The organism is Streptomyces sp. NBC_01508 (genome assembly GCF_045040315.1).
Lineage (GTDB): Bacteria > Actinomycetota > Actinomycetes > Streptomycetales > Streptomycetaceae > Streptomyces.
Genome location: NZ_CP109419.1, coordinates 3,953,132 through 4,009,866, shown reverse-complemented (window position 1 = coordinate 4,009,866; position 56,735 = coordinate 3,953,132). Strand labels below are relative to the sequence as shown.

At 71.8% G+C, this 56,735-nt stretch carries 49 protein-coding genes and 4 pseudogenes (2 of these 53 running past the window's edge); 33 read left to right on the top strand and 20 right to left on the bottom strand.

Annotated elements, in window-relative coordinates; all coding sequences use genetic code 11:
- Positions 1 to 239 carry the start of an NAD(P)-dependent oxidoreductase gene (locus tag OG700_RS18410; protein ID WP_405614876.1) on the bottom strand. It extends 661 nt beyond the left edge of the window, so only the first 239 of its 900 coding nucleotides appear in the window; the start codon lies at positions 237 to 239; its stop codon lies beyond the left edge, outside the window.
- Positions 240 to 319: 80 nt separating this feature from the next.
- Between OG700_RS18410 and OG700_RS18405 the strand changes: the two genes are divergently transcribed.
- A complete protein-coding gene (locus OG700_RS18405; protein ID WP_405614874.1) occupies positions 320 to 712 on the top strand; it encodes a MerR family transcriptional regulator in 393 nt (130 codons plus the stop codon).
- Positions 713 to 803: 91 nt separating this feature from the next.
- Here the strand turns inward: OG700_RS18405 and OG700_RS18400 are convergent, their stop codons facing one another.
- Entirely contained in the window at positions 804 to 3,449 is a 2,646-nt protein-coding gene (locus OG700_RS18400; RefSeq protein WP_405614872.1) for a hypothetical protein, read from the bottom strand.
- A 422-nt stretch (positions 3,450 to 3,871) separates the two neighbouring features.
- Here OG700_RS18400 and OG700_RS18395 point away from each other — a divergent pair, with 422 nt between their 5' ends.
- The 7 genes from OG700_RS18395 to OG700_RS18365 all read left to right on the top strand — a co-directional run bounded on the left by OG700_RS18395 (position 3,872) and on the right by OG700_RS18365 (position 14,874).
- Entirely contained in the window at positions 3,872 to 5,116 is a 1,245-nt protein-coding gene (locus tag OG700_RS18395; protein WP_405614870.1) for an alanine racemase, read from the top strand.
- Between the two features lie 37 nt (positions 5,117 to 5,153).
- Positions 5,154 to 6,575 (top strand): diaminobutyrate--2-oxoglutarate transaminase, encoded by a 1,422-nt coding sequence (locus OG700_RS18390; protein WP_405614868.1) that lies wholly within the window; start codon positions 5,154 to 5,156, stop codon positions 6,573 to 6,575.
- Complete coding sequence (locus OG700_RS18385) at positions 6,572 to 8,203, top strand: pyridoxal phosphate-dependent decarboxylase family protein (RefSeq protein WP_405614866.1); 1,632 nt, start codon at positions 6,572 to 6,574, stop codon at positions 8,201 to 8,203. The genes OG700_RS18390 and OG700_RS18385 overlap by 4 nt, the downstream gene beginning before the upstream one ends.
- Before the next feature lie 200 nt (positions 8,204 to 8,403).
- Entirely contained in the window at positions 8,404 to 10,188 is a 1,785-nt protein-coding gene (locus OG700_RS18380) for an IucA/IucC family protein (protein ID WP_405614864.1), read from the top strand.
- Positions 10,185 to 11,615 (top strand): lysine N(6)-hydroxylase/L-ornithine N(5)-oxygenase family protein, encoded by a 1,431-nt coding sequence (locus OG700_RS18375; protein WP_405614861.1) that lies wholly within the window; start codon positions 10,185 to 10,187, stop codon positions 11,613 to 11,615. Before OG700_RS18380 ends, OG700_RS18375 begins: the two co-directional genes overlap by 4 nt.
- Positions 11,612 to 13,483 carry an IucA/IucC family protein gene (locus OG700_RS18370; protein WP_405614859.1) on the top strand — a complete coding sequence of 624 codons (1,872 nt, stop codon included), beginning with the start codon at positions 11,612 to 11,614 and terminating at the stop codon, positions 13,481 to 13,483. The genes OG700_RS18375 and OG700_RS18370 overlap by 4 nt, the downstream gene beginning before the upstream one ends.
- Entirely contained in the window at positions 13,480 to 14,874 is a 1,395-nt protein-coding gene (locus OG700_RS18365) for a glutamine synthetase family protein (protein ID WP_405614857.1), read from the top strand. The genes OG700_RS18370 and OG700_RS18365 overlap by 4 nt, the downstream gene beginning before the upstream one ends.
- 63 nt (positions 14,875 to 14,937) lie before the next feature.
- On the opposite strand, the gene OG700_RS18360 is transcribed toward OG700_RS18365, so the two are convergent.
- Complete coding sequence (locus OG700_RS18360) at positions 14,938 to 15,915, bottom strand: ABC transporter substrate-binding protein (RefSeq protein WP_405614855.1); 978 nt, start codon at positions 15,913 to 15,915, stop codon at positions 14,938 to 14,940.
- Between the two features lie 229 nt (positions 15,916 to 16,144).
- Between OG700_RS18360 and OG700_RS18355 the strand changes: the two genes are divergently transcribed.
- On the top strand, positions 16,145 to 17,611 hold the full coding sequence (locus OG700_RS18355) for a PLP-dependent aminotransferase family protein (RefSeq protein ID WP_405614853.1): 1,467 nt from the start codon (positions 16,145 to 16,147) through the stop codon (positions 17,609 to 17,611).
- Positions 17,612 to 17,706: 95 nt separating this feature from the next.
- A complete protein-coding gene (locus OG700_RS18350) occupies positions 17,707 to 18,441 on the top strand; it encodes a GPP34 family phosphoprotein (RefSeq protein WP_405614851.1) in 735 nt (244 codons plus the stop codon).
- A 7-nt stretch (positions 18,442 to 18,448) separates the two neighbouring features.
- Here the strand turns inward: OG700_RS18350 and OG700_RS18345 are convergent, their stop codons facing one another.
- Positions 18,449 to 19,885 carry a hypothetical protein gene (locus OG700_RS18345; RefSeq protein WP_405614849.1) on the bottom strand — a complete coding sequence of 479 codons (1,437 nt, stop codon included), beginning with the start codon at positions 19,883 to 19,885 and terminating at the stop codon, positions 18,449 to 18,451.
- A 113-nt stretch (positions 19,886 to 19,998) separates the two neighbouring features.
- Between OG700_RS18345 and OG700_RS18340 the strand changes: the two genes are divergently transcribed.
- Entirely contained in the window at positions 19,999 to 21,360 is a 1,362-nt protein-coding gene (locus tag OG700_RS18340; protein ID WP_405614846.1) for a molybdopterin-dependent oxidoreductase, read from the top strand.
- Between the two features lie 322 nt (positions 21,361 to 21,682).
- Here the strand turns inward: OG700_RS18340 and OG700_RS18335 are convergent, their stop codons facing one another.
- The 3 genes from OG700_RS18335 to OG700_RS18325 are packed head-to-tail and all read right to left on the bottom strand — an operon-like array spanning position 21,683 to position 23,852.
- On the bottom strand, positions 21,683 to 22,474 hold the full coding sequence (locus OG700_RS18335) for a methyltransferase domain-containing protein (RefSeq protein WP_405614844.1): 792 nt from the start codon (positions 22,472 to 22,474) through the stop codon (positions 21,683 to 21,685).
- On the bottom strand, positions 22,471 to 23,115 hold the full coding sequence (locus OG700_RS18330; RefSeq protein WP_405614842.1) for a DUF2064 domain-containing protein: 645 nt from the start codon (positions 23,113 to 23,115) through the stop codon (positions 22,471 to 22,473). The genes OG700_RS18335 and OG700_RS18330 overlap by 4 nt, the downstream gene beginning before the upstream one ends.
- Positions 23,112 to 23,852: a glycosyltransferase family 2 protein gene (locus tag OG700_RS18325; RefSeq protein WP_405614840.1), complete on the bottom strand. Its 741-nt coding sequence runs from the start codon at positions 23,850 to 23,852 to the stop codon at positions 23,112 to 23,114. Before OG700_RS18325 ends, OG700_RS18330 begins: the two co-directional genes overlap by 4 nt.
- 114 nt (positions 23,853 to 23,966) lie before the next feature.
- Here OG700_RS18325 and OG700_RS18320 point away from each other — a divergent pair, with 114 nt between their 5' ends.
- From OG700_RS18320 to OG700_RS18305, 4 genes and pseudogenes are all read left to right on the top strand, one after another.
- Entirely contained in the window at positions 23,967 to 24,950 is a 984-nt protein-coding gene (locus tag OG700_RS18320) for a response regulator transcription factor (protein ID WP_405614838.1), read from the top strand.
- A complete protein-coding gene (locus tag OG700_RS18315; protein ID WP_405614836.1) occupies positions 24,947 to 26,056 on the top strand; it encodes a sensor histidine kinase in 1,110 nt (369 codons plus the stop codon). Before OG700_RS18320 ends, OG700_RS18315 begins: the two co-directional genes overlap by 4 nt.
- Positions 26,032 to 26,379, top strand: a pseudogene (locus OG700_RS18310) (ATP-binding cassette domain-containing protein); the annotation flags it as partial. The gene OG700_RS18315 and the pseudogene OG700_RS18310, both read left to right, overlap by 25 nt.
- Before the next feature lie 15 nt (positions 26,380 to 26,394).
- Positions 26,395 to 27,186, top strand: a complete 792-nt coding sequence (locus OG700_RS18305; RefSeq protein WP_405614834.1) for an isocitrate lyase/phosphoenolpyruvate mutase family protein — start codon at positions 26,395 to 26,397, stop codon at positions 27,184 to 27,186.
- On the opposite strand, the gene OG700_RS18300 is transcribed toward OG700_RS18305, so the two are convergent.
- Positions 27,145 to 28,236, bottom strand: coding sequence for an NAD-dependent epimerase/dehydratase family protein (locus OG700_RS18300; protein WP_405614832.1), 1,092 nt, complete (start codon positions 28,234 to 28,236; stop codon positions 27,145 to 27,147). The genes OG700_RS18305 and OG700_RS18300 overlap by 42 nt on opposite strands.
- A gap of 168 nt (positions 28,237 to 28,404) precedes the next feature.
- Between OG700_RS18300 and OG700_RS18295 the strand changes: the two genes are divergently transcribed.
- The gene (locus OG700_RS18295; protein ID WP_405614830.1) at positions 28,405 to 28,551 is read left to right on the top strand and encodes a hypothetical protein; all 147 of its coding nucleotides are present in this window, start codon (positions 28,405 to 28,407) and stop codon (positions 28,549 to 28,551) included.
- A 30-nt stretch (positions 28,552 to 28,581) separates the two neighbouring features.
- Here the strand turns inward: OG700_RS18295 and OG700_RS18290 are convergent, their stop codons facing one another.
- The 4 genes from OG700_RS18290 to OG700_RS18275 all read right to left on the bottom strand — a co-directional run bounded on the left by OG700_RS18290 (position 28,582) and on the right by OG700_RS18275 (position 31,512).
- A complete protein-coding gene (locus OG700_RS18290; protein ID WP_405614828.1) occupies positions 28,582 to 28,815 on the bottom strand; it encodes a WD40 repeat domain-containing protein in 234 nt (77 codons plus the stop codon).
- Between the two features lie 676 nt (positions 28,816 to 29,491).
- Positions 29,492 to 30,160: a hypothetical protein gene (locus OG700_RS18285; RefSeq protein WP_405614826.1), complete on the bottom strand. Its 669-nt coding sequence runs from the start codon at positions 30,158 to 30,160 to the stop codon at positions 29,492 to 29,494.
- Between the two features lie 294 nt (positions 30,161 to 30,454).
- Positions 30,455 to 30,658, bottom strand: coding sequence for a DUF397 domain-containing protein (locus OG700_RS18280; protein WP_405614824.1), 204 nt, complete (start codon positions 30,656 to 30,658; stop codon positions 30,455 to 30,457).
- Positions 30,655 to 31,512 (bottom strand): helix-turn-helix domain-containing protein, encoded by an 858-nt coding sequence (locus OG700_RS18275; protein WP_405614822.1) that lies wholly within the window; start codon positions 31,510 to 31,512, stop codon positions 30,655 to 30,657. The genes OG700_RS18280 and OG700_RS18275 overlap by 4 nt, the downstream gene beginning before the upstream one ends.
- A 109-nt stretch (positions 31,513 to 31,621) precedes the next feature.
- Here OG700_RS18275 and OG700_RS18270 point away from each other — a divergent pair, with 109 nt between their 5' ends.
- Entirely contained in the window at positions 31,622 to 32,107 is a 486-nt protein-coding gene (locus OG700_RS18270; RefSeq protein ID WP_405614820.1) for an ATP-binding protein, read from the top strand.
- 62 nt (positions 32,108 to 32,169) lie between these two features.
- Here OG700_RS18270 and OG700_RS18265 read toward each other — a convergent pair.
- Positions 32,170 to 32,343: pseudogene (locus OG700_RS18265) on the bottom strand (alpha/beta hydrolase); the annotation flags it as partial.
- On the opposite strand from OG700_RS18265, the pseudogene OG700_RS18260 reads away from it, so the two are divergent.
- Positions 32,272 to 32,541 (top strand): annotated as a pseudogene (locus OG700_RS18260) (alpha/beta hydrolase); the annotation flags it as partial. The pseudogenes OG700_RS18265 and OG700_RS18260 sit on opposite strands and share 72 nt — an antisense overlap.
- Before the next feature lie 30 nt (positions 32,542 to 32,571).
- Here OG700_RS18260 and OG700_RS18255 read toward each other — a convergent pair.
- Positions 32,572 to 33,885 carry a CAP domain-containing protein gene (locus OG700_RS18255; protein WP_405614818.1) on the bottom strand — a complete coding sequence of 438 codons (1,314 nt, stop codon included), beginning with the start codon at positions 33,883 to 33,885 and terminating at the stop codon, positions 32,572 to 32,574.
- Between the two features lie 191 nt (positions 33,886 to 34,076).
- Here OG700_RS18255 and OG700_RS18250 point away from each other — a divergent pair, with 191 nt between their 5' ends.
- The 3 genes from OG700_RS18250 (at position 34,077) to OG700_RS18240 (ending at position 37,284) form a co-directional block, all read left to right on the top strand.
- Positions 34,077 to 34,838, top strand: coding sequence for a class I SAM-dependent methyltransferase (locus tag OG700_RS18250; RefSeq protein WP_405614816.1), 762 nt, complete (start codon positions 34,077 to 34,079; stop codon positions 34,836 to 34,838).
- A gap of 95 nt (positions 34,839 to 34,933) precedes the next feature.
- Complete coding sequence (locus OG700_RS18245) at positions 34,934 to 36,019, top strand: pyridoxal-phosphate dependent enzyme (RefSeq protein ID WP_405614814.1); 1,086 nt, start codon at positions 34,934 to 34,936, stop codon at positions 36,017 to 36,019.
- Entirely contained in the window at positions 36,016 to 37,284 is a 1,269-nt protein-coding gene (locus tag OG700_RS18240; RefSeq protein ID WP_405614812.1) for an ATP-grasp domain-containing protein, read from the top strand. The genes OG700_RS18245 and OG700_RS18240 overlap by 4 nt, the downstream gene beginning before the upstream one ends.
- Before the next feature lie 181 nt (positions 37,285 to 37,465).
- Here the strand turns inward: OG700_RS18240 and OG700_RS18235 are convergent, their stop codons facing one another.
- Together OG700_RS18235 and OG700_RS18230 are read right to left on the bottom strand one after the other, a co-directional pair.
- The gene (locus tag OG700_RS18235; RefSeq protein ID WP_405621795.1) at positions 37,466 to 38,065 is read right to left on the bottom strand and encodes a sigma-70 family RNA polymerase sigma factor; all 600 of its coding nucleotides are present in this window, start codon (positions 38,063 to 38,065) and stop codon (positions 37,466 to 37,468) included.
- Between the two features lie 178 nt (positions 38,066 to 38,243).
- Positions 38,244 to 38,939, bottom strand: a complete 696-nt coding sequence (locus tag OG700_RS18230; RefSeq protein ID WP_405614810.1) for a hypothetical protein — start codon at positions 38,937 to 38,939, stop codon at positions 38,244 to 38,246.
- 204 nt (positions 38,940 to 39,143) lie between these two features.
- On the opposite strand from OG700_RS18230, the gene OG700_RS18225 reads away from it, so the two are divergent.
- The 7 genes from OG700_RS18225 to OG700_RS18195 all read left to right on the top strand — a co-directional run bounded on the left by OG700_RS18225 (position 39,144) and on the right by OG700_RS18195 (position 49,050).
- Complete coding sequence (locus OG700_RS18225; protein ID WP_405614808.1) at positions 39,144 to 40,187, top strand: ferric reductase-like transmembrane domain-containing protein; 1,044 nt, start codon at positions 39,144 to 39,146, stop codon at positions 40,185 to 40,187.
- A 208-nt stretch (positions 40,188 to 40,395) separates the two neighbouring features.
- On the top strand, positions 40,396 to 42,726 hold the full coding sequence (locus tag OG700_RS18220; protein ID WP_405614806.1) for a septum formation family protein: 2,331 nt from the start codon (positions 40,396 to 40,398) through the stop codon (positions 42,724 to 42,726).
- 35 nt (positions 42,727 to 42,761) lie between these two features.
- Positions 42,762 to 43,628, top strand: a complete 867-nt coding sequence (locus OG700_RS18215) for an FHA domain-containing protein (protein WP_405614804.1) — start codon at positions 42,762 to 42,764, stop codon at positions 43,626 to 43,628.
- Positions 43,625 to 44,779: a serine/threonine-protein kinase gene (locus OG700_RS18210; protein ID WP_405614802.1), complete on the top strand. Its 1,155-nt coding sequence runs from the start codon at positions 43,625 to 43,627 to the stop codon at positions 44,777 to 44,779. Before OG700_RS18215 ends, OG700_RS18210 begins: the two co-directional genes overlap by 4 nt.
- Complete coding sequence (locus OG700_RS18205) at positions 44,776 to 45,414, top strand: hypothetical protein (protein WP_405614800.1); 639 nt, start codon at positions 44,776 to 44,778, stop codon at positions 45,412 to 45,414. The genes OG700_RS18210 and OG700_RS18205 overlap by 4 nt, the downstream gene beginning before the upstream one ends.
- Entirely contained in the window at positions 45,407 to 47,983 is a 2,577-nt protein-coding gene (locus OG700_RS18200) for an Hsp70 family protein (protein WP_405614798.1), read from the top strand. Before OG700_RS18205 ends, OG700_RS18200 begins: the two co-directional genes overlap by 8 nt.
- Positions 47,980 to 49,050: a hypothetical protein gene (locus tag OG700_RS18195; RefSeq protein ID WP_405614796.1), complete on the top strand. Its 1,071-nt coding sequence runs from the start codon at positions 47,980 to 47,982 to the stop codon at positions 49,048 to 49,050. The genes OG700_RS18200 and OG700_RS18195 overlap by 4 nt, the downstream gene beginning before the upstream one ends.
- 241 nt (positions 49,051 to 49,291) lie before the next feature.
- On the opposite strand, the gene OG700_RS18190 is transcribed toward OG700_RS18195, so the two are convergent.
- The gene (locus tag OG700_RS18190; RefSeq protein WP_405621793.1) at positions 49,292 to 49,657 is read right to left on the bottom strand and encodes a PH domain-containing protein; all 366 of its coding nucleotides are present in this window, start codon (positions 49,655 to 49,657) and stop codon (positions 49,292 to 49,294) included.
- 53 nt (positions 49,658 to 49,710) lie between these two features.
- Entirely contained in the window at positions 49,711 to 50,250 is a 540-nt protein-coding gene (locus OG700_RS18185) for a MarR family winged helix-turn-helix transcriptional regulator (protein WP_405614794.1), read from the bottom strand.
- Between the two features lie 96 nt (positions 50,251 to 50,346).
- Between OG700_RS18185 and OG700_RS18180 the strand changes: the two genes are divergently transcribed.
- From OG700_RS18180 to OG700_RS18165, 4 genes and pseudogenes are all read left to right on the top strand, one after another.
- On the top strand, positions 50,347 to 51,552 hold the full coding sequence (locus tag OG700_RS18180; protein ID WP_405614791.1) for an amidohydrolase family protein: 1,206 nt from the start codon (positions 50,347 to 50,349) through the stop codon (positions 51,550 to 51,552).
- A gap of 199 nt (positions 51,553 to 51,751) precedes the next feature.
- Positions 51,752 to 52,090, top strand: a complete 339-nt coding sequence (locus tag OG700_RS18175) for a hypothetical protein (RefSeq protein WP_405614789.1) — start codon at positions 51,752 to 51,754, stop codon at positions 52,088 to 52,090.
- The gene (locus tag OG700_RS18170) at positions 52,087 to 53,643 is read left to right on the top strand and encodes a multicopper oxidase family protein (protein ID WP_405614786.1); all 1,557 of its coding nucleotides are present in this window, start codon (positions 52,087 to 52,089) and stop codon (positions 53,641 to 53,643) included. The genes OG700_RS18175 and OG700_RS18170 overlap by 4 nt, the downstream gene beginning before the upstream one ends.
- Before the next feature lie 118 nt (positions 53,644 to 53,761).
- A pseudogene (locus OG700_RS18165) lies at positions 53,762 to 54,040 on the top strand (response regulator transcription factor); the annotation flags it as partial.
- A 64-nt stretch (positions 54,041 to 54,104) separates the two neighbouring features.
- Here the strand turns inward: OG700_RS18165 and OG700_RS18160 are convergent.
- On the bottom strand, positions 54,105 to 55,106 hold the full coding sequence (locus OG700_RS18160; RefSeq protein ID WP_405614784.1) for an alpha/beta fold hydrolase: 1,002 nt from the start codon (positions 55,104 to 55,106) through the stop codon (positions 54,105 to 54,107).
- A gap of 351 nt (positions 55,107 to 55,457) precedes the next feature.
- On the opposite strand from OG700_RS18160, the gene OG700_RS18155 reads away from it, so the two are divergent.
- The gene (locus tag OG700_RS18155) at positions 55,458 to 55,991 is read left to right on the top strand and encodes a hypothetical protein (protein ID WP_405614782.1); all 534 of its coding nucleotides are present in this window, start codon (positions 55,458 to 55,460) and stop codon (positions 55,989 to 55,991) included.
- Between the two features lie 87 nt (positions 55,992 to 56,078).
- Here the strand turns inward: OG700_RS18155 and OG700_RS18150 are convergent, their stop codons facing one another.
- On the bottom strand, positions 56,079 to 56,735 hold the 3' portion of the coding sequence (locus OG700_RS18150) for a threonine/serine dehydratase (protein ID WP_405614780.1). 306 nt of this gene lie beyond the right edge of the window; the window shows 657 of its 963 coding nt (coding positions 307–963); the start codon falls outside the window, past its right edge; the stop codon is at positions 56,079 to 56,081.

The window sequence follows — 56,735 nt, the reverse complement described above, 5'->3', positions numbered from 1 at the left end:
GCGTGCACGGCGTCGTAGTCCAGGACGCAGACGATCACGAGCGGGCTCGCCGCGACGGCGTCGGCGACCGAGCCGGCGAGCGTCGCGCCCTTGGCGACGAGAGGGTCGGCCTTGGCCGCCGTGCGGTTCCAGACCGTGGTGGGATGCCCCGCACGGAGGAACGCCTCGGCCAGCGCCCCGCCCATCAGGCCCAGGCCCAGGATTGTCACGGGGGTGGGGGTGGCATCGCGACTCTGCATGGTTCGCTCCTCGATGTGGATGGTGCGCGTGACAGAATCTTCAACGTTCATACCGATATGAAGGTCAAGGGGGAGCAGTCATGCTGATCGGGGAGCTGAGCCGGCGGACGAGCGTCAACGCTCATCAGCTGCGGTACTACGAGGCCCAGGGCCTGCTCGAACCGGCCCGTGGCGCGAACGGCTACCGCGAGTACGGCAGCGACGCGGTCGTGACCGTGGCACAGATCAGACGGCTGCTCGAAGCCGGGCTCTCGACCGAGGAGATCGCGTTCCTGCTGCCCTGCGCGACCGGTGTCGGGCCTGAACTCATGCCTTGCGACGATGTCCTGGCGATGCTGCGGACGCGCCAGCGGGGACTGGACGATCACATCGACATGCTTCAGCGCTCGCGCCGGACGTTGCAGGAGTTCATCGAGGCCACCGAGCGGCAGGCGTCGCCGTACGCCATGTCCGGGGCGTGCGACAGCGCCTGAGCCGCAACGCCTGAGCCGCAGCGCCTCAGCCGCGCCGGAAAACGGCCCACCGGGCCGTGAAGTTCCACGACCCGGTGGTGAAGGGTTGCCGCTACCGCTCGTTCGGCGGCACGTAGTACGGGTTCTCCTCCCACTCGCCCCAACTGCCGTCGGGCTGGAGCTTCCAGGCGCCCTTGATGTAGCTCGAATCGATCCCGCCGGGGAAGGAGATCTCGTTCTCGCTGGACCAGCGACTGTTGTCCCCGAAGGTCTTGTTGACGTCGATGCCACCCGGCGCATCGATCTCGTAGCGGTACTCGGCTTCGTATTGCAGGTCCGGCTCGTCGTTCCGTGTTGTCGAGACGAACGCGGAGTCTGTGTTCTGGGTGACGTAGTCGTACAGGTCCGTGTTGTCCGGGTTCTGCGGCTCGAAGTCGTCCCTGAAGATCTCTTTCGGGGGACGGTTGTCGAAGCGGTACAGAGGCTCGTCCGTGTCGCGCCACACCGTCTCGTCCGGAAGCTTCGACAGATCGACGTCGGAGTCGACCGCCACCTCTGGATGCGGGTTCTTCTTGGGATCGGGATTCCGGAGGTCGCAGCCGTCAATCTCCGACCCGGGACCGGGCTTGTCGTCCGGCTTGTCGTCTCCCTCGTCGTCTCCCTCGTCGTCGGGCTTGTCCTGCGGCTTGTCCGGCGGCGGGTGGAACGGCTCGCTGGTGAGGCTGATCTTGTTGCTGAGCCTGTCTTTCGCGTCCTGGAACGCGTCGATGTTGGGGATGGAGAGTCCGGATACCCCATTGGCCACGTCCAGGAGGGAAGGGGCTCCAGGGGTGGCCGCGAGTGTCGTGCCGCTGTAGACGACCTGCTTGGCCCCGGCCGAGGCGAGGGTGTAGCGCCCGCTGCCGGATGCGCCGGTGGTCAGACTGCCGTAGAAGGCGACGTTGGTGTTCTTGCACTTGTCCTTGTCGTCGTCATCCGGATCATCCGGTTTGTCTTGCTCCGTGCAGTGCTGGGTGATGCCGGCCGGGCCCATGACCGGCGTGCAGACGGTCTCGGTGTCGTCGTCGTCATCGTCGTTGTCGTCGTTCTCCGAGCCGCCGCTGGACGAGCCGCCGCTGCTTGAGCTACCGCCGCTGCTTGAGCTACCGCCGCTGCTTGAGCCGCCGCCATTCGAACCGCCACCGACGAGTCCGCCGATGACTCCGCCGATGATTCCGCTAACGAGTCCGCCACTGGCCATTCCACCGATGGAGCCGGCGCCACCGTTTGAACCGCCAGAGTCGGAGCCGCCGCCAGAGTCGCCGCCGCCTGAATCGTTGCCGCCGTCGGAGCCGCCGCCTGAATCGTTGCCGCCAGAGTCGGACCCGCCGCCTGAATCGCCGCCGCCGTCGGAGCTGCCGCCGTTGTCGGAGCTGCCGCCGTTTGAGCTGCCGCCGTTGTCGCCACCGCCGCTGTTGGAGCCGCCGCCGTTCGAGCTGCCGCTGCTTGAGCCGCCGCCGTTGTCGGAGCCGCCGCCGTTTGAGCTGCCGCCGTTGTCGCCACCGCCGCTGTTGGAGCCGCCGCCGTTCGAGCTGCCGCTGCTTGAGCTGCCGCCGTTGTCGGAGCCGCCGCCGTTCGAGCTGCCGCCGTTGTCGCCACCGCCGCTGTTGGAGCTGCCACCGTTCGAGCTGCCGCTGCTTGAGCTGCCGCCGTTGTCGGAGCCGCCGCCGTTCGACCCGCCGCCGTTGTCGCCACCGCCGTTGTCGGAACCGCCGTCGGACCCGCCACCGGTGCTGCCTCCGCCGGACGAGCTGCCGCCGGAATCATCACCCTCGGAGTCACCGCCGCCGTTGTCGCTGCCGCCGTTCGACCCGCCGCTGTTGCTTCCTCCGCCGGACGAGCCGCCGCCGGACGAGCCTCCGCCGGAGTCACCGCCGCCGTTGTCCGAGCCGCCGTTCGACCCCCCGCCGTTGTCGGAACCGTCGTCGTTCCCGCCGTCCGAGCCGCCGTTGGCACCCCCGCCGTTGTCGTCACCGCCGGAGTCACCGCCACCGTTGGAACCCCCAGCGTCACTACCGCCGTTGGAACCCCCACCGTTACTCCCGCCGTTGGAACCGCCGCCGGAGTCACCCCCGCCGCCTTCGCCGCCAACGTTGTCGCCGCCACCGCCGTTGTCACCGTCACCGTCACCGTCACCGTCGCCCGCGACCGTCGTGGATTCGCAGTCACCGCCGAGGATGTTGCAGACGGCGGTCTGGAGGCCGCCTGAGATCTGCGGTCCTACGCCGCTGAACAGGAGCGAGCCGATGATGAGGGCGACCAGGCCGACCATGCCCACGTACTCGACCGTCGACTGACCGCGGTTGCGGCGCCAGGTGATCAGGTGTGGGATCGACGGGATCCCGTCCCTGCGCAACCGCCCGAACGTCCAGCGTGGCCTTACCGCCCGCTGCTCCGTGGGCAGTTCGAACCAGGCCCGGCTGCCGCCGACGCTGATCAGCGCCAGCAGGACGCCGGGGAGGAGCAGTTGGCTGAGGCCCCGTTCGGAGCCCGCGTAAAGATTGACGACGCTGCCGATCAGCAGCCACGCCTGGAGAGCGATCAACGCGTACCAGACGGCTTTTCCGCCGGTCCACAGGCGACGCGCCAGGATCACCGCCGCGACACCTGGTGCCATCGCGTACAGCGCCAGCAGGCTGACCGTCGGCGTGATGTGGGTTCCCAGCTTCAGCAGCGAGTTCAGCACCCCCACGCCGCCCAGCAGCGTGAGACCGAACATCAGATACAGGAGAACCCGCGTCGCTGCTAGTGAGCGCGGCAACTCCCCACGGTGTGTGGGTACGCCGACCTGGAACGCCAGGCCCTTTGAGTCCAACAAGGGGAAGCCCTTCCAACGAAATGCTGTCTGGCCCGGCTCCCCCGATCCCGGCCGTGACGCGTATTCCGCCACGTTATGTACACGCCGGACCCAATCCGAAGGGTCCAGGGACCCACCCCTGGGCCCAAGTCCGTCACCCCGTCCCACCTGGGCTTCCCTCCGCCGGGCGGCTTCGGTGGGGATCGATGGCTGATAACTCTGTGTCCGGAACTCTCCCTCCCGAACTCTCCCTCCCACGTATGGATTACTTTGGCGTTTCCCGACGAGGCATTAGGTTAGGCTCGCCTAACAAGAGACCACCCCCGACCGAGGTTGAGACCCACGTGTCCGTCCAGTTCCCGCCATCCGCCGCGCCGCTCGCCGCCCACCCCGTGGACGTCCTGCCGGCCCCCCTCCGCCGCCGACTGCTCGAACTGGCGCGGGAAGCTGAGCCCGTGTCGGTGTACGTGTACGACGGGGAGGTCGCCGCCGCGCGGGCCCGGGAGTTGCGTGCCGCGCTGCCCGACTGGGCGGCCGTCTACTACGCGGTGAAGGCCAACTCGTTCCCCGGTGTCGTCCGCGCCCTCGCGCCGTACGTCGACGGCTTCGAGGTCGCCTCCGTCAGCGAGCTGGAACTCGCCCTGGAAGTGGCCGGGTTCACGGACGCGCCGGCCGTCGTCGCCGCCGGGCCCGCCAAGTCCGTGCCCGTCCTGACCGCCCTGGTCCGCGCCCGCGTCGAGGTCATCAACGCCGAGAGCCAGCTCGAACTTCACCGGATCAGCCGCATCGCCGTCGCCGAGGGCGTCACCGCCCGCGTCGCGCTGCGTGTCAACCCGGCCGACATCCCGATCAGCGGTTCGCTCCACATGGGCGGCGCGCCCTCGCAGTTCGGCGTCGCCGAGCCCGACGTACCGGCCGTGCTCGGCGCCGCGCGCAAGCTGCCCGGTCTCGACATCGTCGGCTTCCACATCCACGCCGCGTCGAACAATCTCGACGCCGACTCCCATGCGGCGTACCTGCGTTGGTGCGTCGAGTGGAGTGTGCGTACGGCCGCCGCGACCGGTGTGGAGCTGCGGCACGTCGACATCGGCGGCGGCATAGGGGTCGCGTTCGAGGGCGAGAAGCCCTTCGACATGGCCCGGTTCGGTGAACTCGCCGCACTCGTCGAGCCACCCGTAGGGGTGAAGGTGGTGCTGGAGCCCGGCCGGTTCCTGGTCGCCGACTGCGGCTGGTACGCGGCGGAGGTGACGGACGTCAAAGCCTCGTACGGTGAGTGGTTCGCCGTACTGCGTGGCGGAATCAACCACTTCCAACTGCCCACGTCCTGGGACATCGTGCACAACGTCGCCGTACTGCCCGTCGACGCGTGGGACGCGGGCGAGGACTGTCCGAGGCCCACCGCCGAACACACGCGTGTCACCGTCGTGGGCGAGCTGTGCACACCCGAGGACACGCTGTTGCGCGACGTCCTCATAGACAGGGTGCGCGCGGGTGATCTCGTCGTCTTCCCCAACGCGGGTTCCTACGGCTGGGAGTTCGCCATGCACGCCTTCCTCGGGCACCCGGTCGCCGGGCGCCAGCTGCTCTGAGCCGCTTCCTCTCCTCTCCCAACTCCGGAGCCGTTCCATGAACGTTCCCGCTGTCACGCTGCCCGCCTCCGGGCGCCCCGCCGCCGACGCCCATTCCGCCATCCTGGATCGGCAGCGCGCCAGAGAGTCGTCCGCGCGCACGTACGCGCGGTCCTTCCCGATCGTCCCGGCCCGCGCCCACGGCATGACGATCGAGGGCACCGACGGCCGCCGCTATCTCGACTGCCTCTCCGGCGCCGGCACGCTCGCGCTCGGCCACAACCATCCCGTCGTGCGCGAGGCCGTGCAGCGCACCCTCGACAGCGGCGCCCCGATGCACGTCCTGGACCTCGCGACGCCCGAGAAGGACGACTTCACCAACGCGCTGTTCGAGACGCTGCCGAAGGCGTTCGCCGAGCGCGCCCGCGTGCACTTCTGCGGACCCGCCGGGACGGACGCCGTCGAGGCCGCGCTGAAACTCATGCAGACGGCGACCGGGCGGCGCGGGGTGCTCGCGTTCACCGGCGCGTACCACGGGATGACGTCGGGCGCGCTGGCGACGACCGGCAGCGTGGCCGTCAAGGAGCCGGTGCCGGGCGGTGGCGCGGCCGGTGGTGAGGTGACGCGGCTGCCGTACCCGTACGCGTACCGCTGCCCGTTCGGCGTCGGCGGCGAGCGCGGCGCGGAGCTGGCGGCGACGTACACCGAACGGCTGCTGGACGATCCATCGGGCGGTGTCGTACGGCCGGCGGCGATGATCCTCGAAGTGGTGCAGGGCGAGGGCGGGGCGGTGCCCGCGCCCGACACATGGCTGCGCGAGATGCGGCGCGTCACGCGCGAGCGCGACATCCCGCTGGTCGTGGACGAGGTGCAGACCGGCGTCGGGCGCACCGGCGCGTACTGGGCGATCGAGCACAGTGGCATCGTCCCCGACGCGATGGTGATGTCGAAGGCGATCGGCGGCGGGCTGCCGCTGGCGGTGATCGTGTACGACCAGGACTACGACGGGTGGCTGCCCGGCGCGCACACCGGCACGTTCCGGGGCAACACGCTGGCGATGGCGACGGGCGCGGCGACGCTGCGGTACGTCACGCGCGAAGGGCTCGCGGAGCGGGCGGCGACGGTCGGCGCGCGGATGTCCGGGCGGCTGGCGGGGCTGCGGTCCCAACTGCCGCTGATCGGCGACGTACGTGGGCGGGGGCTGATGATCGGCGTCGAAATCGTCGATCCCCAGGGGCCGTTGGACGCGTGCGGGTCCCGCCCGGCGGCACCCGGGCTGGCGGCGCGGGTCCAGGAGGGCTGTTTGAAGCGGGGGTTGATCCTGGAGCTGGGCGGGCGGTTCGGATCGACGGTGCGGCTGCTGCCGCCGCTGGTGATCACGGACGAGGAGGCCGAGTCCGTACTGGAGCGGCTGACGGAAGCGATCGCCGAGGCGTCCGGGCTGTCGGAGTCCGAGCGTGCGGCCGGGCGGGCGGCGTGACGGCGGAGGCGCTGGGGGCGGCGCGGGCGCCGGTGCCGGAGCCGGTGCCCGCGTCGGCGGAAGCGCCGCGGCCCTCCCCCGGGGCGGAGTTGTCGGGTGGCGTCGGTGGGGCGGCGGCTCTGGAGCCGCTGGTACGTGCGGTGTTGGGCGCGCTCGCGGCGGGCGCCGCCCGGCGCGGCGGGCCGGTCGCGGCCGGTGCGCCCGCCGAGATCGCGGCGGCCGTCGCGGAGGCGTTCCGCACCGCGAGCGGTCCCGCCGCGCTCGACCGGCTCACCGAACTGCTCGCGCACGGCAGCGCGGACCCGGCCGACCCCGCGTGCGCGGCGCATCTGCACTGCCCGCCGCTGGCCGTCGCCGTCGCCGCCGACCTGGCGGTGTCCGCGCTGAACCCGTCCCAGGACTCGTGGGACCAGGCGCCCGCCGCGACAGCCCTGGAAACACTGCTCCTTGAGGAGTTGGCGGGCATGCTCGGCTACGACCCCGCCGAGGCGGCGGGCGTGCTGACATCGGGCGGCACCGAGTCCAACCTCATGGGCCTGATGCTGGCCAGGGACCGGGTGCTGGGCGCCGCGACGGGGCGGCAGATCGAGCTGACGGGGGTGCCGAGGTTCGGCTCGGGTGCGGGGTCGGCGGCCGGGGCGCGGCCGCGGATCCTGACGTCCGCCGCCGCGCACTTCTCGGTGCAGCGGGCGGCGGCACTGCTCGGGCTGGGCGAGGACTCGGTGATCCCGGTCGCCGTCGACTCCCAACTCCGAATGAAAGAAGGCGCGTTGGCGGCAACCCTGGCGCGATGTGTCGAGCGCGGACAACTGCCCGTCGCGATCGTCGCGACCGCGGGCACGACCGACACCGGTGCCATCGACCCGCTGCGGGAGTGCGCGGAACTGGCGGCGGAGTACGGGGCGTGGCTGCACGTGGACGCCGCGTACGGCGGCGGAGCGCTGCTGTCCGACCGCCTGGCGCCGCTGCTGGACGGCATCGAACGGGCCGACTCCGTCTCCCTGGACTGGCACAAGCTGGGCTGGCAGCCGGCCGCCGCCGGGATCTTCCTGGTGCGGAGGTCGGAGACGTACGCCTCACTCGCCCGCCGCGCGGTCTATCTGAACCCGGCGGACGACGAGGAGGCGGGCTATCCGAGCCTGCTGGGTCTCTCCCTGCGGACGACGCGCCGCGCGGACGCCTTCAAGATCGCGGTGACGCTGCGGACGCTGGGACGGGACGGGCTGGGCCAACTGGTGGACGCGTGCCACGAGTTGGCGGTGGCGGGGGCGCGGGCGGTTGCCGCGCATCCGAGGCTGGAGCTGCACGGTGGGGCGTCCGCCGGGGACCCGGTGCTGACGGCGTTCCTGTTCCGGTACGTGCCTGCCGCGTCCCCCGGGGGGCCGGGGGGATCCGGGGGGTCGGCCGACGCCGCCCGCAGCGACCACGTGAACGCTTCGCTGCGGCGGCGGTTGCTGCGGGAGGGCGGGGCGGTCGTGGGGCGCACGGAACTTCCGGGGGAGGGGGCGGGGCGCGTACGGCTGAAGCTGACGCTGCTGAATCCGCGGACGAGTGTGGCGGAGGTGGAGCGGTTGCTGGCGGCGGTGGTGGCGGCGGGTGAGGCGGAGGAGGCGGAGGAGGCGTGGTGAACGGGTCGGGTGCGGTGGGGCGAGGTGCGGTGGGGCGGGGCTCCGCCCCGGACCCCGGCCGGGGCGCTGCCCCGGACCCCGCTCCTCAATCGCCGGAGGGGCTTAATTGGTCCGCTGGTCCCGGAGGGGGCGAGGGGCTGGATGAGCCCGCCGGGCTCAGTGGGGCGGACGGGCTGAAATGGTCCGCTGGTTCCGAGGGGATGGATCCGCTTGACCAGGCTGATCCTCTCCGTGTCGCCGACTCCGTCGCCGTCGAGACCCTGCTGCGCGCGTACGTCCGGGAGACCGGAACCAGCGTGCCGGACAGCGGGCAGGTGCTGCGTCTGCCGTTGCCGCACAGCGCGTTGACCCTGCGCGTACGCGTTCTGTACCGGTCCCGCACCGGGTGGCACCGGTTCGGATCCGTGCGGGTCGTCACCTCCGGACGGGGCGGCAGTCTGCCCGCCGACGTCGCTCTCGTGTCCGCCGCGCTCATCCGGGAGTCCACCCTCGGGCGCGGCGCGTCGCCGCATCTCGGTCGGGATGCCGTCGGGCGGGTGCTCAACTCCGCCGCGCGGACCGGGGCGCACCTCGTACGGCGGCGGGCCGAGGCACCGGGGACACGCGGGCCGACGCCCTTTCTCGACGCCGAGCAGGCGCTGCTCCTGGGGCATCCCTTCCACCCCGCGCCCAAGAGCCGTGAAGAAGCCTCGGATGTGGAACTGGACGTGTACTCGCCCGAGTTGAGGGGGTCCTTCGCGCTGCACTGGTTCGCCGTGCACCCGGATGTGCTCGTCGGCGAGAGCGCCGACGGCCGTACCCCCGCCGAGCTGCTGCGGCCCCTCACCGCCGGGCTCGGTCTGCGGGTGCCGGACGGAATGGCCGTGGTGCCCGCGCATCCGTGGCAGGCCCGTGACGTGCTCGCCCGGCCCGGTGTCGGCGCGCTCGTCGACGCGGGGCTGTTGCGGCCCCTGGGGGCCGCCGGGCCGCGCTGGTACCCGACGTCGTCCGTGCGGACCGTGCACCGGCCCGACGCCGACGTCATGCTGAAGCTCTCTCTTGGCATGCGGATCACCAACTCCCGCCGCAACAACCTCCGCGGCGAGATGCGTCTGGGCGTGCGTGCCGCGCGGCTGCTGGCCGCCGGGCCCGCCGAGCGGCTGCGCGCCGAGCACCCGGAGTTCGGGATCCTGCGCGACTTCGGGTGGGTGTCGGCGGGCGTCGAAGGCGATGCCGAGACCGGGTTGGAGACGGGCATGGAGACGGGGTTGGAGACCGCCGTACGGGACAACCCCTTCACCGGCACCGGGCTCCAAGGGCTGTGCGTGGCGGGGCTGGTGGCCGAGCGCACCGGCCCCGGCGACGGGTCGCCGCCCGCGCACCGCGCGCTGCTCTGCGAGGCCGTCGCCCGTACCGCCCGCGCCCACGGCGTCTCCACCGCCGAGGCGTCGGCGCGCTGGCTGGCCGCGTACCTCGACGTGCTCGCCGTCCCGCTGATCCGCCTGCACGCCTGGTACGGCATCGCGCTGGAGCCGCACCACCAGAACACGCTGGTCGCGCTCGACGCGCACGGGCTGCCGCGCGCCGGCTGGTACCGCGACAGCCAGGGCTACTACGTCGCCGCCTCCCACGCGGCGCGCGTGGAGCGGTTGTTGCCGGGCGCGGCCGACGGGCTCGACCTCGTCTTCGATGACGCGTTCGTGGACGAGCGCGTCGCGTACTACCTCGGCATCAACAACCTCCTGGGTCTCGTCGGCGCGTTCGGCGCGCTCGGGCTGGCCGACGAGGGCGACCTGCTGCGCGTGCTGCGCGCCCGGCTGGAGCGGCTGCGGGCCGCCGAGCCCGGCGCGCGGGGACTGCTCGACCTGCTGCTCGACGCGCCCGTGCTGCGCTGCAAGGGCAACTACCTGACCTGTGTGGACGGGCTCGACGAGCTTGTCGGGGACGTCCAGTCCCAGTCCGTCTACGTCGACCTGACCAACCCCCTCGCGGAGGCCCACCGGTGACCGAGTCCGAGCCTGAGTCCGAGCCCGAGCCGAGTGCTCCTGTGTACGACCTGGTGGGGGTCGGGATCGGGCCGTTCAACCTGTCCCTGGCCGCGCTGGCGGACGGGGCCCCGGAGTTGCGCACGCTGTTCCTCGACGCGAAGCCCGCGTTCTCCTGGCACCCCGGTCTGCTGATGGAGGGCACCACGCTCCAAGTCCCCTTCCTGGCGGATCTGGTGACGATGGTCGACCCGACGAGCCCGTGGTCGTACCTCAACTACCTGCGCCATCACGACCGGATGTTCCCGTTCTTCTTCTCGGAGCGCTTCCACATACCGCGCCGTGAGTACGACGCCTACTGCCGCTGGGTCGCGGAAGGGCTGCCGTCCTGCCAATTCGACTCCTGGGTGGAGGAGTTGCGGTGGGACGGGCGGCGGGAGGTGTTCGTCGTCCGACATCGCGCGGCGGACGGCACCGTCACGCGCGTACTGGCCCGGCAGATCGTCCTCGGGGTGGGGACGGACCCGGTCGTGCCCGAGCCGCTGCGACCGCTGCTGGCGGACCCCGCGCACGCGGGCCGGGTGCTGCACAGCGCCGACTACCGTACGCACCGCGCCCGGCTCGCGGACCGCGCCGACGTGACCGTCGTCGGCGCCGGTCAGTCGGGCGCGGAGGTCGCGCTGGACCTGCTGCGGCACCAGGACGGGGACGGGGCGGGCGGACCGTACGTGCGCTGGCTCGCCCGCACGAACGCGTTCGCGCCGATGGAGTACTCCAAGATCGGGCTCGAACACTTCACGCCCGACTACATCCGCTACTTCCGCGCCCTGCCCGAGGACCGGCGGGAACAGCTCGTACGGGAGCAGTGGCAGCTGTACAAGGGCGTCAGCGAGGAGACACTGGGTGCCTTGCACGACGAGCTGTACGAGCGGACGATCGGCGGGGTGGAGCCGAGGGCGGCGCTGCATCCGGGAGTCGCGATCGTCGGGGCCGAAGTCGCGGGAGCTGAGTACGTGTTGACGTGTCGGCATGCCCAGCAGGACGTGTTCTTCGAGATCCGTACGTCCGCGATCGTGTCGGCCACCGGCTACGCGGCGTCGCGTCCCGGCTTCCTCGACGGCACGCTCGTGGACTGGGACGACAAGGGCCGCTATCAGATCGACGGTGACTACCGTGTCGCGCTCGAACCGCGCGTGACGGGCGAACTGTACGTCCAGAACGCCGAGTTGCACTCGCATGGCGTCGGCGCCCCCGATCTGACGCTGGGCGCCTGGCGCGCGGCGACGATCCTCAACGCTGTCGCCGGGCGGACGGTGCTGCGGGTGCCTGAGCGGACGGCGTGGACGACGTTCGGGGCGCCGCCGACCGCCGCCGTCGCGGCGGCGGTCGTACGGCCGAGAGCCCGCACCGTTACCTCCGCCGCCTCATCAGAGGAGAGGAACCGATGAATCACCCCAACCGGGACGCCTGGGAGCAGGCCGGCCGGCGGCTGCTGGTCAAGGCCGTGGAGGAGTTCGCGTACGAGGAACTGCTCGTCCCCGCACCCGACGGCCCCGGTGGTCCCGGCGCACCCAGCGGTCCGGGTGGTCCCGGCGGTCCCGGCGCACCCGTTGGCCCCGGCGCCTACCGGCTCGACCTCGGTGACGACGTGCACTGGACGATGCGCGCCACGCGCGGCACCTTCGGCACCTGGCGGGTCGAGCCCGACAGCCTGCGCCGTCACCCAAGCACGCCTGACGGCCAGGAGGCCGGCCCCGAGCGCCTGCTGCTCGACGCACGCGCCGTGCTCGGGTGGGACGGTGCCACCACCGCCGAGGTGCTTCGCGAACTGACCGCCACCCGCCGGGCCGACGCCGAGGCCATCGGCAAGGCGCTGCCCGCCGCAGCGCTGGCCGATCTCGGGCATCTGGAGCTGGAGGCGTACCAGGACGGGCATCCCTGCATGCTCCTCAACAAGGGCCGTCTCGGCTTCGCCGCGTCCGACGCCGCCGCCTACGCGCCCGAATCGGCCTCCGCCGTACGCCTGTTGTGGGCCGCCGTGCACAGCGACCTCGCCGTGTACTCCGGCGTTCCGGGGCTCGACGCCGAGCGGTTGCTCGCCGAGGAGCTGGACCCGGCCACCCGGGAACGGTTCGCCGCCGTCCTCACCCAGGAGTGCGCCGAAACCGGCCTGGACGAGAGGGAGTTCGTCTGGCTGCCGGTACACCCCTTCCACTGGGACGAGGCCGTCGCCACCCTCTTCGCGCCCTACCTCGCCGAGGGCCGCATCGTGCTGCTCGGTCAGAGCCACGACCGCTACCGGCCCCTCCAGTCGATCCGCACGCTCGCCAACATCGACCACCCGCACCGCCGTAACGTCAAGGTCCCGCTCCTCATCCGCAACACCCTTGTCTGGCGCGGACTTTCCACCGAACCGACCGAGGCGGCGCCCGATGTGAGCGCCTGGCTGCGCTCCGTACGGGACGCCGACCCGTATCTGAGCGAGGAGCTGCGCGTCCACCCGCTCGGCGAGGTCGCGGCCGTCGCCGTGGGCCATCCACTGTACGAATCGGTCAAGGACGCCCCGTACCGCTACCACGAACTCCTGGGCGCCGTCTGGCGCGAGCCGGTCGCCGCGCTGCTCGACACGGGGGCGGGTGAACGCGCCCGCACCATGGCCGCGTTGCTCAAGGTCGGGTCCGACGGTCGGGCGCTGACAGCCGAGTTGGCCGGGCGCTCCGGGCTCACGGCCACCGCCTGGCTGGAACGGTTCTTCGGCGCGCTCCTGCCGGGGCTGCTGCACTACCTCTACCGCTACGGCGTCGCCTTCTGCCCGCACGGCGAGAACACCGTCGTCCTCTTCGACCGCGACGAGATCCCCATCGGCATCGCGGTCAAGGACTTCGCCGAGGACGTGAACCTGCTGCCCGGCGCCCTGCCGGAGTACGCCGCGCTGCCCGAGCGCGCCGACCGTGTGCTGCTGCGCTGGCCGGCCCACGAACTGGCGCACTCCTTGCTCAGCGCGGTCTTCGCCGGGCACTTCCGCTTCTTCGCCCCGCTGTGCGCCGATCAACTCGGCGTGCCCGAGGACGAGTTCTGGGCGCTCGTACGCGCCGAGATCGAGCGCTACCACGCCCGCTTCCCGGAGTTGGCCGACCGCTTCGACGCGTACGGGCTCTTCGCCCCGTCGTTCGACCGGGTCGCGCTCAACCGCGAACAGCTCCTGGGCGGTGGCTTCCACGACCGCGCGGAGCGCGACGAGGGCTTCGACGTCGTGCACGGCACGGTGCCCAACCCGCTGGCCGTGGCGCCGGCACGAATAGAGGCCGTGAAATGACCGGGCGACACCCCACGCCGTACGAGCTGCTGCGGGCGGAGGCCGACGCCGGAAGGGTCGAGGAGGTCATCGTCGCCGTCCCCGACCTCCAGGGCCGCCTCCAGGGCAGCCGGCTCTCCGTCCCGTACTTCCTCGACGAGGTCGAGAACGGCGGCGACGGCGGAGACGCGGGCTTCGGCGCGTGCGTCTATCTCCTCGCCTCCGACGTGGAGATGGACACCCGCCCCGGCTACGCGATCGACGCCTGGCGGACCGGCTTCGGCGACTTCCTCCTGCGGCCCGACCCCGCCACCCTGCGCACCCGGCTCCCCTGGGACGAGGGCACGGCCCTCGTCCTGGCCGACGCGCACTGGCCGGGCGCCGCCGGCACACCGGTCGCCGTCGCCCCCCGCCACATCCTGCGCACCCAGCTCGACCGCCTCGCCGAGCGCGGGCTCACCGCCCTCGCCGGTACGGAGCTCGAATTCCTCGTCTTCCTCGACACCTACCGCGCCGCCCGCGAGACCCGCTACCAGGGCCTGACGTCGGCCACCACGTACAACGTCGACTACGCGCTCCAGGGCCTGACCGACATCGAGCCCGTCGTACGCCGCATCCGGCGCGAGATGGGCCGGGCGGGGCTCGCGATGGAGACGGCGCGCGGGGAGGTGCACACGGGGCAGTACGAGATCGTCTTCCGTTACGCGGAGGCGATGACGACCTGCGACAACCACGTCTTCTTCAAGAACGGCGCCAAACAGATCGCCGCGCAGGAGGGGGTGGCGCTCACCTTCATGCCCAAGTTCGACGAGGGCGAGGGCAATTCCTGCCACATCCACCTGTCGCTGCGCGGCACGGACGGCACCGCCGTCCTCGCCGACGACACCGCCGACGACGGCATGTCCGCGCTGATGCGGCACTTCGTGGCCGGTCAGCTCGCCTGCCTGCCGGACTTCGCCCTGCTGATGGCGCCGAACATCAACTCGTACAAGCGCCTTCAGCCCGGTGCCTTCGCACCGACCGGCATCACCTGGGGCCGCGACAACAGGACCTGTCCGATACGCGTGGTGGGGACGGGTTCCTCGCTGCGCGTCGAGCACCGGGTGCCGGGCGGGGACGCCAACCCGTACCTGGCGACGGCCGCGGCGGTCGCCGCCGGTCTGTACGGCATCGAGCACCGGCTCGAACTCCCGCCCCCGCACCGGGAGAACGCCCTCGCCGACCCCTCGGTCCCCCGGCTGCCCGGCACCCTGACCCAGGCGCTGCACCGCTGGGAGAGCAGCGAGATCGCCGCGAAGGTCTTCGGCGACCCGGTGATGGCGCACTACGCGCAGGCGGCCCGCACCGAACTGGCCGCGTTCGAGACGTCGGTGACGGACTGGGAGCGGATGCGGGGCTTCGAGCGGCTGTAACCGCGTGATCGCCGGGCCGGATTCCGGCTCCTGAGCCGGCCCGGCGACCCACGCGGCGGTCGACTAGCTCGAAGCGCCGCCGACGTTCTTCGCCATCTCGTCCAGCACCGCGCCCGCGCCCGTGTAACCGATGCCCAGCATCCACACGTTGTCGTCGACCTTGAACGCCTTCTTGGCCTTCACCGCGTCCAGGTTCTTCCAGAGCGGGCCGCCGAGGATGTCGGTCTCCTTGGCCTTCTTCGCGTCACCGTAGGTGGAGTAGAAGACGACGTCCGCGTTGGCCTGGTCCATCTTCTCCGGGCTGACGTCGAGCGAGAAGCCGTCCTTGTCCTGGTTGGCCGGGCGGCCCACGCCGAGGTCGCCGAAGATCGAGCCGACGAACGTGTCGTTGAGGTACAGGCGGGTGTCCGCGCCCTCCACGAAGCGGACGAAGCCGACCTCTGTCTTCTTGGCCACCGCCGGGCCGCCGAGCGCCGTGGTCAGTTCCTTCACGCGGGTGTCGTACGCGGCGGCGATCGTCTTCGCCTCCGCCTTCTTGCCCAGGGCATCGGCGTGCAGCTCGAAGTTCTCGCGCCAGTTGGGGCCCGTCGTGTCGGTGAAGACGGTCGGGGCGATCTCCGACAGCGGCTTGTAGCTCTTCTCGTCGCGGACCTTGCTGCTCAGGATCAGGTCGGGCTTGAGGGCGGCGATGGCTTCGAGGTTGGGCTCGGCGATCAGCCCGACGGGCTTGATGTCCTTGAGCTCGTCCTGCGGGAGGTACGTGGAGAACGGCGCGTCCGCGATGGCCGTCGTGGCGCCGACCGGTGTGATGCCGAGGGTGATCGCGGAGTCGAGGGCGTCCGTGTCGAGGACGACGACGCGCTTGGGGTCGTCCTTGACCTTCACCTCGCCCATGGCCGTCTTCACCGCGTGCGTCGCTCCCGACCCGGCCCCGGCAGCGGGCTTGTCGTTGTCGCTGTCGGATCCGCATCCGGAGACGGTGACGGCGAGCGCGGTGACCGCGGCGGCCACGCTGATACGGCGAGTGAGCTGTGTGGACACGGTGGGGAAGCCTCCCTGACGACGCCCGGGATCTGTCCAGGCGGAACTAAGGCAAACCTAACCTTGGTGGTGCCGGGGCAACAAGTTCCCCGCGTTACGGTCCAGTCACGGGCCCCGCCCGGGGAGCACGCTTACGTACCATCGACAGGTACCCCCACTCCCTCGGCCACCCGGCCGACCCCGACCACGACGACCACGACCCCGACGACGACCGGGACCGCGAGCCGCGATGGCCCACGAACGCACCGACCCCGCCTGGGGCACCCTTCTCGACCTGGGCGAACAGACCGCAGGCCCGCTGCATCTGCGGCTCGCCCGCGCCCTGCGGACGGCCGTTGTCGACGGCCGGATCGCCCCCGGCAGCGCCCTGCCGCCCAGCCGGGCACTCGCCGCCGACCTCGGCTGCTCGCGCTGGGTGGTGACCGAGGCGTACGCGCAGCTCGCCGCCGAGGGGTACTTCGAGGCGCGCAGCGGATCGGCCACCCGGGTCCGTACGGCGGCGGTCCCGGCGGCCGGGCACACCCCGCGGCCCGTTGAACGGCGGCCTCAACCCGGCCCCTGGAAGCCGGAGTTCGACATGCTGCCCGGCATGCCCGACCTGCGCGCGTTCCCCCGTAAACGGTGGGCCGACGCCGTACGGGAGGCGACCGGCTCCCTCACCCCCACCGACTTCGGCTATCCCGACCCGGCCGGCCACCACCAGTTGCGGCAGCGGATCGCCGCCTATCTCGTGCGCGGCCGGGGCGCCGCGCTCGACTCCGGGCAACTCGTCGTGTGCGGAGGCACTTTGGACGGGGTCCTGCGGCTGAGCCGCGCCCTGCGGGCGGCCGGGCACACCCATGTGGCGCTGGAGGATCCGGGCTGGGCGCGGCTGCGTACCGCCGTCACGGCGGCGGGACTGACGGCCGTCGCCGTCCCCGTGGACGACGGTGGCCTCCGCGTCGACCTGCTGCGCCGCGAGCCCCACGTACGGGCGGTGATCGTGGCGCCCGCGCACCAGTTCCCCACCGGTGTGGTCCTCACTCCGCCCCGCCGGGCCGAACTCATCGCCTGGGCAAGGGAGACGGACGGTCTGGTGATGGAGGACGACTACGACGCCGAGTTCCGCTACGACCGCCACCCCGTCGGCACCCTCCAGGGCATGGACCCCGAACGCGTCGCCCTGCTGGGCTCGCTCAGCAAGACGCTGTCGCCCGCCCTGCGGATCGGCTGGGCGGTGGTGCCGCCGGGGCTGCTCGGCGGGCTGTACGCGGCGGACGCCCTGGGGTCGCCGCCGCCCGTGATCGACCAGGCGGCGTTCTCCGGGTTCCTGGAGTCGGGGGCGTACGACCGGCATCTGCGCGCCTCCCGGCTCCGGTACCGGCGGCGCCGGGACAGGCTCCTGACGGAGATCGCCGAACGGCTGCCCGGGCAGCGGGTGTCGGGGGCCGCCGCCGGATTCCATCTGCTGCTCCATCTCACGGGGTGCGCGGCCGGCGACGTGATGAGCGGCGCGGCCCGGCGCGACGTACGGCTGTCGGACCTGGCGGAGTTCGAGTCGGGGCCGGGAGAGAGACAGGGGCAGGGACAGCGGCAGGGCGGTTCGCAGGCGCGGGGCGCCACGCTGGTGATCGGGTACGGCAACCTCGCCGACCCGTCGGTCCCGGAAGCCGTACGACGCCTGGCGGACGCGATCCACGAGGCGTCCGGCGATTGAGGACGAACGATCACCGGGGAGCCATTCCCGTTCCGCACGCGTCCCACGGGGAAAGACGTGCGCATACCCCCACGTTCCGAGGAGAGACGAGCGTCATGAACTTCCCCACGAACACGCCACCGCCGAACACGCCACCGCCGAGCACGCCGCCGCCGGGCACGCCGATCGAGACCACGCTGGGCGAGCAACTGCTGCTCCTGTCGCTGGACGACGAGTCCGGGTCCGAGAAGCAGTCGGCGAACGTCGCCTTCGCCATCGCCGCGGCGTCACTGGTCGAACTGGCGCTCGCGGGCCGGGTCGAGGTGGACGGCGACCGGGTCACCGTCCGTGACGCGGCACCCCTGGACGATCCCACCCTGGACGCCGCACTGGCCGACCTCTCCGGACAGGACAAGCGCGGGCCGCGCACGACGAAGGCGTGGATCGAGCACCTGAAGAAGGGCGCGGTGGCCGGGACGACCCGGAGCCTCGTGGCGAAGGGCCTGGTCCGGGAGGAGACGAAGAAGGTGCTCGGCCTCTTCCCCGTACGCCGCTACCCGGAGGCGGACGGCTCGGTGGAGTCGGCGCTGCGGCGGCGGCTCGACGAGATCGTGATGCGCGGGGCGGCTCCGGACGAGCGCACGGCGAGTCTGGTGGCGCTGCTGCACGGGGCGAAGCTGCACGGACTGCTTTACGAGAAGCCGGAGTTGGCGACCGCCAAGGTGAACATGGAGACGGTCGCCCATGGCCAGTGGGCGGGTCCGGCGGTGCGCCAGGCGGTCAAGGCGGCGGAGGACGCGCTGACGACGATCGTTGTGCTGACGGTGGTGACGACAGTCGTCGGGAACTGACGACCCGTCACCATCCCGTGAAGACAAGGTGGTTGACGAGCAGCGCGACCGCCGCCTGCCCGGCCAGCCAGCCCCGCCGGCGGCCGGGCAGCAGGGCGGTGGCGGGGATCAGCCACAGCATGAACGGCAGCCAGATGCGCTCCGTCTCCGCCTTGCTCATCCCGGACAGATCGGCGGCGAGGAGCGCGAGCAGCGCCGCCAGCACGAGAACAGTGAGCCGCAGCGCGGGAGTCGAGAGTGCGCGGCCGGGGCGCAGCTCCCGTACGGCGCGGGGCGCGAGCGTCAGCGTCCGGCCCAGGCCCGCCACCGTGGCGAGGCCGACCACCAGCGTCGTGCCGGCGAGATTCCCCCAGATCCAGTACGAGTACGGGCGCACCCCGCCCGCGCCCTGGTAGTAGCGCACGACCAACTCCTGATATCCCTCCCACCAGTTGAACCCCGCCAGCGTGAACGCGACCGGCACGACCGCGGCCCCGGCGAGCACCAGGGGCAGCGGGCGCGCGGTGCGGGCCAGGACGAGGACGCCGATACCGGGCAGCGCCATGAGGGTCAGGCCGTAGGAGAGGTAGCAGGTGAACCCGTACAGCAGCCCGGCGCCCAGCGCGGCTGCGGCGGGGTAGCGCGCGGTGCGGGTCGCGGCGAGCGCGAGCAGGGCGAGCGACCAGGCGGCGACACCCGCGAAGTAGCCGTCCGCCGAGGTGCCGATCCAGACGGCGGCCGGGGCCAGCGCCAGGAACGGCGCCGCGCGGCGCGCGGTGTGCTCGTCGGTGAGGGCGCGGAGCGTGACGAGTACGGCGGCCACGGCCGAGCCCCCGGCCACGATGCACCAGACCCCGGCCCACGAACCGCCGCCGAGGCCGATCCGGTCCAGCCAGACGAAGGTGAGGGTGGCGCCGGGCGGGTGGCCCGCGATGTGCGCGGGCCAGTTGTCGGGCGGGCCGATGACGATGTGGTCGGTGAAGCCGCGCAGTGTCGCGCCGATGTCGGCGAAGCGGTCGATGACGGTGAGGTATTCGTTCTTGGTGGTGAGCCGGCGCGCCACGCCCCAGTGCCAGCCGTCCACGAGCGCCAGCGAGAACGTCCACGCCAGCGCGGCGGCCCAGGTGGTGAGGAGCAGCGCGCGCCACGGCAGGCGGGCGGCGAGGCCGGGGCCGTACGCGATGATCAGGACGGCGACGGCGAGCGCGGCGGGGGTGCCTGGCCCGACCCGGGGGTCCCACGTGCCGTGCAGTGGAGGCCAGTTGACCTGAAGGCTGCCGTCGGCGTGCTGGATCGCCCGGCCGACGAGCACGGCCGCGGTGACGAGCGCGACCCCGACGGCGGCGGCGGCGAGGTCCCGGCGGTGCGGTCGGTGCGGGCGGCCGGCGGGTCCGTCGGGGTGGTGGCCCGCGCGGGGGTGGGGGTGCGCCTCGGCGGGCGGGTGTCCGTGGTGATCGGTCTTCACCCCGGCACGTTATGCGGCGTGCGGGTGGTTCTGGCGGTGCGGCGGGGGCACGTCACCATTTCGTCAGAAGTCGTACGACGTCCTGGGGGGTCGCACGGGTTTACGGTCGCGGCATGGATCACCCTCCACGGCATCCCCCACGGCGTCCCCCACTCCTGGCCAAGGCGCCACCGCTGCCCACGGAACCCCGTTTCTGGCGCAGTCCGGTGCGCGGAGTCCGGTTCACGGCGGTGCTCGGTCTGGTCCTGCTGGCCGGGCTCACGCTGCTGTTCGTGACGGGCCTGCTGTCGTACGCGGCGTACAACCCGGACCTCGCGGCCGTCAACGACAAGACGCCGGACCGTGGGTGGCTGGGCTTCTATCTCTTCGACTGGCCGACGCACCCGTACTGGCTCTACCGCCTCACGCAGGGGCTGCACGTCACGGTGGGCATCGCGCTGATTCCGGTGCTGCTGGCGAAGCTCTGGTCGGTGATCCCGAGGCTCTTCACCATGCCCCCGGTGACGTCGCTCGCGCACGCGCTGGAGCGGATCTCGCTGGTGCTGCTGGTGGGGGGCGCGCTGTTCGAGTTCATCACGGGGGTGCTCAACATCCAGTTGGACTACCTCTTCCCCGGGTCCTTCTATCCGCTGCACTTCTACGGGGCGTGGGTGTTCTTCGGGGCGTTCGTGGCGCACGCCGTGCTGAAGATGCCGAAGGCGCTGCGGGCGATCCGCAGCGGTGAGCTGCGCTCGGGGGGATCTCGTGGCGGTACGGGGGCGGGCGCGGGTGCGGGTGCCGGGGCCGGGGCCGGGGCGCACCGTGCTCCCGGTTTGGGCGGTGACGATCTGGTGTCCCCGGCGCCCGCCGCGCCGAGCGTGTCGCGGCGCGGTGCCTTCGCCGTCGTCGGCGCCGGCTCGCTGTTCATGCTGCTCACGACGGCGGGCCGGAGCTTCGACGGGCCGCTGCGGCGTACCGCGCTGCTCGCCCCGCACGGCTGGGCGGATCCGGGCAGCGGCCCGAACGGCTTCCAGATCAACAAGACCGCGGCGGCGGTCGGCGTCCGGGCCATCGACACGACGGAGGGGTGGCGGCTGACCGTCAGCGGCCCGGCCGGGGACGTCCGGTTCTCGCGCGCCCAGCTCCTCGCCATGGCCCAGCACACCTCCGAACTGCCGATCGCCTGCGTGGAGGGCTGGTCGACGTCGAACCAGTCGTGGCGCGGCGTACGGCTGCGGGACCTCGCCGCGCTGGCCGGGTATCCGGCCGACGCGCCCGGGGTGTTCGTGGAGTCCCTTCAGCCCAGGGGCAGCTTCCGCTCGGGCGCGCTGCGCGACAACCAGGTGCGCGACGGGCGCTCGCTGCTGGCGCTGCGGGTCAACGGCGCGGACCTGTCGCTCGACCACGGCTTCCCGGCGCGGATCATCGTCCCGGCGGCGCCCGGGGTGCTGAACACGAAGTGGGTCACCAAGCTGACATTCGGAGGAACGCTCTGATGAATCGCGGAAGACGTGCCGCCAAGTACCGCTCCCTGCTGGGCAGTCCGTTCCAGATCGTGCTGCTGCTCGCCACCCTCGCGTTCGCGGGCTACGCGGGGGTGCGCCTGCTGGCGGGCGAGACGTTTCTGATCGTGGTGTGGTTCGTCGGCGCCGCGCTCGTACACGATCTCGTCCTGGTGCCGCTCTACACCGCGGCCGACCGTACGGTGGCCGCCGCGCTGGGACCCCGGCGCGGGCTCGTCAACTTCGTACGCGTACCGGCCTTCCTGTCCCTGCTGCTCCTGCTGGTGTGGTTCCCGATGATCACCGGGCAGGCGCGCTACGAGCCGTACGCCGCGCTGTCGACCGACGGGTTCCTGGAGCGCTGGCTGCTGGTCACGGCCGCGCTGTTCGGGTGCTCGGCGCTCTGCCTGGTGACGCGGGCGGTGCTGCGGCGCAGGGCCACGAAGGGGCGGCCCGCCGCCTCCCACTGATCGACGGGCAGCCAGCCGAGGGCTTTTCCGTACCGGAGCAGGGCGGGGGTGCCGAGCCGGGCCCACGGGAAGTGCGAGCCGGGCGCCCCCCGTGGCGGGTGGCGCCCGTCGTCCACCCGTACGCGCACCCGTTCGTCGATGTCCACGGGCGTGGTCTCGGCGATGATCAGCCCGCCGTGCGTCAGCAGCCCGCCGGCCCGGCGGAGCAGGCCGGCCGGGTCCCCGCCGATGCCGATGTTGCCGTCGACCAGCAGGACGGTGCCCCAACGGCCCTCGCCGGGCAGGGGATCGAAGACGGAGCGGCGCAGGGCGGTGCCGCCGAGCCGCAGCGTACGTTCGACGGCCGCCTCGCTCACGTCGACGCCGAGCGCCCGCCGTCCCCGGGCCGCGAGCGCGGCGACGAGCCGGCCGGGGCCGCAGCCGATGTCCAGGACGGAGCCCTCGCAACGGTGCAGGGCGGAGAGGTCGGCGGCGTCGGCGCGGGCGCACCAGCGCTCGACGTCGAGGGGCAGCAGCCAGCCGTCCGTACGGCGCAGGAAGAGCGGGCCGCGGCCGGCGCGCAGGGCGTCGGCGTACGGGTCGGTGCTCCAGGCGGCGGCCTCGGTGGCTGTGCCCGTGCCGGTGTTCGTGGTGCTCATCGGGCGCCCACCGGGGTCAGCCGGCGCAGGGTCGCGGCGAACTGTCCGTCCGGGGCGGCCGACGCGACGTACTCGGCGTCGGCCGCCGAGTCCACGTCGCGCAGCGAGGGCAGATCGCGCACGGTGAGCCCGGCGTCGAGGAGACGGCGGCGCTGTACGGCGCCATTCTCGGGCACGGACATGGGGACCCCGCGAATGAGATCCGGCGGGGCGCATTCGGGCGCGGCGAGGCCCAGCGCCCAGAACCCGCCGTCGTCGGCGGGCCCGAACCAGGCGCAGCGGCCGTGCTGTTCGACCGGGTCCAGCGCGGGGGCCAGCAGGGCGGGGGTGAGCTGCGGGGTGTCCATGCCGACGAGGAGCGTCGGCCCCGTACAGCTCTCGAAGGCGGCGGCCAGCCGCTCGTCGAGCCCGCCCGCGCACTGCGGCACCACGTCGATACCGGGCGGCAGCCAGGGTCCCGGGCGGCCTTCGAGGACGAGGACGCGGCGCCGGACGGGGAGGGTGAGAACGGTCCGCAGGGTGTCGGCGAGCGCGGCTTCGGCCAGGAGGGCGGCCTCGGCGGGGGTGAAGGGCGGGGTGAGACGGGTCTTGACGCGGCCGGGGACGGGTTCCTTGGCGATGACGAGGAGGGTGGTGGTCACTTGGCGGCCTCCGTGAGGGGGCTCGGCGACTGCCTTGCGGGCTGGACTGGCTGGGCGGGCGGCTTGCGCAGTACGGCCCGCATGTCCCGTACGGCGTGCCAGGTGCCCCGCCAGGTGCCGGTGACCTTGGACTTGCCCGTACGCGGCCGGTAGGGCACATCGGTCTCGGTGACCGTCAGTCCGGCGTCGGACGCGCGCACCACCATCTCCAGCGGGTAGCCGCTGCGCCGGTCGGTGAGGCCGAGCGCCAGCAGATCGGCGCGGCGCGCCGCACGCAGCGGGCCGAGGTCGCGCAGCGTCACGCCGGTGCGGCGGCGCAGCATCCGGGAGAGGGCGAGATTTCCGGCGCGGGCGTGCGCGGGCCAGGCGCCGCGGCCCTGCGGGCGGCGTCGGCCGAGCATCAAGTCGGTCCTTCCGAGGGCGACTTGGCGGATGAAATCGGGGAGGAGGCCGGGGTCGAGGGAACCGTCGCAGTCGCAGAAGCAGACGTACTCGGCGTCGGACGCGAGGAGGCCCGCGTGGCAGGCGGCACCGAAACCGCGCTGGGGTTCGTGGACGACGGTCGCGCCGAACGAGCGTGCGACGTCCGCCGAACCGTCCGTGGAGCCGTTGTCGACGACGATCGCGCGCCACCCGAGGGGGATGTGTTCCAGTACCCAGGGGAGCGCGGCTGCCTCGTCCAGGCAGGGCAGGACGACGTCTGCGGTGAGATCAGTGAGGTGGGTCACGGCGCTCACCCTACGGATCGTAAGGGCTCATACCGGACTTCTGGACCTTACGAAACACGGACGTTCGGCCGTTCCGGGCGCTCGCGGAGGCCGTCGCGCGAGACGCGGTGCGAAGGTGGACGTATGCAGAACAAAGCCCCCGGCGGCGACGGTGTGAACGGGCCTGCTCCCACGGAAGCGCGTGCCCATGTGCCTGCCCGTGTGCGCGCCTGTGTGTCCGTCCTGGCGCCCGCGCATGTGCTCGTCGTGGACGACGACCCGACCGTCGCCGAGGTCGTCGCCGGCTATCTCGACCGGGCCGGCCACGACGTCGCACGCGCGGCCGACGGCCCGTCCGCGCTCGCGCACTTCGCGCGCCGCCGCCCGGACTTGGTCGTCCTGGACCTGATGCTGCCCGGCATGGACGGCTTCGAGATCTGCCGCCGGATGCGCGAACAGGGCGGCCCGGTACCGGTGATCATGCTGACGGCGCGCGGGGACGAGGAAGACCGCGTACTGGGACTGGAGACGGGGGCGGACGACTACGTCACCAAGCCTTTCAGCCCGCGGGAGTTGGTGCTGCGGGTGGAGTCGGTGCTGCGCCGGGCGCGGGTGTCGGTGCCCGCGCCCGGCGCGTCGCCGGCCGCCGACGTACTGCGCACGGCCACCCTCACGCTGGACCCGGCGGCCCGCCGCGCCACCCGCGAGGGGGCCGAACTGGCGCTCACCTTGCGGGAGTTCGACCTACTGGCCTTCTTTCTGCGGAACCCGGGGCGGGCGTTCTCGCGCGAACGGCTGATGAGCGAGGTCTGGGGCTGGGACTTCGGTGACCTGTCCACGGTCACGGTCCATGTCCGCCGCCTGCGCGCCAAGATCGAACACGACCCGGCGCGTCCGGCGCTGATCCAGACGGTGTGGGGAGTGGGGTACCGGCTGGGGGAGGGCGCGGTCGCGGAGGGTGCGGTCGCGGAGGGTGCGGCGCACGACGCGCGAGCCGCCCCCGCCGTACCCACTGCCCCCAACTCACCCGCCGTGCCTGCCGTGCCCGCCGTGCCTGCCGTGCCTGCCGTGCCCGCCGTGGCTGCCGTGCCCGCCACGCCCAACTCCCAAGGGGCCGACCGGCCATGACCGACATGCTGCTCATCGCTCTCATCGCGTTTCTCGGAGCCGCCGCCGCCGGTCTCCTCGGGGCGCTCGCCCTGCGCCTGTTCCGGCACCGGTCGCTCGTCGTGTCCGTGACCGTCGTGGCCGCCGTCGCCGTGACCGCCATGCTCGCCGGGACGCTCGCCGTCGCCTGGGCGATGTTCCTGTCGCCGCACGATCTGAGCGTCGTCACCACGGTCGTCGCCATGGCCGCCGTCGTCTCGCTCGCCACCGCCGTCGTCCTCGGGAGATGGATGGTCGCCCGCAGCAGGGACCTGACCATGGCCGCCCGGTCGTTCGGCGACGGCGGCGTCTTCGCCGCCCCCGCCGGGCCTTCCACCGCCGAACTCGCCGCACTGACACGCGAATTGGCGGCCACCAGCGCCAAGCTCGACAGTTCACGCGAGCGTGAGCGCGCGCTGGAGACCTCGCGCCGCGAACTCGTCGCGTGGATCTCGCACGACCTGCGGACGCCCCTCGCCGGGCTGCGCGCCATGTCGGAGGCGCTGGAGGACGGCATGGCCGCCGACTCCCCGCGCTACCTGCGGCAGATACGTACCGAGGTCGAGCGCATGAACGGCATGGTCGGCGACCTCTTCGAACTCTCCCGGATCCACGCGGGATCACTCACCCTGGCCCCCACCCGTATCTCCGTGTACGACCTGGTCGGTGACGCCCTGGCCGGCGCCGACCCGCTGGCGCGCGAGCTGGGCGTACGGCTCGTGGGGGACCGTATCGACGCCGTACCGGTGGAGGTCGACAGCAAGGAGATGAGCCGAGTCCTCGGCAATCTGCTGGTCAACGCCATCCGCCGGACCCCGGCCGACGGCACGGTCGCCGTCGCCGCGCACCACTTCGACGGCGGGGTCGTGCTCTCGGTGACGGACGGCTGCGGCGGCATCCCGGAGGAGGACCTGCCGCGCGTGTTCGACACGGGCTGGCGCGGCAGCGACGCCCGTACGCCCCCGGCCGGCGCGGGCCTCGGACTGGCGATCGTGCGGGGCATCGTGGAGGCGCACGAGGGCCGGGCGGCGGTCCGTAACGTAACGGGAGGCTGCTGCTTCGAGGTGACGCTCCCCGCGGCGGCCTGAGGTCCCGGACATGTCGCCTTCCGCGAACAGCGGGTGCCCCCGGCGGCCCCGGCCGGGTCAGCGGCGGCCTGCGCCAGCGCGTCAACATCGCCCGCGCCCTCATGAACGACCCCGCCGTCCTCCTGGTCGACGAGCCCACCAGCGCCCTCGACCACGAACGCGGCGCCGCCGTCCTCGACCTGATCACCACCCTGACCCACCGGAAGGCCACCGCCACCGTCCTGGTCACCCACGACCGCTCCCTCCTCACCACGGTCGACAGGGTCGCCGAAGTCCAGGACGGCCGACTCACCACTCCTCCTCCCACCCTCACTCCCACCTGACCGTACGGTTCGGTCATGACCTCCCCCGCCGCGCCCAGCTTCCGCGAACTCCACCACCGCACCGCGCCCCTGGTCCTCCCCAACGCCTGGGACATCCCCTCGGCCCTCGCCTTCGCCGACGCCGGGTTCGAGGCGGTCGGCACGACCAGCTTCGGAGTCGCCTCCGGGCTCGGGCGCCCGGACGGCGGCCGGTCGACGCGGGACGCGAACCTCGCCCTGGCGGGGGCGCTGGCGCCGCTGCCGGTGCACATCAGCGTGGACATCGAGGACGGATACGCGGACGAACCGGACGAGGTCGCCGCGTACGTCTGCGCACTGGTGGGGATCGCGGGCGTCAACATCGAGGACAGCACCGCCGAGACGCTGATCGACCCGGCCGCGCACGCCGCGAAGGTCCGTGCGGTGAAGCGGCGTTGCCCGGAGGTGTTCGTCAACGCCCGTGTCGACACGTACTGGTTGGGCCAGGACGCCACCGTCGCCGCGACACTGGAGCGCGCCGCGCGCTACGTCGACGCGGGCGCGGACGGCGTGTTCGTCCCCGGCGCCACGGAGCCCGCTGTCCTCCGCGAACTGGCCGCTGCCGTCCCCGTCCCCCTCAACGTCCTCGCCGTGCCCGACCTTTCGCCCACCGAGCTGGGGGAGTTGGGCGTACGCCGCGTGAGCACGGGATCCCTGCCGTACCGCGCCGCGCTGCACGCCGCCGTGCGGGCGGCGGACGCGGTACGGGGCGGCGGCACCGTACCCGGGGCGGCACCGTATCCGCGGCTACAGGCGCGCCTCGTCGACTACGCGACCCGGCTCGCGTAGCGGCGCCGTCGCGAACTCCGCCATGCCGTCGGCGAAGCCCACCTCCGGCTTCCAGCCCAGCTCGTCGCGCAACGCCCTTGAGTCGGCGGTGACATGGCGTACGTCCCCGAGGCGGTACTCACCGGTGACGACGGGCGCGGGCCCACCGTGCGCCGCCGCCAGCGCGCCGGCCATCTCGCCGATGGTGTGCGGCTCGCCGCTGCCGGTGTTGTACGCGGCGAAGCCGCCGGACCCCGGCCCCGGCCCCGTCATCGCGTCGAGGGCGGCCACGTTGGCGGCGGCCACGTCCCGCACATGCACGAAGTCCCGCCGCTGGCCGCCGTCCTCGTACACCCGCGGCGCCTCACCGCGCGCCAGCGCGGACCGGAAGAAGGAGGCGACCCCCGCGTACGGGGTGTCGCGGGGCATCCCGGGTCCGTAGACGTTGTGGTACCGCAGGGACACGGCGCGCCCACCCGTGGCCCGCGCCCACGACGAGGCAAGGTACTCCTGCGTGAGCTTGGTCGCGGCGTACACGTTACGGGGATCGACGGGCGCGTCCTCCGCCACCAGGCCGGGCGTCAACTCCGCCCCGCACTCCGGACAGTTCGGCTCAAACCGCCCCGCGTCCAGATCGGCGGCGGCCCGCGGCCCCGGCCGGACCACGCCATGGCGCGGGCAGTCGTAACGCCCCTCGCCATAGACGACCATCGACCCGGCCAGCACCAGCGCGCGCACCCCCGCGTCGGCCATCGCGGCGAACAGCACCGCCGTACCCAGGTCGTTGCACCCCACGTACGCCGGCGCGTCGGCGAAGTCCTTGCCGAGCCCGACCATCGCGGACTGATGACACACGGCATCCACCCCACCGAGCACCCGATCCACCGCCCCCCGGTCCCGCACATCCCCGACGACCAGCCGCTCCCCGTCCCGCATCACCCGCGGCGGCGCCCCACCGTGCGCGGACGGCAACATCGCGTCGTACACCACCACTTCATGGCCACGCGCAAGAAGAGCGCCGGCGATCTCCGACCCGATGAACCCGGCTCCGCCGGTGACAAGTACCCGCATACCCCCCACGCTAGGCCCCCACCCACCGAGCACCCGGCACCCCGGGCGGCATGTCACGGGACGGTAAGAACCCGCGCCGCGTACGTCCGTGAACGGTCGCCCTCCGATGCGCCTGGAGTTGGGGTTCGCGATCGGCGGGGCCTGGGTCGACCGGGGCGCAACCAGTTCGTGTGGCTGATCTCCTACGACGGGCCGGAGACGTTCGCGGAGCGCAACGCGATGTATTGGTCGTCCGCGGCCCGCGAGGCGATGAATCTCGATCCTGACGACTTCCTCGTGCGCACCGAGGACCGCACCGTGGAGGAGTGTTACTGACCGCGGGTGCCCGCCGGGCGGACGAAGCGACTACGCGGTCGGAGGCGCCAGCATGTGGCGGCGTCGTTCGTCCTCGCTCAACGTCCGGAAGACGCGTCCTCGCGCATCGGCCTCCAGCCGGTCGACATCGGGCCGGGCGGACCAGACGCGTACGGTGCGGTCGTCGGAGCCGGTGGCGATGAACTGGCCGTCGGGAGACCACGCGACACGACGGACATGCCCTTCGTGGCCTCTCAGCACATCGACGCGGCGGCCGGTGGCCACGTCCCACAGCGCCGCGCCGTCCAGTCGCCGGAGGCGGTGGCGGTGGCGACCCGACGTTCGTCAGGGCGCCGCACACCTCTACGAGGGTGCGGCCGGCGTCGTCCACGATCCGGAAGACACCGTCGTTGGTGCTGAGCGCCAGCCGGCCGTCCCGTGGCGACCAGATGATCAGCAGTCCGATGGCGGGTACGGACGCCTGCTGGATGGCGCGCAACAGCCAAGGCGCCTCATCGACGTCGGTCGCGTAGTTGGTGACGATGCCGAGCAGGCTGGCAACCAGCACCAGCATGATCTGGAGCGCGAGTTGTACCCGATGCCTCATGACGCACCGGCTGCCGAGCCGTATCTCCCCAGCACCGAATGCCCCCCGCTCTCCCCGGTAGCCGACAAGCCATCATCGAACCGGGCGAAGTCGATCTCAATGGTGCGCGGCAGAACAAGCCACGGCGGGACAACGGCCCGCTGGTGTGCGGCGGCTGCCGAGAACGGCCGCGGTGCTGTCAGACCGGCGGCACGGGATCGACGCATCGGCATGAGGATGTGGACGCGGCGTAGCAAGGTAAGGCGCGGGCGAACGTTCGCCGGCGGCTGAGGGGCGGGGACGCCGCGTCGTCCGCACCGTCGATGACCGTCGGCAATCGCCGGGATGTGTATCGCGACCGGGACAGCCTTCAGCTCAGCTTGCTTCCCGGGTGAACAGCTTGTGGACTTCGTTCGCGCCCCGCCGCAGGACCGCCTCCAGCTCGGCGGGGCCGATTTCCGCGTGAGCCGCGTCTGGTGTGTTGGTGAACGCCAGGCCAGGCCGGCACAGGAGGTAGGTGTCGCCCTGCCGGAAGTAGTCGAACGGAACTCCGGCGGCGTGGAGCTTGCGGGTGATCTGCCACTCCCGTTCCCTGGAGACGGTCACGGTCTCCCTGACCCGCTGCCGCAGCTCGGGCACCAGCTCGCGATAGCTCTCCTCGGAGAGCGGGTTGCCGGTGAGGTCGACCTCGCGAAGCTTGGGCAGCCCGGACCGCAGGGCCGTGATGTCCTCGATGGCGTTGAGGGGCAGCTTGAGGCGGCGGATCGTGGGCAGCGTCAGCACCGCGCTTACGTCGGCGAGCGCGCTGAACCGCATGGAGAGCGATGCCAGCCGCGGATGGCCGGCCAGCGCCGCGAGGTCGCGTCCCCCGTAGCCGACCACGTGCAGCGTCCTCAGCATGGGGAAACGGGCGAGGTCGCCGAGGTCGCGGGGGAACAGGACTGCCAGGGCGTCGACGTCGGCGATGTCGTCGTCGCTGAACGGCGGATATCTCCGCAACTCCCGTATGACAGCCTGTTCCACTTGAGGTTCGAGGAACGGCATCGATCAGCTCACCATCTTCGCAGGTCGTCAGCGTTTTACGGTCGCCCAGGATGGCGCCGAAGTTGGCTGTCCGCACAGCACCGAGCCCCCGGACGGCACGTGAACTCTATCCGCCCCGCGATCATCACCCACCCGGGCAGCGCCCAACTACCCAATGCGCTCCGGGTATTCGGCCGGACGTGGCCTTGCAGGGCTACGTCCGGCTCGACTGCTTCCTGCTGTACGGGTCCTTCGAGACCGACCGGGACCTCGTCCTGAACCCGGAAGGAGTTCCCCCCTCGGGTGCGAGCTGTGTCAGTCGGCCACCAGCCCCACGAACCCGGCCCACGCCTCGGGCGCGACGGTCAGCACGGGGCCGGTCGGCTGCTTCGAGTCGCGGATGTGTATGTGGGTGGGGGCGGTGGCGACCTCGACGCACTCGCCGCCATCACCTGTGCTGTAGCTGCTTTTGAACCATGCGGCCTCTGGCACGGACTGCTCGGTGTGCTGCGCGCTCATGCTTCTCCCATCAGTTCCATGATCAACATCGATGACTCTTTCGGCGTCAACGCCTGTGATCGGAGAATGCCATAGCGGGCTTCGAGCTCGCGGATCTTTGCCTGGCTCGTATAGAGGCGACTGTCACTCTGTACTTCGGCGTAGGCGATGCGATCGCCCTTGTGGGTGTCGATCAGCGTGAACGGCCCACCGAGCGCGGCGTGGTCCTCACGCGCTATCGGCATGACCTGGACCTCGATATTGCGCAACTGTCCTGTGAGCAGGACCTGTTCCAGTGTGACGCGCATGACCTTCCGCCCGCCAATGGGCCTTCGGAGGACAGATTCCTCGATCACGAAGCTCATCAGCGGCGCTGGGCTCCGGTCGAAAATGTTCTGCCGCACCATGCGTGCCTCCAATCGCTGGGCGATCACGTCGTCATCGAGCAAGGGACGTTGCATCTGGAAGACCGCCTGCGCGTATTCCTCTGTCTGCAACAGGCCGGGTACGGCGTACATCGCGTACACGTTCAGCGCCGCAGCCTTCGCCTCCAGTCTCGCCGCGTCGCGGAAGAACGCCGGGTACTGCGCCCGCGCCACCTCCTCCTTCAGCGCCTTCAGCACGCCCCCGGCGTCCAGCACTTCATCCGCCCGGTCGATGAACACCGGTTGCGGGATCCGTCTGCCCTGCTCGAAGGACGCGATCGACTGGGCCGCGTAGCCCACCCGTTTGCCGAACTCCGTCCGGTCGAGGCCCGCCCGCGTCCGCAGCAGCTTCAACTGGCGGCCGAAGGCCGCGACGACCCCGGAGACCGGCTCGTCCTCCGACCGCTCCCCGGCATCCGCATCCGTATCCGTCTCGTTCCGTGTCGTCATGCCGTCACCCGTTCCACGCGCGTACACGCCGTACGCCGACGCGTACAACTGGTCCGCGACGGCGAGTCACCTCTGGTCACGCTATGCCACTGAACGTCACCGTGAGGGCATGAACGGAAAACCGCCACTTCCCGTACGTCCCACCCGTGCCACCCAACCCCCGCCTCCCACGCACCACTTCACGATGCGCTTCTCCTCAACTCCGCGCGGCGCCCGTCTCGCTCGACGCCTGGCCGGGGAACGTCTCGACGCGTGGGGTGTCGCGTACGGGACCGACGCGCACGACGCGTTGACGCTGATCGTCGCGGAGCTGTGCGCGAACGCCGTGTGTCATGGGCGCGTGCCCGGCAGGGACTTCCGGTTGGGGTTGACCGTCGCGCGCACGGTCGGCGGCGCCGCCGTCGCCGTCGAGGTCACCGACACACGCGGTGAGAAGCTACCCGCCGCCGTCCCGCCCGCCGATGCCGACGGCGGCAGGGGGCTCGTCCTGGTGGCCGCGCTCGCGGACGACTGGGGTTGCTACCCCCGCTTCGACGGGCCGGGCAAAACCGTGTGGGCCACGCTGGGCACCGGTCACCGCCCCGCCCGCGGCTGACCGCCGTCGACCGGGACGTGGGCGCCGTTCACCGCTCCGGAAGCCGGGGAGAGCAGGAAGGCCTGTTCGGCCAGCCGCAGCCCGTCGTCGTCCCGGGCCGGGTCGGCGGCCCAGGCCGCGAAGTCGGGGAAGCGGTCCTCCACGGCCCTGGACGTGTTCGCGATCCAGCCCCGCCCGACACGCGCCGGATCGGGGTCACCGCTGCCGTCCAGCACCCAACGGTCCGTGCGGGCCGGGTTCGGGACCCCTCGACGCCGTACTTCGGCGCGCTGAAGATGCGTGAGGCGCTGGGCGATCGGGCCAGGCTCGTCACCGTTGACCGGGGCGGCCACGGCATGTATCTGGCCAACGGCAACGCGTGCGGCGACAGCAAGGTCACCGCCTTCCTGAAGACGGGCGAGCGCCCCGAGAGGGATGTGTACTGCGCGAGTTGAGCCCTGCGCCTCGTCGTGCCCGGTCCGGCCCTAACCCGACATGCCGAAGAGCTGGGTCCAGTACGTACCCGTCTCGCCGCCGCCGCGGAAGCCGATGCCTATGTGGGTGAAGTCCGGCTTGAGGATGTTGGCGCGGTGTCCGGGGCTGTCCATCCAGCCCCGGACCACCTCGGCGGCGGACCGCTGACCGCACGCGATGTTCTCGCCGATACCCCGGTGCGCGCAGCCCGCGGCGGCGGCCCGGTCCCAGGGCTGGCGGCCGTCGGGGCTCGTGTGCGCGTAGAAGCCCCGCGTGACCATGTCGTCGCTGTGCGCCTGCGCGGCCGTCGTCAGCCGGGGGTCGCCGGCCAGGGGGCGCAGGCCGGCGGCCGAACGCTCCGCGTTCGTCAGCGCGACGACGTCGGACGCGACGGCCGCAAGGCCGTGCGGGGTCAGCGGGCGGGCCCACACCGCCGTCCAGAAGAGGTCACCGCCGGGGGCCGGGGCGTGGGCGACGCCCACCTGTGAGAGGGCGGGGTCGCGCACCGTACGGCCCATGCGCGCGTCGGTCAGGCAGTACGCCAGGAAGTCGGCCTCCGTACGAGGACCGGAGACCAGCTGCTCGGCGACGGTCAGATACGCGTACCCCTGGGCCGTGACCCGTTGGTAGAGGGACGTGCCCCGTGCGGGCGCGGCAGCGAGCCGGCCCTCGGCCGCCATGCCGGTGCAGTGCGCCCGCGCGGCTGCCGTGAGGCGGGCGTCGGCTGTGACGGGTGGGGCACCGGTCCGTGAGCGCTCGGCGTTGACGAGAGCGGTGAAGCCTTCCTCGGGGGTACGGGTGGTGAAGCCGTCCTCAGGGGTACGGGTGGGGCTTGGGCTCTCCTCGGTCACCTCGATGCCGAAGTCACGCGCCACCCCGGCCAGCCCGTCCGCGTAACCCTGGCCCAGCGCCCGCAACTTCCAGCCGCCGCCCCGGCGGTAGATCTCCGCGAGCAGCAGCACGCTCTCGTGCGTCGGGCGCGGTGGCGTGAACCGGGCGAGGGCGAGCGAAGAACCCGCACCCGTCACCGACAACGTGGGCGCGGGCAGCCGGCCGAGCGGCACGGCCGGGTCGGCGGCGCTCACCACCACCGTGACTCGGCTCGCCCCCGCGCGCAGCCGCCCCGCGTCGACCGTGACCGTGTCGCCCTGGAGGCACGCGCCGGGGGTTGACGGCTGGTTGTAGAAGACGAAGTCGCCGTCGCCTGAGACCTTGCCGTCCTCGCCGGTGATCAGGACCGACAGGTCGAAGAGGTCGCCCGGCACCTGGATCGCGAGCGTGCCGCCGGGCAGCGACACGTTCCCGCCGGGGATCAGATCGAGCATCGTGCCGCCTCCTCCTGCCTGTGCCGGGTGTTCGTGTGCAGGGAGAACGCCGGGCGCGCCCGGCCGGGTTCCCGCGCCGCCCCTCATGGCCACCTCTCGCCATTTCGCACGCTCCGGGAACTCGGGCCCGCCACGCCGCGACAACTCATGAGGACAGGGACAAAGGGCGGGGACCGACGACGGAGGCCGATATGGCGAGCGACGTGGCGAGCGACGACTGGTACGACGACGACAGCCTGTGGGTCGACTTCGCCCCCGCCATGTTCTCCGGCACCCGCGCCGAGACCGTCGCCGAACTGGTCCGTACCGCGGCGCTGTTGGACATCCCGCCCGGCTCCCGCGTCCTCGACCTGTGCTGCGGCCCCGGTCTCTTCCTCGTCCCTCTGGCCGCCCGTGGTCACCAGGTGACCGGCGTCGATCTCAGCCCGGCCATGCTGGAGCGCGCCGAAGCCGCCTGCCGGGAGGCGGCGGCGGACGTCCGGCTCGTCCGCGAGGACATGCTCACGTACGCCGCCCCCGAGAGCTACGACGTGATCCTCAACGTCTTCACCTCCTTCGGCTACTTCGAGGACGCGGACGACAACTTCCAGGTGCTGCGCAACGCGTGGCGGAACCTGGCCCCCGGCGGCCGGCTGCTGGTCGACGTCATGGGTAAGGAGGTGCTCGCGGGCTGGATCGGCCGTCCACAGGCTGTGGATCTGCCGGACGGTTCGTACATCGTGCAGCGCGACACCGTCCTCGACAGCTGGCGCAGGCTCCGTACCGACTGGACGCTCGTGCGCGGGGAGACCGCGCGCACCGCGTCCATCAGGTCGTTCCTCTACAGCGCGGCCGAGTTGCACGACCTGTTCGTGGCGGCCGGGTTCGCGGACGTCGAGTGCTTCGGCGACTTCGACGGCGGTACGTACGGGCAGGACTCGCGTCGGCTGATCGTCCGGGGCGTGAAGAGGTGACGCACCCGCGCGGCATCCGGGGACGCGGCCCCCCGGATGCCCCGTGCCCTGACGCCCGTACGCCACGCTCCACAGCCCTGGAGGACCCGTACGCCATGCCTCAGCTCAGCCCCACCACCCCCCATCTCGCGGTCCCTCGCGTCCCCGTGCACGACCACATCACCGACGCCATGAAGGCCCCGGCCTTCCTCCGGCTCGCCGAGAACGTGGTGCTGGCCCGCTTCGAGACCATGAAGGTGTACGCGGCGCTCGGCGCCGTACGCGCCCTGCTCGAACGCGGCCGGGTCGTGCCCGGCCAGACCCTCGTGGACAGTTCGAGCGGCATCTACGCCCTCGCGCTCGCCATGGCCTGCCACCGCTACGGTCTGCGCTGCCACATCGTGGCCTCCACCACCGTGGACGCCACGATGCGAGCCCAGTTGGAAGTGCTCGGCGCCACCGTCGACCAGATGCCACCCTCGCGGAGCCTGCGGCTCGACCAGGAGGGCCGCGTGCGCCACGTGCGCCAACTGCTCGCCGCACGGCCGGACTTCCACTGGATGCGGCAGTACCACGACGGCGTGCACCACACCGGCTACCGCGAACTCGCCGCCCTGGCCGACGCCGCGCTGCCCGGCGCGGAGCTGACCGTGGTCGGCGCGGTCGGCACCGGCGCCTCGACCGGCGGACTCACGCGGGCGCTGCGCGCGGACGGCCGTACGGTACGGCTGGTGGGCATCCAGCCCTTCGGCAGCGTGACGTTCGGCAGCGAGGGCTTCAGCGATCCGGACGCGATCATCGCGGGCATCGGCAGCTCCATTCCCTTCGGGAATGTGCGGCACGAGCTGTACGACACCATGCACTGGCTCGACTTCCGGCACGCCATGGCCGGTTCTGTCGCGCTGCTGCGGCAGCACGCGGTGTTCGCGGGGCTGTCCACCGGCGCCGCACACCTCGTCGCCGGGTGGGAGGCGGCCCGCGACCCGCACCGTACGCATCTGGTCCTCGGCGCGGACACCGGGCACCGTTACGCGGAGCGGGTGTTCGCCCGGCACGCGGAGGCGTCCGACCCGAGCACGCTGCGGCCGGAGCGGCTGGCCGACCTCGCCGAACTACGGCCGCCCTGGGCCGTGTTGGAGTGGGCGGGGCGTCCCGCGCCGCCCGGCGCGGTCGTCACGCCCGAAGGTGAGGCGGGCCGATGACCATCGCCGCCCTGGAAGCACTCTCCTTCGGCCTGGGACGTACGGCGCGGGCCGCCCGCGCCGCCGGGCACCGGTTCGTCCTGCTGACCGGCGACCGGAGCGTGTACCGCCACGAACTCGCGACCGCGAGTGGTGCGGACGTCATCGACGAAATCGACGTGATCGACGTGATCGATGTCGACACCTTCGACCCGGACGCCGTACGCCGCGCGCTCGCGCGCCTGCCCGACCTCGCCGGGCTGATCAACACGACGGACACCTGGAGCGTGCCCGCGGCCGATCTCGCACAGGAACTCGGGTTGCCGGGTCCGGATCCGGAGGCCGTAAAACTTCTGCGTGACAAGGCGCGCGTGCGGCAGACGCTGTATCGGGCGGGGTTGAGCGCGGGGACGGCCGTGGTCGTCGAACCAGCCGTGGAAAGCGCTGAGTTGGTGACTGGTGGCGTCGGGCTGCCCGCCGTGCTGAAGGTGTCCGCCGGGACGTCGTCGCGGGATGTGTGGATCGTGCACGACGAGGAGGAGTTGCGCGCGGCGCTCGGGGAGGCCGAGAGGCGCGAACAAGGGCTGAACGGGCGGCTGTTCGCCGAGCCGTTCCTCGCCGGGCCGCTCTACAGCGCCGAGACCCTGAGCTGGCGGGGGCACACGCGGCTGCTGGGTGTGCTGAGCCGGCAGACGTCGCGCCGTCCCGCCGTACGGGAGGAGGCCGCCGCCTTCCCGGTGGCGCTGCCGGCCGGAGAACTCGCCGCGATCGAGCGGTGGGTGGGCGACGTACTGGCGGCGGCGGGGCACGAACAGGGCTTCGCACACGTCGAGTTCGTCCATACGCGGCGCGGCCCGGAGCTGGTCGAGATCAACCGGAGGATCGGCGGCGCCCTGGTCGCCGAGGCCATGTGCCGCACGCTCGACGTCAACGTGTACGAGGCGCTGGTCGACGTCACGCTGGGACGGCGCCCGCGCCTGCTGGACGCGCCGCCACGCGCGACCGGACCGGCCGTCGCGTTCGTGCTCGTGTACGCGGACGAGCCGGGCGTGCTGGCCGGGTGGGCCGGGCTGGACGGTCTGAACGCCTTTCCGGGCGACGTGAGTTGGTACCCCGTCCGGGCGCCGGGCGACGCCGTGCCGCACGTGGGCGACCAGCGCGGCTGCACGGGCATGGTGCTCGCCGAGGCGGCGACTGCGGAGCTGGCGCAGCACCGGGCGTGGAGCGCGGCGACCACGGTGCGGCCGGTGATGAAGCCCGCCGGGGCCGGGGGAGGGCGAGGGTGAGGCGGGGAGGGTGTGGCGGGTGAGGGTGAGGGCGAGGGTGAGGGCGAGGGTGAGGGTGAGGCGGGGCGTTCGCGGGTGCGGGTGCGGGTGCGGGTGCGGGTGCGCCGTCGCGGGTGCCGCGGGGCGCCGTCGCGCGGGTGGCGAGCCGGCCGGGCTCGCCACCCGCGCTGAGGTGTCCGCCTCAGACGGCCATGCCCGTCACCGTGCCTTCGGCCCCCTTGACGGCGTCCGGCTTCCAGACAGCCGCGAGATCGCGCCGGGCGCGGGCGACCCGGGACCGTATCGTCCCGACCGGACAGCCCAGGGCGTCGGCGGCCTCCGCGTACGAGAGCCCGAGGAGCCGGGTCAGTACGAACGCCTGCCGGCGCCCCGGATCCATCGTGGCCAGCGCGTCGGCGAGCGCCACGGACTCCTCGAAACCCGGAAGATGCCGCGGCTGGGCCCGGTCCGCGACGGTCACCCAGTCCGCGGTGTCGGCGATCCGGGGCCGTACGGCCGCCCGCCGGTACCGGTCCACGACCACCCTGCGCGCGATCGCCAGCAGCCAGACCCGCGCGCAGGAGCGCCCGGCGAAGCGCGCGAGGCTCGCCAGCGCCCGCAGATAGGTCTCCTGGGTCAGGTCGTCGGCGCCGCGCACGTCGGCGCTGAGGTACGCGACGAAGCGGCGTACGTCGTCATACGTCGCCCGTACGAAGAGTTCGGCGGCTCTCCGGTCACCGAGTCCGGCGGCCAGGGCCCACGCGGTGATCTCGGAGTCGTCGGCAGAGTTGTCGGCGGAGATGTGGACGGAGTTGTCGGCGGAGTCGTCCGCCCGTGCGCGCCGGGCGGTCGTCGGATGTATGCGGGTGGGGGGTATGCGCGTGGGCGCAGGGGTGTGCAGGGCGGCAGGTCTCACGGAACGTCCTTCGCGTCCGGGCCTCTGGAGGCCCGTGGAGTCAGAGCGGTGGCATGGGTATGGCTCAGGACGGAAGGAGTGGCGGCCCGCGCCGCGACAGGGCTTGCAGGAGCGGGAGTTGGGCCGGGGGCCGGATCGGCCGGCACGCCGCCGGGGGCGCGAGCACCAGCAGGTACGCCGGCCGGCCGCCGCTCAGCACCTCGTGGGCGAACCGGAGCCGCTCGTAGGCGAAGCCGTACGCGTACTCGCACGCGAACAGCGCGAGGGTGCCGACCATTCGTACGAAGGCGCGGTCGCCGCGCCACAGCCACCAGCCGCACACGAGCCCGGCGAGGACGTGGGCGCCGACCATGCCGGAGGTGAGGCCGGAGCTGTCGAGCGGCCCGGTCACACCGTTGAGCCCGGCCAGGCCGAGGAGTTCGCCGAAGGACTCGTGCGAGATCTCTGCGCCCCCGCCGGTCTCATGGCCGCCGTGTGCGACGTGACCGCCGGACGGGCGGGGATGCAGTCCGCTGAACACGGCGTGCAGCAGCAGCTGTCCGGCGGCGCTCGCGCCGACGATCGCCGCGCCGCCGCGTTCCTTCCGGGACAGCAACCAGCCGGCGCCGCACACCGGCAGGAAGGCGAGGGCGAGTACGCGCGGCGGCAGCGGGCCGCCGGACGACAGGGCGTGGCCCAGCCCGGACACCAGGACACACACGGCGGCGAAGACCGCGGTGCGTGCGAGGCGGAGTGCGGGCCCGGCTCCCATGGCCGCCATGGTGCCAGCGTGACAGGGCTGTCGGGAAAGCCCACCCGATGCGTATACATCGGATGTTCACGCGCTATGCGGGGACATGGAGTTGGTGTGATCCAGCTCACACACGAGACTCGGGAACTTCTCGGCCCCGGCCACCGACACCTCCAACAGTACGACCGTGCGCCAACCCGTACGACGGAAGATGACGGAACCGGAGACCGCCCGATGAATCCGCCCCCAGAGCCCGCGACGCCCGACGCAGAGCAGCCCCCGGACGCCGAGCCGGACGCCGAGCCGGACGCCGAGCCGGACGCCGCCTCGTCCCCCGACGCCGCCCCGGCCCCGGCCACCGCCACGCCGTCCCCGCGCGTCACCCTCCGTTCCGACCTCCGGGCGAGCCGGCTCGACGGCACCGTCGCCCTCGTCGTGACGGCCGCCGTCTTCGTCGTCCTCTACGTGCGGATCAAGGCGGAGACGTCATCCACCCTGACGGTCATGCCGTTCATGGCGGACACGGGCGAGTTCTGGATGTACTACCTCAGCCAGGCGTTCGGCTGGTCCGCCCTGCTCTGGGCGTGGGGCACCGTCATCATCGGTCTGCTGCTCTCCGGACCGCGCCCCGCGCGCCTGCCGCTCTCCGGCCCCCGACTGGAACGTCTGCACCGCACCACCAGCCTCAACACGATCGCGCTCATCGTCGCCCACGCGCTGCTGTTCGCCGCCGAGTTGATCTACCAGGACACCGACTCGTGGCCCTCGCGGGTGGGCTCCGCCGTACTGGAGACGTTCATCCCCGGCGGCTACAACTCCGGCACCGGCGTCTGGGCCATGCCGATCGGCCAGGCGGCCCTCTACCTCGCCGTCCCGCTCGGCCTGCTCTTCTACGTACGCCACCGCATCGGCCCGAAGACGTGGCGGATCCTGCACCGTTTCGTGCTCGTCGTGTACGTCCTGAGCGTGTGGCACACCCTGCTGTACGGCACGAACGTCTGGTACGACGGGGCCTTCCGCAACACCGTGTGGCTGCTCCAACTCCCCATCGCCGCGCTCTTCCTGCTACGGCTCCTGCGCCCGGCCCGCCGCTCGGAACGTCTCGCGTCGCCGAGCGCGCACCACGGGTCGAAGGCCGGCTGGAGCCTGCGTCTGACCGGCCGGGTGGCGGCCGTCGCCATCATCGGCGTCCTGGTCGCGGTGATCGCCTCCGGGCGTGACGGCGGACGCACGGTGCCGCCGGACGACACCTCGTCCACGCACGTGCACGACGACTGACCGCACAGAGCCGGTCGACCGGGCCGGAACCCTCCGCCCCCGCACCTTCCGCACCTTCTCCACCATCCGTCCCGCCCCCTTCGCCGCGCCCCGGCATCTCGCTCAACCGGCGCTGGCGAAGGGGGCGTTGCCCATGTGAATTCCATTCAGTTGCCATGGAGCCGGGCACCTCGGGTCGCCATACTTTCCCCAGGGACAGAATCTCGACGTGGTCGATTCGGAGCGTGCTGTGATCGATGAGACGACAGCCGGACTGCTGGAGGCGGCAGGTCCGCAGATGTACCGGCGGAACGCCTTCCGTATCACCGGCCTGCCCACGGACGCCGACCGCCGGACCGTTCGGCAGCGCCAGCAGCGCATCACCCCGGCGCTCGAACTCGGCGCCGACGTCGACCTCGGGCACTCGCTCCCCGTCCGGCTGGACGATGTCCGGGGGGCCTTCGACCGGGTACTCGGCGATCCGCGCCGCCGTCTGGTCGACGAACTGTTCTGGCTCTGGGGCGGGGCCGGGGATGGGGCCGGGGCTGGGGACGCCGACTCCGCGCCGGGCACAGGCACAGGCACAGGCACAGGCACGGGCACAGGCACAGGCACAGGCACGGGCACAGGCACGGGCACGGGCACGGGCAGGAGCACTGGCACGACCATCTGCGCGTGCCCGAAGTCGCTGCACGCCGACCACGACGCGGCCGTACGGGCGCACAGCGCCGCGCTCGACCTGGAGGTCGAGAACGACGACCTGTCGGCCGGACAGCGCCTCTTTGAGGCCACCCGGCTCTGGTCCGACGCGTCGCGGCTGTGGGGCCAGGTGCTGCGGCGCGCCGTCTTCTGGGACCACGTGCGGCACCGTATCGCCGTACTCGACGACCGGCAGCTCGACGAGTCCGTGATCGACACGCTCCGCGACGCGATGCCCGGCACCCTCGTCAAACCGCTCATCGAGCTGGCCGCGGCGGCGTCGACCCCCGCCGACCGGGTCCGGCTCGCCGGACTGGCGCGCGACTGGCCACTCGTAACGCCCGGCACGGTCGACGACCAGTTGGAAGAAGCCGCCGCGCCGCACTACGAGTCGCTGCGCGCGACCGCGAAACGGGCGTCGTCGCAGTTGGAAGGGGGGAACTGGGACGGCGCCGCGGCCGAGGCGTACGACCACGCGCTGCCCGCGCTGGCGGTGCTGGAGTCGGTGGTCCCCTACGCCCGGCACCGCCGCACCGCGACCGCCCGCAACGACATCGCCGTCCTCCTCAACAACTGCGCCACCGCCGCCATCGGCGGCCTCGGTCCGGCCGCGAACCTGAACGCGTCGAAATGGTTCCGTACGGCGGGCGAACTGGCGACGGACCCCGTCACCCGGCAGACGCTCGCAACGAACCGTGACGAGCTGCGCGACATGATGGACACATTCACGCAGATCAGGAAGCAGGTCGACCAACTGGTCGCCGCCGGGCGCGTCAGTATGGCCCTGGCCCTGCTGCTGCGCGTCAAACGCCAACTGGCCGGTGGCCCGGGAGTTGACGAGATCGAGCGGATGATGGCCGAGGTCCGGGCCCGGAAGACGGAGGCGTACACCCGGCCGCCCAGGCCGGCCGGCCGGTCGGCCCCCAGGCCCCGACTGGCCCTCGCCTGGGCCGTGTTGATCACCATCGTGATGGGCTTCCTCGCGGCGATGTTCGCGGGCGTCTTCGAGGACGACGGCGGCGGCGGTGCCGGCAGCGGTTCCGGGGCGCGGGGTGGCACCGCCGTCGTGTCCGCGGCGGCCATCACGGACAACAGTCCGGTGGGCGCGTGCATCGAGCAGCAGTCGGACTGGGACGTCGGCGCACGCGAGGTGGACGTGATCCCGTGCGACCAGCCGCACTGGGGTGAGGTGCTGGCGTACGTACCCCTGGTGGACACGACGTCCGCGCTGATGACGGCGGAGTACCCCGGAGTCGACCGGACGGTGGCACTCTCCCGGTTCCGGTGCGAACTAGCCCTGCGCCAACTGGTCCCGCTCAAAACGGGGTTGGTGACCAAGTACGTGATACCGGGTGGAGAGAACTGGGACCAGTCAGAGCCGGTGCTGGACGAGTACACGACGTGCGTCGTGCACTGGGCCGACAACGCGGAGATGCGCGAGGGGGACGTGGTGAGGCGGGACGTACCGGAGAGCGGGGTATCGGTTCCGATGAACACCTTCAGCGACAACATCTGGGACAACGCGCCGACGGGGACCTGCGTCAAGACCGCGCTCGATCTCAACACCACGACGACCGAGGTGCCCATCGTGCCCTGCGAGGAGTCCCATTGGGCCGAGATCGTGGGCTATCCCGTTCTGTACGAGGACCCGGGCGCGACCGAATGGCCGGGAGACAAGGCCGTCTTCGCCAAGGCCGTGGCGGCATGCGAGAAGGCGGCGCCCGGCGGGTCCGGCGGGTCCGGCGTCGTACACACCACCTGGCCCGACCAGAGTTGGTGGGGTGCCCGGGACACTCCGATCTACGCTATGTGCGCCGTCTCCCAGAAGGACGGCCGACCCACCATCGGCGGGCTGCGATGACGCGCCCGTCCGACGGCCGGCTACCGATGATGACCATGGAGGAGAAACGGGTGGTGGGGGTCAAGGGGGCTGCTCTGCGCGTCAGTTCGCCGGACGGGGCACAGACCGTCTTCGAGCTGGCCGGTGTGTCGGTCACGGTCGGCCGCGGCGTACCGGAGCGGGCTCCCGACGTGGGGCTGGGACCCGATCCGCAGCGCTGGGTCGGCCGGCTGCACTGCACGCTCGACTTCGCCGACGGCATGTGGTCGGCGACGGACAACGCGAGCGTCAACGGGACGCTGCTCAAGCACGGTGACACCATCGAACGTCTCCAGGCGCGCAAGCGCATACAGCACGGCGACACGCTGCTGATCCTGGGCGACATGGACCCGGGAGGGGAGCCGGTCTACTGGGAGTTGACCTTCCTGGACCCGCACACCACCCGGCCGGCGCCGTTCGGTTCGCCGTCCGACGTACGCCACACCGGACCGTGCCTGCGCTACGACTGGGTCGCCGCCAGGGCGTACCGCAACGAGGACGGCGAGGAGACCCTGATCACCGGACTGCGGCCCCAGGGGCACCAGTTGCTGCGCTACATGGCAGGGCGCAGCACGAGCGGCGCGGCCGTCGCCTGCGAACACGCCGCGCTGATCACGGCGTTGTGGGGCGCGCACGAGGAGTGGGCGCCGCACCGCTCGTACACCAGGGCCGACATCGCGGGCGTCGTACGGGCCGTGCGGCGCTGCGTCGAGGCGGATCCGTCGAATCCGAAGATCCTGGAGACGGTGACGGGGATCGGGTACCGGCTCAACGTCCTCGCGGGCGGCGGCAGTACGGGGCAACGCGAGTCGCGGCTGCGGGATCCGGGGCAGCGGAATCCGGGGCGGCCGGGCACGGGTGAGCGGGGGGCGGGGGAGCGATGACGCTGCTCGTCAGTGGTGACCGGGTCAGCGACACCCTCGTGATCGACCGCCCGCTGGGCGAGGGCGCGTTCGCCGAAGTCCACCGGGTGCGCCACGAATACCTCGGCTGGCAGGCGATGAAGCTGTTCAAGCGAGTCGCCTCCCTGGAGGAGACCCGCCGGATGCTGGACGAGGCCCGGCTGCTGTCGACTCTTGGACACCCGAACATCGTGCGGCTCTTCGACGCGAACACCGTCCGCACACCGGAAGGACTGCGCGGCTTCTTCACGATGGAGTACGTCGCGGGCGGCAGCCTCGAACGGCTCGCCGCCGCACACAAGTCGATGGTCCCCAGGGACCTGGTCGCGGAGGTGATGACCCAGATCGCGAGCGGCCTCGCCGTCGCCCACGACCAGGACCCGCCGATCGTGCACCGGGACGTGACGCTGGCCAACGTCCTCATCGGCTACGACGGGACGGGCATGCGGGTGCGGGTCAGTGACTTCGGGCTGGCCAAACGCGCCGACCCGTTCACGCATCTGGCCAGCGCCCAGGGGACGTACGCCTTCATGGCCCCCGAAGTGATGCGCAACCAGGGCTATTCGTGCGCCAGCGACGTGTGGTCGGTGGGCGTGATCGCGTATCTGCTGCTCACCAACCGCTTCCCGTTCCATCAGGGCGGCGAGGAGTTCTCGTCGTTCTCCTTCGGGCGGTTCAACCGGTCGCTGCTCCCGCCGAGCAGTTACAACGACGAGGTCGACGCGGACCTGGACCGTATCGTGCTGGCCACCCTCGAAATCGAACCGCGGAACCGGCCGGCCACGGCCCAGTTCCTCGCGGACGCGCTGCGTGAGCGCGCGGAGTCGATGGCGGGCGCGAGCAATTCACCGCTCAACTCCGGTGCCTCCGGGGCTGCTTCGGGTGCGGCGGGGGCGGCGGGGGCGGCGGGTGCGGCGGGGGCGGCGCCACCCAAGGCATCTGCCAAACGACCGGTCAGACCGCCCACGGAACGCGCCCGGCGACTGGCCGACGAAGCACTCGCACTGGCCCGCTCGCCGGGGGAACTCGACCGCGCCGCCGACCTCATGGAGGAGGCCGTCAACTTGTCGCCGTATCTGCGTGACCGGTATCTGTCCCAGCTCACACTGTGGCGCCGGGGGGTGATGATGTGAGCGGGCGGCTGTCCCGGCTGCGGGACGACCTCCGGCAGCGCAGGCACCACCGCGCGTTCCGGATCGCGCCGCTGCCGTGGGACGAACCCTCGCGCGAGGAACTGGAGCGGCTGCTCGCTTCGGTGACGGCGACGGTCGCGGCGTCTGCGTCTGTGGCGGCTGTCGATACGGCGACGGAGTCCGGCGCCGGCGGCGAACCCGAACTGACCGCGTCCGAAGAGTCGTTGGACGTGAAGGCGCTGGCCGACGCAGCCACGAACCTTTGGCGCGCCCAGCGCAGGCTCACCCGCGAGGGCGAGGCGGCGTCCTCGCGATCCCGGCAGACGGGCCGCTATCTGCGGTCGTGCCGGGAGGCGTTGGACGACGCCGGTCTGCTCGTGCAGGAACACGAGGGCGACGCGTTCCACACCGGGCGATCGCTGGAGGCGCTGACCTTCCAGGAGGATCCGTCGCTGACGGCCGAGACGGTTCTGGAGACCATCAGGCCGACGATCTATCTGCACGGCCGGCGTATCCAGATGGGCCAGGTGATCGTGGCTTGCCCACCCGCGCCCGCGCCAGCCTCTGCCCCCGCGCCTGCCCCTGCCCGAGAAGCACCGTCCAGCTCGGACCACGAGAGGACCGATCATGCGTGACACCGTCGACTTCGGTATCGACCTGGGTACGACCAACAGCGCCATCGCCGTCGTCGAGGGCGGCACCGTCTCCGTCATCAAGAACAACGACGGCTGGGACATCACGCCCTCGGCGGTGTGGATGCCCAAGGAGGGCAGGGTCCACGTCGGCCGTGCCGCGCGGGACCGTGTGGAGCACGATCCGGCGAACGCCACCGCGGAGTTCAAGCTGGAGATGGGCCTCGCCGACTCGCGGAAGATCTTCACCGCCGCCGGAGTCTCCCTCAGCCCGCCGCAGTTGTCGGCCGAGGTGCTCCGGTCGCTGCGCGCGGACGCCGCGCACCACTGCGACGCCCCGCCCGAATCCGCGGTGATCACCGTCCCCGCGGCCTTCGCGCTGAACCAGAACAAGGCCACCATGGAGGCCGCGGAACTCGCCGGATTCACCTCCGCCTGCCCGCTGGTCCAGGAGCCGACAGCGGCGGCCTTCGCATACGGCTTCCAGGACGCCACCGACCGCGCGTACTGGATGGTGTTCGACTTCGGCGGCGGCACCTTCGATGCCGCTCTGGTCAGCAAGCGCGACGGTGACCTGCGGGTGCTCAACCACGCGGGAGACCCGTACCTCGGCGGGAAGCTGATCGACTGGGCGGTGATCGAGCGGCTGCTGGTGCCCGCCGCTGCCGCCGAGCTGGGGCTGACCGACATGCGCCGGGACAATCCTCAGTGGCGCGCCAACTTCGCGAAGCTGAAGCGCGCGGCCGAGGACGCGAAGATCCATCTCTCCCGGCGCGACCAGGTCGACATGATGATCGAACTCAACGACGCCCACGGCAACCCTCTCACCCTCGAACACACCCTGACACGCGGTGAGTTGGACGCCATCGCCGAGCCCTTCTACGTCCGGGCGATCAACCTGTGCCGCGACGCGCTCGCCGAAGCGGCCCTCGGCCCGGACGACATCGACCGGCTGCTGCTCGTCGGCGGCGTCACGCTCTCTCCCGGACTGCGCGAACGGCTGGCCGACCCGCGCCACGGCCTCGGCATCGAACTCGACATCAGCCTCGACCCGACCACGGTCGTCGCACGTGGCGCGGCGATCTTCGCCAGCACGGTGCGGATCCCGCAGTCGAAGTCGGCGCCGGTGCCTGCCGGGCAGTTCGCGGTCGAGCTGTCGTACGAGCCCAGTGTCACCACCCTCCAGCCCACGGTGGGTGGCCGTCTGCGCGGCTCGTCGGAGCCGGATTCCGCGGGTGCAGGTGCGGGTGCGGGTGCGGGGGCAGGGGCTTCGGGTGCCGGGAGTTCGGGGTCGGGGGCTTCGGGGGCTTCGGGGGTGGGGGTCGACTGGACCGGCTACACGGTGACCCTGAACAACCCGCAGGGCCAGCCGCCGTTCCGTTCCGCCGCCATCTCGCCGAACGCGGAGGGCGTCTTCGTCACCGACGTGGCCGTCGACCCGCACACCACGTCGAAGTTCTTCGTCGAGCTGACCGACCCGGCGGGGACGCGGTGCGAACTCGCCTCCAACACCCTGTCGATCACCCACCGGGACCTGGAGTTCGGCGGCGTACGGCTCGCGCACTCGCTGGGTATCCAGCTCGCCGAGCAGGTCTTCGCGCCGATGCTGCGCAAGGGCGCCACCCTGCCGACATCGGTGCGTGAGGTGTTCCGTACGTCGGCCGCCCTGCACCGTTCCGACGCCGACGCGACGATCCGGATCCCGGTCATCCAGGGCGAACGCAGCCGGGCCGACCGCAACCGTGGCGTGGGCATGCTGGAGATCCGGCCCCGCGACATCCGGATCGACCTGCCGGCGGGCAGCGAGGTCGAGGTCACCGTCGAGGTCGACAGGTCCAGCATGGTCACGGTCATCGCCGATGTGCCCCTGGTACAGGCGCAGTTCGAGGCCGAGATCGACCTGGACAACATCCGGACCACGGATCCCGAGGAGTTGCGGGACGTCCTGGACGAGGCGGAGGGACGGCTCGCGGCGCTGCGCGGATTCGTGGCGGACGCGGGCTCGGCCGACGCCGAGCGGCGGCTGGCCAAGCTGGACGAGGAGCGGACCGTCAGCACCGCCCGCGACCAGGTCGACGCCTCGACGGTGGACGTCGGCGCCGCCGCGGCGGCGGAGGAACGACTGCGCGACCTCCAGGCCGAGTTGGACGACATCGCGGACGCGGTGGGGCTGCCCGGCCTCGTACGGGACCTGCGGGCGGCGATCGCCGAGGCAGACGAGCTCGTACGCCAGCACGGCGACGCGGCCGACCGGCAGGAACTCGCCGCGATCCGCACCCGGGCCGACGAGGCGATCGACGCACAGGACTCGGTCGCCGTCCGCGGACTCATCGACCGGACGGGCGTGCTGCTGTTCGAACTCGAACGGCGCAGCCCCGACTGGGCGGTGAAGCTCTTCTACACCCTCCAGGAAATGCTCCGCTCGTCCGGGCAGGCGGGGCCGCTCATCCAGGAGGGGCAGCGGGCCATCGCGGCCAACGACCGTCAGGGCCTGGACGCGGTGAACCAGCGGCTGTACCGGCTGCTGCCGAAGGACGAGCAGGACAAGGTCGTCTGGCTGGGCAGGTCATGAGTGACGAGAGGGAAGAGCGGGACGAGACCGATTCCGTACAGGCGCGGGCGCTGAGCCTTCGACTGACCGTGCGGCGGGCGCATGCGGCGGCCCGTGCGGGTGACCTCGACCTGGCGGCCCGGCTGCTGGACGAGCGTGACGAGCTGCACGAGTGCGGTGAGTTGGGCGGACTGGCCGGCGCCGGGCGGGCGACGGTGCCGGCCGCCCTCAACCTGCGCGCCAAGGTGCATGCCCAGCGCGGCGAGCTGATCGAGGCGGACGCGTGCTGGTCCCGGGTGGAGGCCGTCGCGCCCGACGACCCGGACGCGGCGGCCGGCCGCCGTACCCTCGCGAAGATCGCCGCCGGACGACGGCATGCCCGCCCGGTCGTCCACACCGGCCGGGTCGCGGTCGTCGCAGCCGCGCTGGCGGGAGCCGCGCTGATCGGCGGTGGCGGCTGGCTCCTCGCCGGAAGTGTCGGCGGCGGTGAGGGTGACCGGCAGCCGTCGGGGTCGGTGGCCGACGCGGACACCGGATCGGAGCGGCTGCGTGAGGAGTCGCGCCGTGCCGACGGCCTCAAGGCGCGTCTGGCGGCCCTCGAAGCGGGCGCCACGGCCGACGCGGAGCGCCGCGAGACCACGCTCGACGCGGTCGCGAAGCGGCTGGCGATGCCGGGTGTGGAGATCCGCCGGCAGGCCGATGACATCCAACTGGTGTTCAGGCAGGGGCTGTTCCCGTACGACTCCGTGATCAGCCCGGAGGGCGCCTCGGCGCTGACGGAGATCGGCCGCAGGCTGGCCGACCTGAAGTCGGAGTCCGGGGCCGATACGGGGGCGGGGTCGGGGGCGGGGGTGGAGACCACGGTGGTGGGTCACTCGGTCGCCGTGCCCGGCGGCGCCCCGAGCGGCGGCTCCGTCGTCGCGCTGAACCGGGCCCGGGTTGCGGCGCAGTATCTGGCGCAGGACAGCGACCTGCGGCTGACGGACTTCCAACTGGTCAGCGCGGATCAGCGGCGGGGTCCCTTCCCGGCCACGGCCGCGAACGCCCCACGCAACCGTACGGTCACGCTGCTGATCACCCCGAGGTAGCCGCCGCCCGCGGCTGTCCCCGATCGCCGGACGGGCCGCTTGAGCGGCCCGTCCGGTCACAGCCCTAGGGCGTGTTGCGAAAGTAGCGCCGTCCGCCCGAAGGGCGGGGCCGACGGCGTCTGGTGCGTGCGATCGCAAGGCGGAGGATCGTTCTCGTACTGGACGTACTTGGATGATTCCGACAACGCGGCGAGTGCGCGTGCCAGGCGTCGTCGGCCAGGCGGGACTTTCGCAACACGCCCTAGCGTGCCGCGAACTGCGTGAGGATGGCCTGCACTTCGTAGATGTCGACGCCCTTGGTGAAGGTCTTCTGGATCGGCACCGAGGCGCCGGAGAGCCAGATCTTCAGCTCGGCGTCGAGGTCGAACGTGCCGGCCGTCTCCACGGCGAAGTGCGTGATGCTCCGGTACGGAACGGAGTGGTACTCCGTCTTCTTGCCGGTTATCCCCTGCTTGTCGACGAAGATCAGCCGCCGGTCGGTGAAGATGATGCTGTCGCGAATCAACTGGTAGGCGGCATGCACCTGTTCGCCCTGCCCCAGCAGCCGCGCGTAGTCCTGCTGCGCCGCCGCCGGGTTGATGGTGTGTGCGTTGCCGAACAGCGCCATGAAGTCCCCCATTTATCCAAGTTGCACGATCTTCGTACTATACCGGCCGGGGGTCAGGTCCCAGGAGTCGTCGTGGCGGCGGGCGTCTCCTTGTCCGCGCGTGCGAGCGCCAGCAGCGCCCGGTCGAGGCCGTCGCGCTCCGCGTCCGTGAGGTGCGAGACCAGCGCCGAGAAGGCGGTCACCAGATCGGTGAGCGCCGCGTCGACCACGCGTCGGCCTTCGTCCGTGAGCGAGACCCGGAAGCTGCGCCGGTCGTCGGCGTCCAGGGCGCGCGTCAGCAGCCCCGCCTTCTCCAGCCGGTCCAGCCGCTTGGTCATTCCCGCTCGCGACATCATCAGCTCGGCGGACAGGGCGGACGGGCTCAGTGTGTAGGGCGCGCCCCCGCGTCTCAGCGTCGCGAGCACGTCGAAGTCGCCCTTGCCGATGCCGTGGCGCTCGACCGCCCGGACTCCGACCGGCCCGACGACGTTCTCGGCGACGAACGCCAGTCGGCCGACGGCGGCCACGGCGGACACATCGAGGTCGGGCCGCTCCCGGCGCCAGTCCGCCAGGACGTGGTCCACCATGTTCGCGCCCGGCTCGTCATCGCTCATGGCCGGAGATTCTAGCGACTGGTAAATAGTTAGCTGGCGTACTATCTTCTGGAGAACTACATTCGATGCGATTGATCGATTGGTCGAGGTGCCCCCATGAGCCCTGCGCGAACTCTCATCCGTGACGTGCGCGTCTTCGACGGCAGCCGGGCGATCCCGCGCGCCGACGTACTGATCGAGGACGACCACATCGCCGAACTCGACGCGGACGTCGACCGAGTTGACGTCGACCGTGTCGATGCCGACGTCGAGGTGGACGGCACGGGGCGGACCCTCCTTCCCGGGCTGATCGACGCGCACACCCACACCTTCGACGGGAGTCTCGCGCGAGCGCTGACGTACGGCGTGACCACCGAACTGGACATGTTCTGCCTGCCGTCGAACCTGGCGCGGCAGCGGAAACTCGCCGAGCGGGACGACGTCGCGGATCTCCGCAGCTCGGGCGTTCTCGCCACCGCCCCGGGCGGGCATCCGACCGCGGTGATGACGGCGATGGCGCTCACGCTGGATGAACCCGGCGATGCGGTCGGGTGGTTCGACACCATCGAGGACGCCGAGCGGGCGGAGGAGTTCGTCGCCGCCCGGCTGGCAGAGGGAAGCGACTACCTGAAGATCGTGATCGACGACGGATCGGCGCCCCTGTCCACATCTCCGGCCACATCTCCGTCCACGTCCACGTCCACCTCCACATCCGCACCGATACCGACCATCGGCCGGGACCTCGCGACCGCCCTGGTCGACGCGGCCCGTGCGGTCGGCCTCCGGACCATCGCGCATGTGGCCACCGCCAGGGACACCGCGATCGCCCTGGACGCAGGGGTCGACGGCCTGGCCCACGTCTGGTCGGACAAGGCACCGGGCCATCCGGACAACGACGAGCTGATCCGTAGGGTCGCCGCACAGGGCGTGTTCGTGGTCAGCACGCTCGTGTACATCGAATCCCTCGGCGGTGACGACACCCGCCGCGTCGCCAACGCCGCCTATGTGGCCTCGGCGTTGCACCGGGCCGGCGTACCCGTACTGGCCGGCACCGACGCCAATCCGTACGCCCCCGCCCACGGCGACGGCCTGCACCGCGAACTGGAACTGCTCACCCGGGCGGGACTCAGCCCGTCGAAAGCCCTGGCCGCGGGCACCGCGGTGCCGGCCCGCCACTTCGGTCTGTCGGACCGCGGCCGTATCGCCCCCGGTCTGCGCGCCGATCTCCTACTGGTCGAGGGCGATCCGACCAGGGACATCGCAGCCACTCGCGCGATCGTCGCGGTCTGGCGGCGCGGCGTCGCACTGCCTCTGCCCCGCTGACGACGGCCACTACCTCCCCACTCCGAGGAGCTGACGCGTGCCCACTCCCTCTCCTGCTCCGACCCCCTCTCCGCCGCCTTCGCCCGCACCTCCACCTGCGGACACGTCCAACTCCCCTCCCGCGCGGCCGGTTCCGCCAACGCGTCGACACACCCGCCTGACGCGCTTCCTGCGGATCGCCTCCGTCCTCCAAGCCGTCATGATCCTGGCGCAGTCCGTCACCGCCGGGCTCCTGCTGGCCTCCTTACCTGTCGGCCGGACCTCGCACAGCATGCTGGGCGGAGCCGTCGTGCTCGCCGTGGTCCTCAACCTGGTCGCGGCGGTCCTCGTCTGGCGACCGGGCGGCGGTTCGCCGCGCCTGGCTGTGAAGAGCGCTCCTCTCCTGGTGTTCACGGTGGTACAGATGGCGCTGGGCATCGCCCACGTCCGAGAACTCCATGTGCCTCTCGGTGTGCTGATGTTCGGCGCGAGCGTCATGCTGGTGATGGAGACCCGTGCCGAGGATCCCCGCCCTGCCCGGGGCGGTGAGTCGTCATGACGCTCAGCAGACGCCGGACAATGCGGCTGCTCGGCGCCGGCGCCGTCCTGCTGCCGGCCGCCGGCCTCGGACTGCCCCGCCTGGTGGCGTCGGTCACCGGCAGGAAGATCGACACCGTGGGCAAGGTGGCGTTCATCAACGAGGTCCGGGCGCCGCCGCTCGCCCCGTCCCGGATCGACGGTGACGGCCGCCGGGTCTTCGACCTGGACATCCGAGCGGGACAGCATGAGTTCGTCCCCGGCAAGCCGTCCCCGACCTGGGGCGTGAACGGCGGTTACCTCGGACCGACGCTACGGGCCCGGCGCGGCGAGAGCGTGCTCATACATGTCTCCAACGGCGTTGGCGAGAAGACCTCCCTCCACTGGCACGGCATGCACCTGCCCGCCGCGATGGACGGCGGCCCGCACCAGATGATCGAACCGGGCACGACCTGGTCGCCCACCTGGAAGATCGACCAGCCCGCCGCCTCGCTCTGGTACCACCCGCATACGCACGGGAAGACCGCCGAGCATCTCTACCGAGGCGTCGCCGGCATGTTCCTGATCGATGAGAACGGTGGCAGTGACGGCGGTGGCGACATCACGTCCGGATCGCTGTCCCGGCTGCCTCATCGCTACGGCGTCGACGACGTACCGCTCATCGTCCAGGACCGGCGGCTGACCGACGGAGTACTGGACCTGCACGAGGACATGGCCGGCACCACCGGTTTCCTCGGCGACGAACTGCTGGTCAACGGTGTGGTCGGACCGTATCTGGCCGTCACCACAGAGCGGATACGGCTACGGCTCCTGAACGGATCCAACGCCCGCGTCTACAACCTCCACTTCGCTGACGACCGGCCGTTCAGCCTGATCGGATCGGACGGCGGCCTGCTGCTGGCACCCCACACCACCCACCGCGTGGAACTCTCCCCGGGCGAACGCGCCGAGATCGTGGTCGAGGTCGGGCCCGGCGAGCGCCTGGTCCTGCGCAGCGACGAGCCGTCCACCGGAAGCGGGTTCGTCCAACACGACGGCGGCTTGGACCGGTTCGACGTGCTGGAACTGCGGGCAGCCGCCTCGCTGACCCCCTCGCCCGCTCTTCCCGCGCGGCTTGTCGACCTCCCCCGGGCGACGGCGGAGTCCGCCACCCGGACCCGGACCTTCGAACTCGCCGAGCACCGCATCAACGGCAAGCAGATGCGCATGGACCGCATCGATTTCGGTGTGCGGAAGGACAGCACCGAGATCTGGGAAGTACGCAGCGGCGACGGCACCTTGCACAGCTTTCATGTGCACGATGTTCAGTTCCGAGTGCTGTCGGTCGACGGGGACCGTCCGCCGCCCGAACTGGTCGGCTGGAAGGACACCGTCTTCCTGCCGCCGGGGACGACCATGCGGCTCGTCATCCGATTCGCCGACTACTCCGACCCCGATGTGCCGTACATGTTCCACTGCCACATGCTCTACCACGAAGACCAGGGAATGATGGGCCAGTTCGTGGTCCTGGGACCGGGCGAGCGTCCGGACGGTTCCCCGGGTCGTACGCCGTCCCACGAAGGACACGGGAACTGAGACAGCGGGCTCACGCGGCGAGGACCCTTCCCCGGCGCGGGCTGGCCGTCAACGTCGTGAGGATCATGCCGCGCCGGTATTCGGCGGTGATGAACAGCACGGCCGGCGCCACCAGGGCCTCATCGGCGAGTTCGCGAGGCTCGGCCGAAGGACGGCCCCGGCGCCTGTTGTCGCGCTCACCGCGCTCACCCCGCGCGAGACGGAGGTGTTGCGGCTGATCGCCGAGGGTCTGTCCAACCCGGAGATCGCGGCTCGGTTGTTCGTCAGCGAGGAGACGGTCAAGTCGCACGTCAGCCGCGTGCTCAACAAGCTCGGCCTGCGCGACCGCACACAGGCGGTGGTCGCGGCGTACGAATCGGGTCTGATCGTGCCGGGCGTCGGCGGACAGGAGGGGTGAGGGATGGGCGGAAGGAGAGGACCGGGAGGCGGCAGGGGTGTCGCGCTGCCGGACCGGGAGCCGGTCAGGCCGGCTGGGACGCGCCGAATACCTCCGGCTCGGCGGCGTAGGGCAGGCCCTCCAGCGGGCGGTCGGTACAGAAGCGCGCCATGAGGTCGGCGAAGTCGGCGATGCGTTCCACCGGGGCGAGGTGGTCCGTCTCCTCGATGGTCATGAACCGGGCCGTCGGCAGGCACGCGGCCATGGTGCGGCCCATGGCCGGTGTGGTCAGGGTGTCGTGTTCACCGGTGACGACCAGGCTGGGGATGGCGGGGGTCGGTTCGGGGCGGTACCACTCGTGGCGCATCAGCCGGGAGTTGTGCTCGGCGGACATGCGCAGCTGCTCGGGGTTCTGTGCCGCGATCTGCTGGTAGACGAGGCGGGCGACGGCGGCCTTCTTGCGTACGTGGCCGGTGCCGGCAGGCGACATGAAACGGTCGGCGAGTTCCCGGGCGATGGGCTCCGTCTCACCGCGTCGGATCATGCCGTCCCAACGCTCCATGGCCACCGCGTAGTCGGCCGGAATGACGGTGGTCATCCCGACGAGCATCATCCGTGTGAGGAGGTGAGGGTAGTGCTGGGCGAACCGTACGCCGATGGCTCCGCCGTAGCAGGCGGCCACCAGGTTGATGCGGGGGATGCGCAGTTCCTGGACGACGTGGCGTACAGCGGCGGCGAGGAAGTCGACGCCGTACTTCGCGGGCAGGAAGTCGGCGGTTCCGTAGCCGGGCAGGTCCACGGTGATCACGGAGCTGTGCGGGGTCAGCCACTTCTCGTGGCGCTGCCACGAATAGCGGTCCTGTGAGGACCCGCCCAGGATGACGATGGGCTCGGTGTCGAGGCGACCCTGACGGGCGACGCGGCAGGTGTAGCGGAACCCGCCGAAGGTCAGATCGTGTTCGACGATTTCCGCGGACTGCTCGGCGTTCTCGGAGTTCTCGGTCTTTCCGTCTTTGGACTGGGCCGGGAAGGTGAGGGTGGCGTCGGCGGTGGGGGTGCGTGAACTGGTGATCGCGTCGGTGGGCACAGGCACAGGGTGGCTCCAAGGACTGAGATGGGGGGTGTCGCCGTCCGGCAAGTGACCCTGCACGTCCCGCAGTGGCGGCACCGGGTCCGGACGCGAGCGAGCAGGAGCACTTCCGCTTCACTGCTCCTACCAACGACCAGAATTCGCCACGAAATCATCTGTGGATGAGTCTTGGGGAGAAAGTGGAACGGGATTCCCTCGTACGAGTTCCAGGAATTCGCGCAAATCTGCGCCTTGCGGCCGGGTGCCCCACCGATGGCCGGTCGTGGCGGGCGGCCGTTCGACGGCGGAACGCGGCAGCGGAGAGCCGGGGCGGATTGGAGGGTGACGAGGGGCCGTAAGTTGACGGACATGGACGAACGGGGGCGGAGTTACGGGTATGTAGGGCCTGCGGATCTCGCGGTGGCGGTGCGGCGGCCGGGGCGCGAGGGCCGGGCGATTCGTTCGGTGGGTGACCTGGACGACTGGCTGTCCGCCCAGCCGGTACCGCAGCGGTGGGAGCCGTTCACCTTCGTCGTCGACCTGGTCGGCGTGCTGCGGTTGGCGCCGCGCCGCAGCGAGCATGTCGCCTGCGCGGGCACGGGGGTCGACGGGGGCAGTGCGCGGGTCCTCGGCGCGGGGGAGATGACCTTCGGCCGGGAGCACAGTCGTTGGGTGGTGACGGAGGTGAGCAACCAGTCGACGGGCTACTGCCCGGATACCGGTTCGTGGTGGGCGGTCGCGGCGGCCGTCGACCGGGCGGGGGTCACGCGTCCGGGCGGGTTCACGTACGAGGTGGTGTTCCGGCGCTGTCCGGGTTGTGCCGAGAACAGCATCGTGCGCGAGGGCGAGTTCGTGTGTGTCTTCTGTGGCGGTGATCTGCCGGAGGAATGGAACGTGGAGTAGTTGGCCGGAGGAGGTGACCGGGCGTTGTCTGTTCTGTGCATGCCGATGCGTGAAGGGGGAGAGGAAGGGGGATGTGCGGGCAGGGACTCAGCGGAGGTTGAAGCGGTCCGACCACGACATGACGTCCGCCGTGGTCGCGTTGCCGCCGCACAGCACCAGGCCCAGGCGCGCCTCGCCGCCGACGCGTTCGAGTACGCGGCGGGCGGCCGGGACGAGACAGCCGGCGGCCGGTTCGGCCCAGACCTTCGCGTGGTTCGCGAGGTCGAGCGTGCCCTGGACGGCCTCGGCGTCCGACACCACGAGTACGCCGCTGACCAGCTCGGACACCTGGTCGTAGGTGAGTCGCGAGACCGCGGGCGCGCTGAGCGTGGAGACGATGGACGACAGCCGCACCGGCTTCGGCCCCCCGGCCGCCAGTGCCTCGGACATGGCCTGTGCGCCTTCGGTCTCGACGCCCCAGATCCGTACGCCGGGCAGGCGCGCGTGCAGAGCCGCCGCGACTCCGGAGATCAGCGCGCCGCCGCCGATGGAGACGAGGACATCCGTCATCCCGGAGCTCGCGTCGGCGGCGAGTTCGAGGCCGACCGTGCCCTGTCCGGCGACGACGACCGGGTCGTCGAAGGGGTGGACCAGGCTCAGTCCGTCGGCCTGGAGTTGGGACATGAGCGCGAACGCGCCGTCCATCGTGTCCGTCAGCCGTACCGTCGCGCCGGCCGCCTCGGCGATCTCGACGGCTCGCGCGGG

Excerpts from the sequence above, each read along its gene's own strand:
- OG700_RS18405 (WP_405614874.1), top strand. The coding sequence starts at position 320 with ATGCTGATCGGGGAGCTGAGCCGGCGGACGAGCGTCAACGCTCATCAG.
- OG700_RS18400 (WP_405614872.1), bottom strand. The coding sequence starts at position 3,449 with ATGTTCGGTCTCACGCTGCTGGGCGGCGTGGGGGTGCTGAACTCGCTG.
- OG700_RS18390 (WP_405614868.1), top strand. The coding sequence starts at position 5,154 with ATGAACGTTCCCGCTGTCACGCTGCCCGCCTCCGGGCGCCCCGCCGCC.
- OG700_RS18380 (WP_405614864.1), top strand. The coding sequence starts at position 8,404 with ATGGATCCGCTTGACCAGGCTGATCCTCTCCGTGTCGCCGACTCCGTC.
- OG700_RS18370 (WP_405614859.1), top strand. The coding sequence starts at position 11,612 with ATGAATCACCCCAACCGGGACGCCTGGGAGCAGGCCGGCCGGCGGCTG.
- OG700_RS18365 (WP_405614857.1), top strand. The coding sequence starts at position 13,480 with ATGACCGGGCGACACCCCACGCCGTACGAGCTGCTGCGGGCGGAGGCC.
- OG700_RS18355 (WP_405614853.1), top strand. The coding sequence starts at position 16,145 with ATGGCCCACGAACGCACCGACCCCGCCTGGGGCACCCTTCTCGACCTG.
- OG700_RS18350 (WP_405614851.1), top strand. The coding sequence starts at position 17,707 with ATGAACTTCCCCACGAACACGCCACCGCCGAACACGCCACCGCCGAGC.
- OG700_RS18340 (WP_405614846.1), top strand. The coding sequence starts at position 19,999 with ATGGATCACCCTCCACGGCATCCCCCACGGCGTCCCCCACTCCTGGCC.
- OG700_RS18335 (WP_405614844.1), bottom strand. The coding sequence starts at position 22,474 with ATGAGCACCACGAACACCGGCACGGGCACAGCCACCGAGGCCGCCGCC.
- OG700_RS18320 (WP_405614838.1), top strand. The coding sequence starts at position 23,967 with ATGCAGAACAAAGCCCCCGGCGGCGACGGTGTGAACGGGCCTGCTCCC.
- OG700_RS18315 (WP_405614836.1), top strand. The coding sequence starts at position 24,947 with ATGACCGACATGCTGCTCATCGCTCTCATCGCGTTTCTCGGAGCCGCC.
- OG700_RS18305 (WP_405614834.1), top strand. The coding sequence starts at position 26,395 with ATGACCTCCCCCGCCGCGCCCAGCTTCCGCGAACTCCACCACCGCACC.
- OG700_RS18300 (WP_405614832.1), bottom strand. The coding sequence starts at position 28,236 with ATGCGGGTACTTGTCACCGGCGGAGCCGGGTTCATCGGGTCGGAGATC.
- OG700_RS18285 (WP_405614826.1), bottom strand. The coding sequence starts at position 30,160 with ATGCCGTTCCTCGAACCTCAAGTGGAACAGGCTGTCATACGGGAGTTG.
- OG700_RS18280 (WP_405614824.1), bottom strand. The coding sequence starts at position 30,658 with ATGAGCGCGCAGCACACCGAGCAGTCCGTGCCAGAGGCCGCATGGTTC.
- OG700_RS18275 (WP_405614822.1), bottom strand. The coding sequence starts at position 31,512 with ATGACGACACGGAACGAGACGGATACGGATGCGGATGCCGGGGAGCGG.
- OG700_RS18270 (WP_405614820.1), top strand. The coding sequence starts at position 31,622 with ATGAACGGAAAACCGCCACTTCCCGTACGTCCCACCCGTGCCACCCAA.
- OG700_RS18255 (WP_405614818.1), bottom strand. The coding sequence starts at position 33,885 with ATGCTCGATCTGATCCCCGGCGGGAACGTGTCGCTGCCCGGCGGCACG.
- OG700_RS18250 (WP_405614816.1), top strand. The coding sequence starts at position 34,077 with ATGGCGAGCGACGTGGCGAGCGACGACTGGTACGACGACGACAGCCTG.
- OG700_RS18245 (WP_405614814.1), top strand. The coding sequence starts at position 34,934 with ATGCCTCAGCTCAGCCCCACCACCCCCCATCTCGCGGTCCCTCGCGTC.
- OG700_RS18240 (WP_405614812.1), top strand. The coding sequence starts at position 36,016 with ATGACCATCGCCGCCCTGGAAGCACTCTCCTTCGGCCTGGGACGTACG.
- OG700_RS18230 (WP_405614810.1), bottom strand. The coding sequence starts at position 38,939 with ATGGCGGCCATGGGAGCCGGGCCCGCACTCCGCCTCGCACGCACCGCG.
- OG700_RS18225 (WP_405614808.1), top strand. The coding sequence starts at position 39,144 with ATGAATCCGCCCCCAGAGCCCGCGACGCCCGACGCAGAGCAGCCCCCG.
- OG700_RS18215 (WP_405614804.1), top strand. The coding sequence starts at position 42,762 with ATGGAGGAGAAACGGGTGGTGGGGGTCAAGGGGGCTGCTCTGCGCGTC.
- OG700_RS18210 (WP_405614802.1), top strand. The coding sequence starts at position 43,625 with ATGACGCTGCTCGTCAGTGGTGACCGGGTCAGCGACACCCTCGTGATC.
- OG700_RS18200 (WP_405614798.1), top strand. The coding sequence starts at position 45,407 with ATGCGTGACACCGTCGACTTCGGTATCGACCTGGGTACGACCAACAGC.
- OG700_RS18195 (WP_405614796.1), top strand. The coding sequence starts at position 47,980 with ATGAGTGACGAGAGGGAAGAGCGGGACGAGACCGATTCCGTACAGGCG.
- OG700_RS18190 (WP_405621793.1), bottom strand. The coding sequence starts at position 49,657 with ATGGCGCTGTTCGGCAACGCACACACCATCAACCCGGCGGCGGCGCAG.
- OG700_RS18185 (WP_405614794.1), bottom strand. The coding sequence starts at position 50,250 with ATGAGCGATGACGAGCCGGGCGCGAACATGGTGGACCACGTCCTGGCG.
- OG700_RS18180 (WP_405614791.1), top strand. The coding sequence starts at position 50,347 with ATGAGCCCTGCGCGAACTCTCATCCGTGACGTGCGCGTCTTCGACGGC.
- OG700_RS18175 (WP_405614789.1), top strand. The coding sequence starts at position 51,752 with ATGATCCTGGCGCAGTCCGTCACCGCCGGGCTCCTGCTGGCCTCCTTA.
- OG700_RS18170 (WP_405614786.1), top strand. The coding sequence starts at position 52,087 with ATGACGCTCAGCAGACGCCGGACAATGCGGCTGCTCGGCGCCGGCGCC.
- OG700_RS18155 (WP_405614782.1), top strand. The coding sequence starts at position 55,458 with ATGGACGAACGGGGGCGGAGTTACGGGTATGTAGGGCCTGCGGATCTC.